The 57,671-nt window shown below is 62.6% G+C and carries 47 protein-coding genes (2 of these 47 cut by a window edge); 24 read left to right on the top strand and 23 right to left on the bottom strand.

Annotated elements, in window-relative coordinates:
• Positions 1-514: the end of an ATP-binding protein gene (locus CLU94_RS20140; protein WP_070291769.1), read on the top strand. Its footprint begins 818 nt before the window's first position; only the last 514 of its 1,332 coding nucleotides appear in the window; its start codon lies off the left edge, out of view; the stop codon is at positions 512-514.
• Positions 515-610: 96 nt separating this feature from the next.
• Positions 611-1,756: a pantetheine-phosphate adenylyltransferase gene (gene coaD / locus CLU94_RS20145; protein ID WP_099666925.1), complete on the top strand. Its 1,146-nt coding sequence runs from the start codon at positions 611-613 to the stop codon at positions 1,754-1,756.
• Between the two features lie 51 nt (positions 1,757-1,807).
• Here coaD and CLU94_RS20150 read toward each other — a convergent pair whose 3' ends face one another.
• A complete protein-coding gene (locus tag CLU94_RS20150) occupies positions 1,808-2,791 on the bottom strand; it encodes an eCIS core domain-containing protein (RefSeq protein WP_099666926.1) in 984 nt (327 codons plus the stop codon).
• 401 nt (positions 2,792-3,192) lie between these two features.
• Positions 3,193-5,394 (bottom strand): OsmC domain/YcaO domain-containing protein, encoded by a 2,202-nt coding sequence (locus CLU94_RS20155; protein WP_099666927.1) that lies wholly within the window; start codon positions 5,392-5,394, stop codon positions 3,193-3,195.
• A 196-nt stretch (positions 5,395-5,590) separates the two neighbouring features.
• Here CLU94_RS20155 and CLU94_RS20160 point away from each other — a divergent pair, with 196 nt between their 5' ends.
• Together CLU94_RS20160 and CLU94_RS20170 are read left to right on the top strand one after the other, a co-directional pair.
• Positions 5,591-6,124: a histidine phosphatase family protein gene (locus tag CLU94_RS20160; RefSeq protein WP_180278713.1), complete on the top strand. Its 534-nt coding sequence runs from the start codon at positions 5,591-5,593 to the stop codon at positions 6,122-6,124.
• 411 nt (positions 6,125-6,535) lie between these two features.
• The gene (locus CLU94_RS20170; RefSeq protein WP_099666930.1) at positions 6,536-6,931 is read left to right on the top strand and encodes a VOC family protein; all 396 of its coding nucleotides are present in this window, start codon (positions 6,536-6,538) and stop codon (positions 6,929-6,931) included.
• A 58-nt stretch (positions 6,932-6,989) separates the two neighbouring features.
• Here CLU94_RS20170 and CLU94_RS20175 read toward each other — a convergent pair whose 3' ends face one another.
• Complete coding sequence (locus tag CLU94_RS20175) at positions 6,990-9,392, bottom strand: TonB-dependent receptor plug domain-containing protein (RefSeq protein ID WP_099666931.1); 2,403 nt, start codon at positions 9,390-9,392, stop codon at positions 6,990-6,992.
• A 177-nt stretch (positions 9,393-9,569) separates the two neighbouring features.
• A complete protein-coding gene (locus tag CLU94_RS20180) occupies positions 9,570-10,364 on the bottom strand; it encodes a PhzF family phenazine biosynthesis protein (RefSeq protein WP_099666932.1) in 795 nt (264 codons plus the stop codon).
• A gap of 97 nt (positions 10,365-10,461) precedes the next feature.
• Here CLU94_RS20180 and CLU94_RS20185 point away from each other — a divergent pair, with 97 nt between their 5' ends.
• Positions 10,462-13,602: an error-prone DNA polymerase gene (locus CLU94_RS20185; protein WP_099666933.1), complete on the top strand. Its 3,141-nt coding sequence runs from the start codon at positions 10,462-10,464 to the stop codon at positions 13,600-13,602.
• Between the two features lie 39 nt (positions 13,603-13,641).
• On the top strand, positions 13,642-14,121 hold the full coding sequence (locus tag CLU94_RS20190; protein ID WP_257218885.1) for a GNAT family N-acetyltransferase: 480 nt from the start codon (positions 13,642-13,644) through the stop codon (positions 14,119-14,121).
• On the opposite strand, the gene CLU94_RS20195 is transcribed toward CLU94_RS20190, so the two are convergent.
• Positions 14,122-15,531: an FAD-binding oxidoreductase gene (locus CLU94_RS20195; RefSeq protein WP_373610203.1), complete on the bottom strand. Its 1,410-nt coding sequence runs from the start codon at positions 15,529-15,531 to the stop codon at positions 14,122-14,124.
• 199 nt (positions 15,532-15,730) lie between these two features.
• Here CLU94_RS20195 and CLU94_RS20200 point away from each other — a divergent pair, with 199 nt between their 5' ends.
• The 5 genes from CLU94_RS20200 to CLU94_RS20220 all read left to right on the top strand — a co-directional run bounded on the left by CLU94_RS20200 (position 15,731) and on the right by CLU94_RS20220 (position 21,050).
• Complete coding sequence (locus tag CLU94_RS20200; RefSeq protein WP_099666934.1) at positions 15,731-16,645, top strand: ChaN family lipoprotein; 915 nt, start codon at positions 15,731-15,733, stop codon at positions 16,643-16,645.
• Positions 16,646-16,798: 153 nt separating this feature from the next.
• Positions 16,799-17,548, top strand: a complete 750-nt coding sequence (gene exbB, locus CLU94_RS20205; protein ID WP_257218886.1) for a tonB-system energizer ExbB — start codon at positions 16,799-16,801, stop codon at positions 17,546-17,548.
• A gap of 3 nt (positions 17,549-17,551) precedes the next feature.
• Entirely contained in the window at positions 17,552-17,977 is a 426-nt protein-coding gene (gene exbD, locus CLU94_RS20210) for a TonB system transport protein ExbD (RefSeq protein ID WP_099666936.1), read from the top strand.
• Positions 17,974-18,753, top strand: coding sequence for an energy transducer TonB family protein (locus CLU94_RS20215; RefSeq protein ID WP_143451492.1), 780 nt, complete (start codon positions 17,974-17,976; stop codon positions 18,751-18,753). Before exbD ends, CLU94_RS20215 begins: the two co-directional genes overlap by 4 nt.
• A gap of 38 nt (positions 18,754-18,791) precedes the next feature.
• Positions 18,792-21,050 carry a TonB-dependent receptor domain-containing protein gene (locus CLU94_RS20220; RefSeq protein ID WP_099666938.1) on the top strand — a complete coding sequence of 753 codons (2,259 nt, stop codon included), beginning with the start codon at positions 18,792-18,794 and terminating at the stop codon, positions 21,048-21,050.
• A gap of 30 nt (positions 21,051-21,080) precedes the next feature.
• Here CLU94_RS20220 and CLU94_RS20225 read toward each other — a convergent pair whose 3' ends face one another.
• Complete coding sequence (locus tag CLU94_RS20225; RefSeq protein ID WP_099666939.1) at positions 21,081-21,488, bottom strand: PRC-barrel domain-containing protein; 408 nt, start codon at positions 21,486-21,488, stop codon at positions 21,081-21,083.
• 247 nt (positions 21,489-21,735) lie between these two features.
• Between CLU94_RS20225 and CLU94_RS20230 the strand changes: the two genes are divergently transcribed.
• The 3 genes from CLU94_RS20230 to ftsB all read left to right on the top strand — a co-directional run bounded on the left by CLU94_RS20230 (position 21,736) and on the right by ftsB (position 25,199).
• On the top strand, positions 21,736-23,388 hold the full coding sequence (locus CLU94_RS20230) for a CTP synthase (protein ID WP_099666940.1): 1,653 nt from the start codon (positions 21,736-21,738) through the stop codon (positions 23,386-23,388).
• A 141-nt stretch (positions 23,389-23,529) separates the two neighbouring features.
• The gene (gene eno, locus CLU94_RS20235; RefSeq protein WP_034750709.1) at positions 23,530-24,813 is read left to right on the top strand and encodes a phosphopyruvate hydratase; all 1,284 of its coding nucleotides are present in this window, start codon (positions 23,530-23,532) and stop codon (positions 24,811-24,813) included.
• 62 nt (positions 24,814-24,875) lie between these two features.
• Positions 24,876-25,199, top strand: coding sequence for a cell division protein FtsB (gene ftsB, locus CLU94_RS20240; protein ID WP_035821182.1), 324 nt, complete (start codon positions 24,876-24,878; stop codon positions 25,197-25,199).
• A 323-nt stretch (positions 25,200-25,522) separates the two neighbouring features.
• Here ftsB and CLU94_RS20245 read toward each other — a convergent pair whose 3' ends face one another.
• The 5 genes from CLU94_RS20245 to CLU94_RS20265 form a co-directional block, all read right to left on the bottom strand.
• The gene (locus tag CLU94_RS20245) at positions 25,523-25,801 is read right to left on the bottom strand and encodes a hypothetical protein (protein ID WP_099666941.1); all 279 of its coding nucleotides are present in this window, start codon (positions 25,799-25,801) and stop codon (positions 25,523-25,525) included.
• Positions 25,802-25,953: 152 nt separating this feature from the next.
• Entirely contained in the window at positions 25,954-27,084 is a 1,131-nt protein-coding gene (locus CLU94_RS20250) for a glycerophosphodiester phosphodiesterase (protein WP_099666942.1), read from the bottom strand.
• Positions 27,084-29,492, bottom strand: a complete 2,409-nt coding sequence (locus tag CLU94_RS20255) for a TonB-dependent receptor (protein WP_257218888.1) — start codon at positions 29,490-29,492, stop codon at positions 27,084-27,086. Before CLU94_RS20255 ends, CLU94_RS20250 begins: the two co-directional genes overlap by 1 nt.
• Positions 29,493-29,632: 140 nt before the next feature.
• On the bottom strand, positions 29,633-30,613 hold the full coding sequence (hslO, locus tag CLU94_RS20260) for an Hsp33 family molecular chaperone HslO (RefSeq protein ID WP_099666943.1): 981 nt from the start codon (positions 30,611-30,613) through the stop codon (positions 29,633-29,635).
• A 4-nt stretch (positions 30,614-30,617) separates the two neighbouring features.
• Positions 30,618-31,142: a gamma carbonic anhydrase family protein gene (locus CLU94_RS20265; RefSeq protein ID WP_099666944.1), complete on the bottom strand. Its 525-nt coding sequence runs from the start codon at positions 31,140-31,142 to the stop codon at positions 30,618-30,620.
• A 206-nt stretch (positions 31,143-31,348) separates the two neighbouring features.
• Here CLU94_RS20265 and CLU94_RS20270 point away from each other — a divergent pair, with 206 nt between their 5' ends.
• The 8 genes from CLU94_RS20270 to bamC all read left to right on the top strand — a co-directional run bounded on the left by CLU94_RS20270 (position 31,349) and on the right by bamC (position 38,411).
• Entirely contained in the window at positions 31,349-32,224 is an 876-nt protein-coding gene (locus CLU94_RS20270) for an alpha/beta fold hydrolase (protein ID WP_099666945.1), read from the top strand.
• Positions 32,225-32,314: 90 nt separating this feature from the next.
• Positions 32,315-33,148, top strand: a complete 834-nt coding sequence (locus tag CLU94_RS20275; protein WP_099666946.1) for a 3',5'-nucleoside bisphosphate phosphatase — start codon at positions 32,315-32,317, stop codon at positions 33,146-33,148.
• 92 nt (positions 33,149-33,240) lie between these two features.
• Positions 33,241-34,125, top strand: a complete 885-nt coding sequence (htpX, locus tag CLU94_RS20280; protein WP_099666947.1) for a protease HtpX — start codon at positions 33,241-33,243, stop codon at positions 34,123-34,125.
• 38 nt (positions 34,126-34,163) lie between these two features.
• Positions 34,164-34,787 (top strand): L-threonylcarbamoyladenylate synthase, encoded by a 624-nt coding sequence (locus CLU94_RS20285; protein WP_077407642.1) that lies wholly within the window; start codon positions 34,164-34,166, stop codon positions 34,785-34,787.
• Between the two features lie 94 nt (positions 34,788-34,881).
• Positions 34,882-35,559, top strand: a complete 678-nt coding sequence (locus tag CLU94_RS20290) for a site-2 protease family protein (RefSeq protein ID WP_099666948.1) — start codon at positions 34,882-34,884, stop codon at positions 35,557-35,559.
• A 42-nt stretch (positions 35,560-35,601) separates the two neighbouring features.
• On the top strand, positions 35,602-36,174 hold the full coding sequence (locus CLU94_RS20295) for a class I SAM-dependent methyltransferase (RefSeq protein ID WP_099666949.1): 573 nt from the start codon (positions 35,602-35,604) through the stop codon (positions 36,172-36,174).
• Positions 36,175-36,258: 84 nt separating this feature from the next.
• Positions 36,259-37,137 carry a 4-hydroxy-tetrahydrodipicolinate synthase gene (dapA, locus tag CLU94_RS20300; protein ID WP_099666950.1) on the top strand — a complete coding sequence of 293 codons (879 nt, stop codon included), beginning with the start codon at positions 36,259-36,261 and terminating at the stop codon, positions 37,135-37,137.
• A gap of 80 nt (positions 37,138-37,217) precedes the next feature.
• Positions 37,218-38,411 carry an outer membrane protein assembly factor BamC gene (gene bamC / locus CLU94_RS20305; RefSeq protein ID WP_099666951.1) on the top strand — a complete coding sequence of 398 codons (1,194 nt, stop codon included), beginning with the start codon at positions 37,218-37,220 and terminating at the stop codon, positions 38,409-38,411.
• 171 nt (positions 38,412-38,582) lie between these two features.
• Here bamC and CLU94_RS20310 read toward each other — a convergent pair whose 3' ends face one another.
• The gene (locus CLU94_RS20310; RefSeq protein WP_034783358.1) at positions 38,583-38,837 is read right to left on the bottom strand and encodes a hypothetical protein; all 255 of its coding nucleotides are present in this window, start codon (positions 38,835-38,837) and stop codon (positions 38,583-38,585) included.
• Positions 38,838-39,190: 353 nt separating this feature from the next.
• Complete coding sequence (locus CLU94_RS20315) at positions 39,191-40,312, bottom strand: ribosomal protein uL16 3-hydroxylase (protein ID WP_099666952.1); 1,122 nt, start codon at positions 40,310-40,312, stop codon at positions 39,191-39,193.
• A 93-nt stretch (positions 40,313-40,405) separates the two neighbouring features.
• Here CLU94_RS20315 and CLU94_RS20320 point away from each other — a divergent pair, with 93 nt between their 5' ends.
• Positions 40,406-40,957: an FKBP-type peptidyl-prolyl cis-trans isomerase gene (locus CLU94_RS20320; RefSeq protein ID WP_099666953.1), complete on the top strand. Its 552-nt coding sequence runs from the start codon at positions 40,406-40,408 to the stop codon at positions 40,955-40,957.
• 53 nt (positions 40,958-41,010) lie between these two features.
• Here CLU94_RS20320 and CLU94_RS20325 read toward each other — a convergent pair whose 3' ends face one another.
• From CLU94_RS20325 to CLU94_RS20340, 4 genes are all read right to left on the bottom strand, one after another.
• On the bottom strand, positions 41,011-42,045 hold the full coding sequence (locus CLU94_RS20325; protein ID WP_099666954.1) for a hypothetical protein: 1,035 nt from the start codon (positions 42,043-42,045) through the stop codon (positions 41,011-41,013).
• Positions 42,042-44,735, bottom strand: coding sequence for a DNA mismatch repair protein MutS (mutS, locus tag CLU94_RS20330; RefSeq protein ID WP_099666955.1), 2,694 nt, complete (start codon positions 44,733-44,735; stop codon positions 42,042-42,044). Before mutS ends, CLU94_RS20325 begins: the two co-directional genes overlap by 4 nt.
• A 246-nt stretch (positions 44,736-44,981) precedes the next feature.
• Positions 44,982-45,539 (bottom strand): hypothetical protein, encoded by a 558-nt coding sequence (locus CLU94_RS20335; RefSeq protein ID WP_099666956.1) that lies wholly within the window; start codon positions 45,537-45,539, stop codon positions 44,982-44,984.
• Positions 45,536-47,776 carry a serine/threonine-protein kinase gene (locus CLU94_RS20340; RefSeq protein WP_099666957.1) on the bottom strand — a complete coding sequence of 747 codons (2,241 nt, stop codon included), beginning with the start codon at positions 47,774-47,776 and terminating at the stop codon, positions 45,536-45,538. Before CLU94_RS20340 ends, CLU94_RS20335 begins: the two co-directional genes overlap by 4 nt.
• A 310-nt stretch (positions 47,777-48,086) precedes the next feature.
• Between CLU94_RS20340 and CLU94_RS20345 the strand changes: the two genes are divergently transcribed.
• Entirely contained in the window at positions 48,087-48,350 is a 264-nt protein-coding gene (locus CLU94_RS20345; protein ID WP_099666958.1) for a PAAR domain-containing protein, read from the top strand.
• Here CLU94_RS20345 and CLU94_RS20350 read toward each other — a convergent pair.
• The 6 genes from CLU94_RS20350 to cphA form a co-directional block, all read right to left on the bottom strand.
• Positions 48,347-49,669 (bottom strand): aspartate aminotransferase family protein, encoded by a 1,323-nt coding sequence (locus CLU94_RS20350; protein WP_099666959.1) that lies wholly within the window; start codon positions 49,667-49,669, stop codon positions 48,347-48,349. The two genes, CLU94_RS20345 and CLU94_RS20350, sit on opposite strands and share 4 nt — an antisense overlap.
• An 83-nt stretch (positions 49,670-49,752) precedes the next feature.
• Positions 49,753-50,649: a MurR/RpiR family transcriptional regulator gene (locus tag CLU94_RS20355; protein WP_099666960.1), complete on the bottom strand. Its 897-nt coding sequence runs from the start codon at positions 50,647-50,649 to the stop codon at positions 49,753-49,755.
• 44 nt (positions 50,650-50,693) lie between these two features.
• On the bottom strand, positions 50,694-50,978 hold the full coding sequence (locus CLU94_RS20360; RefSeq protein ID WP_077407612.1) for a hypothetical protein: 285 nt from the start codon (positions 50,976-50,978) through the stop codon (positions 50,694-50,696).
• Between the two features lie 170 nt (positions 50,979-51,148).
• Positions 51,149-53,818, bottom strand: coding sequence for a TonB-dependent receptor (locus tag CLU94_RS20365; RefSeq protein ID WP_257218890.1), 2,670 nt, complete (start codon positions 53,816-53,818; stop codon positions 51,149-51,151).
• Between the two features lie 227 nt (positions 53,819-54,045).
• A complete protein-coding gene (locus CLU94_RS20370) occupies positions 54,046-57,192 on the bottom strand; it encodes an EAL domain-containing protein (protein ID WP_257218891.1) in 3,147 nt (1,048 codons plus the stop codon).
• Positions 57,193-57,383: 191 nt separating this feature from the next.
• Positions 57,384-57,671: the end of a cyanophycin synthetase gene (cphA, locus tag CLU94_RS20375; protein WP_099666962.1), read on the bottom strand. It continues 2,283 nt past the right edge of the window; the window shows 288 of its 2,571 coding nt (coding positions 2,284-2,571); the start codon falls outside the window, past its right edge; its stop codon occupies positions 57,384-57,386.

The raw sequence follows: 57,671 nt of genomic DNA on the forward strand, positions 1-57,671 counted from the left end.
GGTCGAGCAGCTGCTGGTGCTGGCGCGCCAGGAAGCGAGCGCCGCCAGCGGCGACCAGCTGCAGGCGGTGGACTTGAACGATGTCGTCAAGCGCGCGCTGGGTGACATGGCCGGCATCGCGCAGGCGCGCAAGATCGACCTGGGCCTGCATCACATGGATCCGGCCAAGGTGGCGGGGCAGGCCGATGCGCTCAACATCATGCTGCGCAACCTGGTCGACAACGCCATCAAGTACACGCCGCAGGGCGGCACGGTCGACATCGACCTGCGCGCCAGCCCCGTCGGCGTGACGTTATCCGTGGAAGACAGCGGCCCCGGCATCCCGCCCGAAGAGCGCGAGCGCGTCTTCAGCCGCTTCTACCGCGTGCCCGGCACGGACGCCAACGGCAGCGGCCTGGGGCTGGCCATCATCAAGGCCATCGCCGAACGCCATGGCGCGCGCCTGGTGCTGGATAAATCCGAGCGCCTGGGCGGCCTGTGCGTGCGCGTGGAATTCCCGCAAGCCGTGAAATGAGCATTTTGACCATGATCTTTGGCATGTTGCATTGACGCGCGCGCCGTGGCCCTATATTGTCTGCGAAACAAGCAGAACCAGACCACGGAGCGCAGCATGCAGAAGATCGGATTTTCAGGAACCCTCGACCCCATCACCAACGGCCATATGTGGGTGATCGGCGAAGCGCGTTCGCTCGCCGACGAGGTGATCGTGTTCCTGTCGCAAAACCCCGCCAAGAAGCCGCAATTTCCCGCCGAAGACCGCAAGCGCATCATCGAGCAGAGCGCGCGCGAGTGCGGCTGGGACAATGTGCAGGTGGTCATCGTCAAGGGCGACTACACGGCGCGCGCGGCGAAAAAGCATGGCTGCGACTACCTGATCCGCGGCATCCGCACGACGGCCGATTTCGACTATGAAAACCTGATCCAGCAAACGAATGTGGACGTGCTGCAGGGCGCCAAGACGATCTTCGTCATGCCGCCGCGCGACCTCGGCTCCGTCAGCTCCAGCTTCGTCAAGGCGCTGGAAGGCCCCGTGGGCTGGAACTGGACCATGAAGAAATTCGTCCCCGGCCCGGCCTACCAGGCGTGGATACTCGATTGCCTGCGCAAGGAGTGGGAAGCGCTGTGGAACAATGCGACAGCCTCGCAAGCGGATATCGCGCTGGCGGATCACTGGTTTGTCCACCTGACGGGGCCGCAGGCGTATGGCGGCGCGGACCGCCACTATCACAACCTCGACCACCTGGTGCACGGCCTGTCCGAAATCCGCGTGTGGGCCGACAATACCTATGCGCCCAAGCGCGACAGCGCGCTGGTCAAGAAAGCGTTCTGGTTCCACGACGCCGTCTACAGCCACGACGACGACGCCCTGTATTCGAGCGAAGAGGCGAGCGCCCAGCTGTGGCTGGCCAGCGGCCTCGATGCGGGCGACAACCTTGATGTGGCGCAATTGATACGCGTCACCGACCATTTCCAGGGACCGGGCATCAGCCACCCGCTGAAAGACGCCATGCTCAGCGCCGACCTGGCCATCCTGGGCCAGGATGACGAGGTGTACCAAGCCTACACGCAAGCCATCGGCCGCGAATACGCGCACGTGGACCCCGTGCGCTTCAACGAGCAGCGGGGCCTGGCGCTGCAGCATCTGTGCGCCAAGGCGCAGGCGGGCCAGCTGTTCGGCGATGCATATTTTGCCAACCAATACAACGAACGGGCCATTGAAAACATGCAGAAGGAAATCGCGGCGCTGGCCGGCTGATTGCGCGCATGATGCCGCGCCGCTGGCTTGCCGGTGGCCTTGAGCTCGGTATCACAGACAACTGGTTTGCCAGGGAGCGCCACCGTCGCCGCAGATGCCGGCAGGTCCGCACGCGCGGGGAATGGCGATGCCGGATTGGCAGACGGGCGCGCCGGTCTGTGCTGCTGGACTCACCGACCCCCAACATTGGCAGCTTGTCAGCATCCATCCTGACGGCAGTTTCTGCGGTATGGGCGGGTAAAATGCAGAGACACCCAACGCGCGGTTGCCGGCATGCGACGACAGCAGCAGTCTGGCCTCGTTTTCCCGGGCATAGGCGGGTGCTTCGACAGGACCGCCATCGGACGAGTTATCCACCCATTGCTTGGCAAAGCCCGTTACGCCCCAATTCTTGTATTGTTGGACATGCAGCATTTCATGCGCCCATAGTGCCGGATCGCGCGCATCGTCATCGCTGCGAAAAATGACGGCATTCAAGACCGTAATCGCGCGCGTGTTGCTGTTAAATTGCATTTGCGCCGCCTGCAGCGTGTTTTGCAAAGCGCTCCACTCGCTGGTCCAGCGGACGGAATCGAGCAGGTCGGGGGTATGCCAGCGCAGCAGGAAAGCCTTGATTTCTGGGGCCATGCTGTTGGCATTGCCGCTGGTGACGACGGCGTTGCGTGCCGATACCATCGCCGCTGCCACCGGCGTGTAGGGAATCTGGCCTGGATTCTGTATCAACTGTATTGCCGTGTCGGGATTTTTTACGACAAATTCGATGATGTCGCCTGTCGTCGGGATACCGGTGGGATTGAGCGGGGCAAGCGGATTCAGAATGGTGCCGATGGGATCTGTCTTGCCACGCTCAGTCACCTTGCCGGGATCGATGGCGGGAGGGAGAATGCAGCCACTTTTAGGAAGGCAGACACATCCGACAAGTGGCGCGCATGCTTCGTATTGACAGTCGGGGCAGCCGGCCGTGGCCGCCGTACCATGGAATAATATGCCTGCCAGCACCAGCAAGCCGGCGGTTGCGCGCGATAGCGTAGCCATGAGATCCCCCCCGATGCAGGTTGCCCTCCGTTTTTGGCATGTCGTGGTGGTGGCAACAGCGATGACGATACGCCGGATTCCGGTGCGCGGCAGGCTATTTCGTCTGAAACAAGGAGGACTTTGCGCTAGCTCAATTCAGACTATTCACTCAGGAACTTTCAGCTTGAAGCGCATGGACAGCGTGCTCATGCGGCAAACATAGGCGATACGTATTTGCGCGGCATGTTGCAGCGCATCCAGCGCGTACCAGGCGGTCATCCGGCAACTACCGCGCCCGGGCACAGGTATCGCGCCGGGGCGAACCTGTGTCCGGACCCGCAACGCCTGGCCAAACCGACGCGCAGTAGGTTTTGACAGGCGTTCCAGGCGTTACTCCTGCGCATGGACGCTGGCCCGTCGCCTTAGCTGGCTGTGGCTGCCTTGGCGCGCGCCGCGTGCAATTTCTTGAAGCTGTCGATCAGGCGCTGGTGCCGGTCGAGGCCTTCCAGTTGCATGCTGGTCGGGGTCAGGCCGAAGAAACGCACGCTGCCGTCCACCGAGCCCAGCACCGCATCCATGCGGGCGTCGCCAAACATGCGGCGGAAATTGACGACGTAATCGTCCAGCTCCAGCTCGTCATCGAGTTCCACTTCCAGCACCACGTTCAATGCTTGATAGAACAGTTTGCGCTCGAGCGTGTTGTCGTTGTACTGCAGGAAGGTTTCCACCAGCTCTTTCGCTTCCTCGAATTGCTGCAGGACGAGCTGTATCAGCAGCTTCAATTCCAGCGTCGTCAGCTGGCCCCACACCGTGTTTTCGTCAAACTCGATGCCGATCAGGGTGGCGATGTCGCCGTACTCGTCGAGCTCGCTGTTTTCCAGGCGGTCGAGCAAGTCTTCCAGGCTGGCATCGTCCAGGCGGTGCAGGTTCAGGATGTCGGCGCGGAACAGCAGCGCCTTGTTGGTATTGTCCCAGATCAAATCCTCGACCGGGTACACCTCGGAATAACCGGGCACGAGGATGCGGCAGGCGGTGGCGCCCAGCTGGTCATATACGGCCGTGTAGACTTCCTTGCCCATGCCGGCGAGGATGCCGAACAGGGTCGCCGCTTCCTCGGCATTCGAGTTTTCGCCGTGGCCGGAAAAATCCCACTCGACAAAATCGTAATCGGCCTTGGCGCTGAAGAAGCGCCACGAGACGATGCCGCTGGAATCGATGAAGTGTTCGACGAAATTGTTCGGCTCGGTGACGGCTTCGCTGGCAAACGTCGGCTGCGGCAAGTCGTTGAGGCCTTCGAAGCTGCGGCCCTGCAGCAATTCCGTCAGGCTGCGCTCGAGCGCCACTTCCAGGCTCGGGTGCGCGCCGAACGAGGCAAACACGCCGCCCGTGCGCGGGTTCATCAGGGTGACGCACATCACCGGATACACGCCGCCCAGCGACGCATCTTTCACCAGCACGGGGAAACCCTGTTCTTCCAGGCCGGCGATGCCGGCCAGGATGCCCGGATATTTCGCCAGCACGTCCTGCGGCACGTCGGGCAGGGCGATCTCGCCTTCGATGATTTCGCGCTTGACGGCCCGTTCGAAAATTTCCGACAAGCATTGCACCTGTGCTTCGACGAGGGTGTTGCCGGCGCTCATGCCATTGCTGACGTACAAGTTTTCAATCAGGTTCGATGGGAAATACACGGTCTCGCCATCGGACTGGCGCACATACGGCAGCGAGCAGATGCCGCGCTCCGCGTTGCCGGAGTTGGTGTCGATCAGGTGCGAGCCGCGCAGCTCGCCATCGGCATCGTAGATGTCGCGGCAGTAGGCGTCGAGAATCTCTTTCGGCAGCGCATCCTTGCGGCCCGGCTTGAACCAGCGCTCGTTCGGGTAATGGACAAAATCCGCGTTGGCGATGTCGTTACCCCAGAACGAACCGGCGTAGAAATGGTTGTTGCTGAGGCGCTCGATATACTCGCCCAGGGCCGACGCCAGCGCGCTTTCCTTGGTCGCGCCCTTGCCATTGGTGAAACACATGGGCGAATGCGCATCGCGGATGTGCAGCGACCACACGTTGGGAATGATGTTGCGCCACGAAGCGATTTCAATCTTGATGCCCAGGCCCGCCAGCAGGCTGGACATATTGGCGATGGTCTGTTCCAGCGGCAAGTCCTTGCCGACGATATAGGTGCTTGCGCCAGGGGCGGGATTCAGGGCCAGCAAGGCCTGGGCATCGGCGTCCAGGTTCTCCACTTCTTCAATGACGAACTCCGGCCCCGCCTGCACCACTTTTTTCACCGTGCAACGGTCGATCGAACGCAGGATGCCCTGGCGGTCCTTGTCCGAGATATCGGCCGGCAACTCGACCTGGATCTTGAAAATCTGCTGGTAGCGGTTTTCAGGATCGACGATATTGTTTTGCGACAGGCGGATATTTTCAGTGGAAATATTGCGCGTATCGCAATACAACTTCACGAAGTAGGCCGCGCACAGTGCCGATGATGCCAAAAAGTAATCGAACGGGCCGGGCGCCGAGCCATCGCCTTTATAGCGGATGGGCTGGTCGGCGATGACCGTAAAATCGTCGAACTTGGCTTCGAGACGCAGCTTGTCGAGAAAGTTGACTTTAATTTCCATGAGGTAATCCAATACTGTGCTTATGAGTTAGCCGCTATTATCCGTGCTTTCCGCCGCAGGGCAAAGATTGTTCGCGGCGGCCGTGCTGGCGGGGAGCCGCAAGACCAGGCCGGCAGGGCAGGCAAGGGGCAAGCTCCCCCATGAAGCGGACGGATAAATGTGCGAGGCGATCTGACTGGACATGCGAATAACATTAATGAGACACGGCGAGCCCCGACTCGCCAAAGGGCGCTGGATAGCGCCGCTGCAAATGGGACAGTGGATTAATCTCTACAATCAATCGATCATCAAAGAAGGTGGCATCCCTGCGCAGTGCGCTGCGGCAGCGCTTTCCGCGTCGACCATCGTGGCCAGCACGGCACCGAGGGCATGCTCATCGGCCAGGGCATTGGGCGACTTGCCATTCATGCAAGATGCGATGTTCTCTGAAGCAGGGTTGCCCTTTGCGCTCTGGAAGGCCCCTTGGCTGCCGGCTGAAGCCTGGGCAGCGATTTTTCGCCTGCTCTGGTTGTTCGGTTATGCGCGCGGATCGGACTCGTTGCAGATAACCCGGCAGCGCGCCAGGGCCGCCGCCGAGCGGCTGGTTGCGCTTGCCGCCAGGGGGCCCGTGCTGCTGGTCGGGCATGGCATCATGAATCGATTGATCGGCAAGGAGTTGCAGGCCTTGGGTTGGCTTGCCCGCAACAGGCAAGGCAGCCGGTACTGGAGCATGGGAGTGTATGAGCTGTGAAAGTGAACTGTGAAAACCTGTGACGAATGCGGCAGCCGATACCGTGACGACGCCGAAGGCATGGCCAGCCTGTGTCCCGAATGCGCCTCTGTCATCTATGGCTTGCCACGGTGCGAGCACGTGTTCGAGGCAGGCCGATGCCGGAAATGCCTGTGGGATGGCCGGAAAAGTGACTTTGTGCGAAAACTGGGGCAGCAGGGGCGTTGAAGCGATATCCGTGTGTGCGGGGGCAGCGTCCATCGGCGGTCACTGGTGTTTTCGTGACAATGCATGAGTTTTTCGGATGGATAATTGGCTATCCTCCATGGGGGCTGCCTGCAGCCACTGCTGGACGGTTGATCGCATCTGGATATCCTGCCAGCGACCGCTCCGTCACTTTCGCTTTGCCTAACCTGATGCAAGGATGAGCTGATGCAATTATCCAATTATCTTTTCTTTACTACCACTTGCGAACAAGCCTTGGCGTTCTACACGCAATGCGGGCTGGGCAAGATAAGCGATGTCTTGCGCTTTGGCGTGGATGGCATGCCGCTCCATCATGAAGCCATGCGCGGGAAAATCATGCATGCCCGATTCGAAGGACCAGGCGTGTTGTTCTTTGCTTCTGACAATGACGATGCAGAGCCCATGCGAGGGTCTGCACATATTTTGCAAATGCATGACAGGCAGTTAACGAAAGAGCTTTTTGACAAGCTGGCGTATCAAGGCGTTGTGACGACACCGCTCGCCATCCAGGTATGGGGCGATTATTACGGTAAATTGACGGACCAGTTCGGGGTGCAGTGGATGCTGAACTGTTCGGCCTAACTAAAAAACAGCGGCTGCCCATGCTGGCGCAGCCGCTGTTTTCATGCGGACACGGTGATCAGAACTTCACCCACAGCCGCCCGAAGTAGGAGGCGCCGTTCAGGCCGAACTGCACGCTGTCGTATTTGAAGCCATTGTCCGTCTCGTCCGCGTTTTGCGTGGTGGGCTTGACGTTGAAGATGTTGTTGCCGCCAAAGGTCAGCTTGGTGTTCTTGCTGATGCTGTAGGTGAAGCTCAGGTCGGCGGACGTCTTGGCCGCGTAACGGGCATTCGGCACGCCTTCGGCCGTGCCGCTGAAGGTGCCCAGGGTTTGCGGGCCAAAATAAATGATGCGCAAGTCCGATTCCAGCTTGCCCGTGATGTAGTCGAAGCCCAGGGTGGCTTTCGCGCGCGGGCCGCCCTGTTCGATGAACAGGCGTTCGCGCTCGGACAGCAGCACGTCTTCATAGCCCTTCAGCGATTCCGGCGTCTTGACCTTCGTCACTTCCGTTTTGCTCAAATTCAAGGCCAGGAAGGTGTTCAGGCGGTTGCCAGCCAATTCTCCCTTGTGCGACGCCGTCAGGTCCAGGCCGCGCGTGCGCGTGTCGATGGAATTGACGAAGAATTGCGCCTCGCCCACGCCCAGGAGGGCCAGGCGCGCGGCCAGGTCCGGGTAGTTGTCGGCATTGAAGCGGCCCGACAGCACGATGCGGTCCTTGATCTTGATGTTGTACAAGTCTGCCGTCACGGAAATGGCTTGCGTCGGCGTCCAGGTGGTGCCGAAGGTAAAGCTGGTCGACTTTTCCTCTTTCAACTTCGGAATGCCGGCCGCGTTGGCGACGGCGCCGCCGTTGGGCGCCAGCACCACGTCCGTGGGCACGCCGCCGATGAAGTCCGTGAAGGTGGACGAGAAATACACTTGCTGCAACGATGGCGCGCGGAAACCCGTGCTGGCCGAACCGCGCAGCAGCACGTTGGGCGCCACTTTATAGCTGGCGGCCAGCTTGCCCGTCACGGTGGAGCCGAAATCGCTGAATTTCTCATAACGCAGGGCCGCCTGGGTTTTCAGGCGCTCCGTCCAGTCCAGTTCCACGTCGCCATACGCGGCGATGCTGTGGCGCTTGGCCTTGGTGGCGTCGCCGGGCTGGAAGCCGGGGAAGCCCTGGCTGCCCGCATTGCCGCCCACGCCCACGCCGTCGGCGTCGTTGTAGGAGCCCGGTTCGCCGGCCATGATCTTGTATTCCTCGCTGCGGTATTCGGCGCCGAAGGCCACGTTCATGCCGCGCATCACCGTGTCGTAGTAGCGGCTGAAGTCGGCGTTGCTGGTCAGTTGCTGGAACGAGAAGCCGCCCGCATCAAAACGGCTGGGGCTGACGCCCTTGCCGCCGTTCATCAGGTCGAGGTTGGCGATCGAGGCATTCAGCGTGTTGCTGATGTCGTAGCGCATCTTGTTGTAGCCATAGGTTTGCGAAAAGTCAGCATGCCATTCGCCGATCTGGCTGCGGTGGCCGATGGTGGCGTACTGGTCGTCGATCTTGCCATTGATGAAAGGCACGAAACCGTCCGGATACATGGCGGCCGAATTGCGCGATGGAATGTCGTCGCTGCCGATGCCGCCCCGGCCGAATGCGGCGCTGGACGCGTCGCGCGTCTGCGCGCCGGCCGTGAAATACAGCTTGCCCGTGGGGCTGGTGGCGTAGTCGCCATTCACGTACAGGGTCTTGTTCTTGGACTTGGTGTCGCCGATGATGCGCATGCTGTCCGCATCGGCCCGGTTCGAGCGGCCCCGGTCCAGGTATTCGCCCGTGATGGCCAGGGTGCCCTTGTCGCCCAGCGCGATGCCGCAATAGGCGGAGGTCATGTAATTCTTGCCGTCGCCTGCGGAATACTGGCTGTAGCCGGCCACGGCTTCGCAGCCCAGGCTTTTCTTCAGTTCGATGTCGATCACGCCGGCAATGGCGTCCGAGCCGTATTGGGCGGCGGCGCCGTCGCGCAGCACTTGCACGTTCTTGATCGCCAACAAGGGAATCGCATTCATGTCCGTGCCCGTGTTGCCGCGGTTGCGCGCACCGAACAGGTTGACGAGCGCCGTCGTGTGGCGCCGCTTGCCGTTCACCAGCACGAGGGTCTGGTCGGAACCGAGGCCGCGCAGGGCGGCTGAATCGATCAGGTCGGCCCCGTCGGCGCCCGTCTGGCGCGTGGAATTGAACGAGGGCGAGATGTATTGCAGCGATTGCGCCAGATCAAACTGGCCGCCTTGCTCGGCCACCTTGGAAATGGGAATGATATCGACCGGCACCATGGTATCCGTGGCGGAACTGGCGACCCGGCGCGAGCCGACCACGCTGACCGTTTGCACGGGGCCTTCCGTGGCGGCCGCTTCCGTGTTCTGGGCCATGGCGGCAGGACTGAAAACGGCCAGGGCGGCGCTGCCGTACAGGCTGATGAGGATGGCTTGACGCAAGGTGGTGAGGGTCGGCACGCAGTATCTCCAAGTGGCTGATGAGCAAGATTCGTGACTTGATTCTAGTGCCATCTTTTCAGCATCCACCAGCGATACTTTGTTTTGTTATTACAAATTTGCTGTAACTGTTGTTTCCTGGTTGATTATCTTTTGGCCACCGCCTGGCTTGCCTTGTGCTGGTGCGGCATGCCCCATTCAGGTGCTGCGTTGCACCATGCCGCCCACCCAGATCGCTTGCGTGCCGTACTGCACTTCGATCAGACAGGGTTGCTGCGTCACATGGCCCTGGTGCAGGCGCAACGACTGCTGCAAGTGCGCTGCCAGCGCGCCTGCCGCCACGCCCGTGGCGCTGTCTTCCAGCGCCGGGTCGAGGTGGTTGAAGTTGCGTCCCTCATATTCGTGCTCGCCGACGCGGCAATACGCATAGCAGCCGCTGACCTTGTGCAAGGCGCTCCAGTCGGCGATCAATTCCAGGTTCGGCCGCAGCGCGCGCAGGGTGGTGCGGTCGGCCACTTCCAGCAGCAGCTTCGGGCTGCCGACGGACGCGACGACGGGCGGCGACAGCAAGTGCATGTGCTGGCCCATCAGCTCGGAGGGCACATACTTTTCCACCAGGACGGCAGGCGCCGGCTGCGGCGCCAGGCCGATGAACAATCCCTCCGCGCGGCGCACCAGCTGCAAGGCTTGCCCGTACATGGCGGTCGTCACCGTCAGCGCCGCCGGCGCGCCGGGCGCCGCCAGCAGCACATGCGCGGCCGCCAGGGTGGCGTGCAGGCACAGGGGACTGCGCGTGTGCGGATAAAAATAGTCGAGCACGAGGCATCCCTCCGCGCCGTCCGCTTGCCGGTCGAGAAAGACGCAGGCGCTGACCTGGCGTTCGCGGGCAAAGGCCTGGCGCTGCGTTTCGCTGGCGTAGTCGTTTTCCACGACCAGCGCCGCATTGCCGCCACCGGGGGCGGCGCCGAAACATTTTAATGAGTGGACGATCATGGCGGGCACTGTGCAAGGTAAAACCTCAGCATAACTGAGATGGCCGTTTTCAGATGAGTATAATATACTGTGTTTATATACAGTATTGAGGTAGATCATGGGGAGCGCAGTCTTACCCGAGTATGCTGAGTTGTACTGCCTGAGTAATTTCAGCTTCCTGCATGGGGCCTCGCATGCGGAAGAGCTGGTGGCGCGCTCTGTCCAGCTTGCTTACCGGGCGCTGGCGATTACCGACGAGTGCTCGCTGGCGGGTGTCGTGCGCGCCCATGCGACGGCCAAGCGGGCCGGTTTCCCCCTGATTATCGGCGCGCATTTTCACTTGACGCAGGCCGACGGCAGCCCGGGGCCGTCCCTGCTGGCGCTGGTGCAGGACCGCGACGGTTACGGCAACCTGTCGGAACTGATCACCATGGCGCGCACGCGGGCGGCCAAGGGCCGCTATCTGTTGACGCCCGACGATTTCGCCGCACCGTCGGCGCAGTTTGCCCATTTGCAAGGGTTGCCCGGCTGCCTGATGATCTTGCTGCCTGGCTATCCGGCCCAGCCCGCGACGCTGCGCGCGCAGGGTGCGTGGATGCTATCCACCTTTGGCGGCGAGCGCAGCTGGATAGGCTTGAACCTGCTGCAGCGGGCGCAGGATGACGCCCACCGCGGCGCCGTGCAGGACGCCGCGCAGGCGCTGGGCTTGTCCGTGGTGGCCGTCGGCCATGTGTGCATGCACGTGCGTTCGCGCAAGCCGCTGCTCGACACCCTGTGCGCGATCCGCGTGGGCAAGCCCGTGGGCGAGTGCGGCTATGCGCTGGCGCAAAACGCGGAGCAGCATCTGCGCGCGCGCTTGCGCCTGGCCAATGTGTATCCGCCGCAGGCGCTGGCAGAAACCCTGCGCATCGCGGACCTGTGCACATTCTCGCTCGACAGCTTGCGCTATGACTATCCCGACGAGTTGGTGCCGCACGGCCACACGCCGGCGACGTATCTGCGCGCAGAAACGTATGCGGGTGCGCGCATCCGTTTTCCGCTGGGCATACCGGCCAACGTGCAGCAGCAGCTCGAACAGGAGCTGGAACTGATCGCGGAGCTGTCGTATGAAGCCTACTTTTTGACCGTGTACGACATCGTGCGCTTTGCCCGCTCGCAAGACATCCTGTGCCAGGGCAGGGGCTCGGCCGCCAATTCGGCCGTCTGCTATTGCCTGCACATCACGGAAGTGGACCCGGCGCGCGGCAATTCGCTGGTCGGGCGTTTCATGTCGCGCGAGCGCAACGAGCCGCCCGACATCGACGTCGATTTCGAGCACCAGCGGCGCGAAGAAGTGATTCAATATATCTACGGAAAATATGGGCGCGAGCGGGCCGCGCTGGCGGCCGTGGTGATCAGCTATCGGCCCAAAAGCGCCTTGCGCGACAGCGGCCGGGCGCTGGGGATCGACCTGGCCATCGTGGAAAAAGTGGCCAAGGCGCACCGCTGGTTCGACGGCAAGCGCGATTTGCTGGAGCGCCTGGCCGAATGCGGGCTGGACCCGGAAGCGGCATTGTCGCAGCAGTGGGCCGGCCTGGCGCAGCAATTGCTGGGCTTTCCCCGCCATCTGTCGCAGCATCCGGGCGGCTTTGTGATTGCGCAAGGAAAGCTGTCGCGCCTGGTGCCGATTGAAAACGCGGCCATGGCCGAGCGCAGCGTCATCGAGTGGGACAAGAACGACCTGGAAGAACTGGGCTTGATGAAGGTCGACGTGCTGGCACTGGGCATGCTGTCGGCCCTGCGCCGCGCCCTGGAACTGGTGAGTGCGCGGCGCGGCGAGCCACTCCGCCTGCAGGATATTCCGGCGGAAGACTCCGCCACCTACGACATGATGTGCCAGGCCGACACCATCGGCGTGTTCCAGATCGAGTCGCGTGCGCAGATGAGCATGCTGCCCCGTTTGCGTCCCCGTGAATTCTATGACCTCGTCATCGAGGTGGCGCTCGTGCGCCCCGGCCCCATCCAGGGCGGCATGGTGCATCCGTATCTGCAGCGGCGCCAGAAAAAGGAGCCAATCGATTATCCGAAGGGCCTGGAAAAGGCGCTGGGGCGCACCCTCGGCGTTCCCATTTTCCAGGAGCAAGTAATGCAGGTGGCCATCATCGCGGCCGGTTTCACGCCTGGCGAAGCGGACCAGTTGCGGCGCGCCATGGCGGCCTGGAAACGCAAGGGCGGCATGAACAATTACCATGACCGCATCGTCGATGCCATGGTGGAGAATGGTTACGGCAAGGAGTTTGCCGAGGCCATCTTCAGCCAGATCGAAGGCTTTGGCGAATACGGTTTTCCCGAGTCGCACGCGGCCAGTTTCGCGCTGCTGACGTACGCCAGTTCCTGGTTGAAATGCCACGAACCGGCCGCCTTTCTGTGCGCCTTGCTCAACAGCCAGCCCATGGGTTTTTACAGCCCCTCGCAACTGGTGCAGGATGCGCGCCGGCATGGCGTGCCAGTGCTGCCCGTCGACGTGACCGTCAGCGGCTGGGAAGCGGCATTGGAAGCAGGGCAAGACCCCGCGCCCGCCGTGCGCCTGGGCTTGAACAGCCTGTTCGGCATGCGCGCCGAGGCGGCCCGGCGCATCGAGGATGCGCGCGCCATCGCCGCCTTCGTCGACGTGGCCGACCTGGCGCGGCGTGGCGGCCTGGATCGTCATGACTTGCAGGTCTTGGCGGCAGGCAACGCGCTGCACGCGCTGGCAGGGCACCGGCGCGCGGCGCTGTGGCAGGCGGCCGGCGCCGTGCCCGACAGGGATTTGCTGCGCGTCACCACGCCAGAGGAAGACTTGCCCGTGCTGGCCGCGCCCACGGAAGGCGAGAGCATCGTCAGCGACTACCGCGCGCAAGGCCTGACCCTGGGCCGCCACCCGCTGGCGCTGCTGCGCAGGCAATTGCTGGAGCAGCGTTTCCTGCCGGCATCCGCGCTGGCCAGCTACACGGATGGCCAACTGGCGCGCGCCTGCGGCATCGTTACCGTGCGCCAGCGTCCGGGCACGGCCAAGGGCGTCATCTTCATGACCCTGGAAGACGAGACGGGCACGGTCAACGTCATCGTCTGGCCCGACCTGGTGGAAAGCCAGCGCCGCGAAGTGCTGAGCGCGCCGCTGCTGGGCGTGTACGGCGTGTGGCAGCGCGAGGGGCTGGTGCGCAACCTGGTGGCCAAGCGCCTGGTCGATATGTCGCATCTGCTGGGGCGTTTGAGGACCAGCAGCCGCGATTTCTGTTGATGCTTGTCAATGTCGGCCAGGCGGTGGCATGATTATCATATGACTACTTTGCCCGAACCGACACTGCGCCCCGCCCTGGTCGCCGATGCGCCCGCCATCGTCACCCTGATCGACGACCTGATGCCCTTTTTGACCCTGCATCCCGATGGCGCGGGGGCGGAAAAGTTCATCGAACATTGCCGCCAGCCGGCCATCGAAAGTTACCTGTCGCTATCCAACTATCATTACCAGCTGGCGCACATCGACGGCGAACTGGCCGGCGTGGTGGCCATGCGCGACAACACGCACCTGTTCCACATGTTCGTGCCGCGCGCGCTGCACCGGCGCGGCATGGCGCGCCGCCTGTGGCAGGCGGCCCGCGATGCCTCGCTGGCCAGGGGGAAAGTCACGGTGTTTACCGTCAATTCCTCGGCCTATGCCTTGCCCCTGTACGAAAGCCTGGGCTTTGTCGCCACGGGGCCGAAGGTGGAGACGGGCGGCATCGCCTTCGTGCCGATGCGCATGGAGTGGACGGCCTGATTACCAGCGCACGATCTTGCCCGGATTCATGATGTTCTTCGGATCCAGCGCGTGTTTCAGGGCGCGCATGGTGTCGATGGCGCCTTCGCCATGCTCTTCCACGAGAAAGGCCATCTTGTGCATGCCCACGCCGTGTTCTCCCGTGCACGTGCCATCCATGCCGATGGCGCGCGTGACCATGTCGCTGTTGACCTTTTCCGCGCGCGCGATGTCGATTGGATCGTCCGGGTCGACCAGCATCTGCACGTGGAAGTTGCCGTCGCCCACGTGGCCGATGATGGCGTAGACGAGGCCTTGCGCTTCGCAATCGGCCTGGGTGGCGAGGATGCATTCGGCCAGGCGCGAAATAGGTACGCAGCAATCGGTGGAAATGGCGCGGCTGCCGGGGCGCATCTGCAGCAGGGCAAAGTATGCGTTGTGGCGGGCGGCCCACAGGCGCGAGCGGTCTTCGGGGCGGCTGGCCCACTCGAAATCGCTGGCGCCGTGTTCGGCCGTGATGGCTTGCACCAGCTGCGCCTGCTCGGCCACGCTGGCCGGCGTGCCGTGGAATTCAAACAGCAGCAAGGGTTTTTCCGGCAAGGCCATCTTGTCGTAGGCGTTGATAGCCTTGACGCCATTTTCATCGAGAAACTCGACCCGCGCCACGGGAATACCCATCTGGATGGTCTGGATCACGGCGCTGACGGCCTCTCCCGTGCCGGGGAACGAGCACACGGCCGCCGAGATCGCTTCCGGCAGCGGATACAGTTTCACCGTCACTTCCGTGATGATGCCCAGCGTCCCTTCGCTGCCGACGAACAGGCGCGTCAGGTCGTAGCCGGCCGACGATTTCTTTGCCCTGGTTCCCGTCTTGATGATGCGGCCGTCGGCCGTCACCACCGTCAGGGCCAGCACGTTTTCGCGCATGGTGCCGTAGCGCACGGCGTTCGTGCCCGAGGCGCGCGTGGCCGCCATGCCGCCCAGCGAGGCATTGGCGCCCGGGTCGATGGGGAAGAACAGGCCCGTGTCGCGCAGCTCTTCGTTCAGTTGCTTGCGCGTGACGCCCGCTTGCACGGTGGCCGTCAAGTCTTCACTATGCACGGCTACCATCTGGTTCATTTGCGACAGATCAATCGTCACGCCGCCATGCAGGGCCAGCACGTGGCCTTCCAGCGAAGTGCCGCTGCCGTAGGCGATGACGGGCACGTCGTGCGCGCTGCACAGCTTGACGGCGGCCGCCACTTCCTCGGTGGAATGGGCGAAAATGACGGCGTCCGGCAGCATGGGGGGATAGCTCGACTCGTCGCGGCCATGGTGTGCGCGCATGGCTTGCGTCATGGAAAAGCGGTCGGCAAAGATCAGGGAAAGTACGGCAGCAAGGGATACGGGCAGCGGTTTTTTCAGTACCGCCAACTGGTCAGTTTGATTCACGCAAGTCCTCCGTTTTTTTTATTCTACTCCGCGCCCGGGGATTTCACCGGCGTAGCCTGTTGATTTTTTGCCAGTTGTAAAAAAACCTGCATGGTTCGCCGCGCTTTGGTTGTAAATGAGAATCATTTCTATTAGAATGCCCGCCTATACCTATTTTGCAACAGTTTGACCCGCAGCTCAGACCCCGAAAGGCCATGCCATGAAATTCCCCCTGTCCTTCTCCGCAGTCCTGCCCGCCTGCGTGCTGGCGCTGAGCGCCTGCAGCAGCGTGGCGCCAGCGACTGACGCTGCCACCGGCGCCGCCGCAGCGTCCGCCGCGCAAGATGTGCGCCAGCTGGGCGAAATCGTCGACCTGCGCAGCGGCCAGCGCGTGAGCGCCGAACAATTGCTGGCCCAGCTGGCCGCCGCGCCCCGGGTCATCGTGGGCGAGCAGCATGACCAGCTCAGCCATCACCAGATCGAGCAATGGCTGCTGCAGCAATTGCAGGGCCAGCGTCCCCAAGGCAGCGTGCTGCTGGAAATGCTGAACCCGGACCAGCAAGCCAAGGTGGACAAGGTCAAGCCGTGGCTGCAGGCGGACCCCGTCGTGCGCCCCGAGCACGTGGCCGAGCTGCTGGCATGGCAGCCCAGCTGGAAGTGGGCGCAATATGGCGACCTGGTGATGACCGTGATGCGCGCGCCGTATCCCGTCTGGTCGGCCAACCTGGGCCGCAGCGAAATCAAGCAACTGTTTATCGACAAGCCGGCCGTGCAGGGCAAGCATTCGAACCTGGCCAACGACGGCAAGGTGCATGAGAAACTGAAAGACATCATCCGCGTCATGCATGACAACCAGATCGACGAGCCGCGCCTGGCCGCCATGCTGTCGGTGCAGCAGCAGCGCGACCGCCGCATGGCCGAGCGCCTGCTGGCCGCGCCCGCGCCGGCCGTGCTGATCGCCGGCGCCTACCATGCGCACAAGGACCTGGGCGTGCCGCTGCACGTGCAGGACTTGACGGGCGGCCCGGCGCCGCTGGTGCTGGTCCTGGCACAGCAGGGCGCCACGGTGCTGGCGCCGCAGGCGGATTTCGTCTGGTTCACGCCCGTAACGCCCGCCGTCGCCAGCGCCAAGTAATTTCTTGTATCGCCGCCGGGCGTTCTGCCCGGCACTCTCCCCCAGCAAGCTCCCCCATAGCAGCCAGGTAGTTCATCCGATTTTTTTGCATGCGCATGCGCGCCGTTGGCGCAGCCATGCCTGTTACCTGTCAAAGTTCTCATGCGTATCCCCTTGTTCCGTATCAAAGCCGCCAGCTGCGGTGTCGTTCTTTCCCTGTTGCAGGCCACCGCGCAAGCGTCCGCCTTACCCCATGACATGTCGCCGCTGGGCATGTTTTTCGCCGCCGACCAGGTCGTCAAAAGCGTGCTTATCGGTTTGCTGGTCGCCGCGCTGGCCACCTGGGTGGTCTTGCTGGTGAAGGGCGCCAGTTTGTTGCAAGCCCGGCGCGAGGCGGCGCATGCCGTCGCCATGCTGAAGACGGCCACCTCCTTGCCGGACGCGGCCGTCAAAGTGGAGGGCGCAGGCAGCATTTCGCTGGCGCAACAGTTGCTCGCTGATGTACAGCAAGAACTGAGTCTGTCGCACGCCAGCGCGCCGGCGGCGGCCCTGAAGGAGCGGGCCGGCTTTCGCCAGGAACAGTTCATTGCGCAGCAGGTGCGCGCCATGACGCAAGGCATCGGCTTGCTGGCCAGCATAGGCGCCGTGGCGCCGTTCGTCGGCCTGTTCGGCACCGTGTGGGGCATCATGAACAGTTTTATCGGCATCGCCGTCAGCCAGAGCACGAACCTGGCCACCGTGGCGCCGGGCATCGCGGAAGCCTTGCTGGCCACCGCCCTGGGCCTGGTGGCGGCGATCCCCGCCGTCGTCATCTATAACGTCTTGAGCCGTGGCATCAACCAGTACAAGGCGCAGCTGCGCGCCGCTTCCGCGCAAGTGCTGCTGATGCTGAGCCGCGACCTCGACACGCGCCAGCAGGCCTGAGCCATGGCTTCCCTGTTTCCCTCCCAGGACGATGACACGGCCGACATGCCGGAGTTGAGCGAGATCAATGTCACGCCCTTCATCGACGTGATGCTGGTGCTGTTGATCATCTTCATGGTCGTTTCGCCGCTGGCCACAGTCGACTTGAAAATCGACTTGCCGGCCGCCACGGCCAAGCCCGAACCCCGTCCCGAGAAACCGATGTTCGTGTCGCTGAAGGCGGACCGCAGCCTGTACCTGGGCGAGTCTCCCGTGGCGCGCGAGCAGCTGGGCGGCCTGCTCGATGCGCAAACGGGCGGCGACCGCCAGCGCACCCTGTTTTTCCAGGCCGACAAGCAAGCCGCGTATGAAGACGTGCTGGGCGTGATGGATGCCCTGCGCCAGGCCGGCTATCTGAAAGTGGGCCTGGTCGGCCGGGAGGGCGGGTGAGTCCGCAGTCCGGGCCGGCGCCGCGCCCCCTATTGAGCTGGGGTATTGCCACGTCGCTGGTGGTGGCCGCTGCGCTGGCGCTGCTGCTGTGGGCGGGCTGGCAGCCCGTCGCCGTGGCGCCCGCCAATCCGGCGGCCAGCGTGATGGTGGTCTTTGCCGCGCAAGCGATGTCGCCGGAGACGCAGGTGGCGCACGCCCTGGGCGCGCGCCAGTCGGCCGCGTCCAGCGCCGCCCGGCCGCCAAAGAGTGCAACCAGGCAAGAGGCGCTGCCGGTGCTGGCGCGCGCCGCCGCGCCGGAGATCGTCGCGGCGGAAAAAGAGGAAAAGGCGGCGGCCAGTCCGTCGGCGGAGCCGGGCAAGGATGCCGCGAAGGAAGCCTCCGTGCCCGCGCAGGCCAGCAGCAGCGCCACGCCGGCGCCGGCCGCCGTGCGCGGTCCGCAGGCGGCGCCGTTCAACAGCGACACGCCATCGACCAGCGCGGCGCCGGCCAGCTGGCAAAGCCAGGTGCTTGGCCACCTGGCGCACTTCAAGCGCTATCCGGGCGATGCGCGCCAGCGCAAGCGGGCTGGCGCCGCCTGGGTGCGCTTCCAGGTGGACCGCGACGGCAAATTGCTGGCCAGCGAGCTGGTCACGTCGTCGGGCACGGTGCTGCTCGACCGGGAAGCCTTGCAAGTGCTGCAGCGCGCGCAGCCGCTGCCGGCGCCGCCCGAGAACGTATTGCGCCAGGGCACGGTGACGGTGACCTTGCCCGTGTCGTTCAAGCTCGACGCCAGCTGAATTTCATATTTTTCAATAACATAACAAATCGAGGGTGTATGCATATCAAGACAATGACGCAGGCCGTGGGCATCTGCATGGCCTTGCTCGCGCAGCAGGCATGGGCGCAACAGGCGCAAGACAGTGGCAAGGTGGAATTTCCGCCGCTGAACGTATCGGGTGAAACGGTGCCTGCGGAACGGCAGGCGCTGGAAAAACCGGGCGCCGTCAGCGCGCGCGGGGCCGATACGCGCTTGCAGCCCGTGGACCAGATCGTGCGCAGCATGCCGGGCACGTTTACCCAGATCGATCCGGCGCAGGGCGCCGTCAGCGTCAACATCCGCGGCTTGTCGGGCCTGGGGCGCGTCAACATGATGGTCGATGGCGTGAGCCAGAATTACTATGGCAGCGCGCCGTCGTCCGTGTCGCACGGTGGCGTGCCCAGCAGCCAGTTCGGCGCGCTGATCGACCCGAATTTCATCATCGGCGTGGATGTGTCGCGTGGCAATGTCGTCGGCGGCGACGGCGTCAATGCGCTGGCCGGCAGCGCCAATTTCCGCACCATCGGCGTCGATGACGTCGTCTTCGCCGGGGAAAAGACGGGGGCGCGCACGAAGATGTGGACCGGTAATAACGGCGTGGGCCGCAGCGCCATGCTGGCCGTGGCCATGAAAAACCCCGCCTTTGACGGCGGCAGCGTGGGCTTCATGGCCGCCACCAGCGCGAGCGTGATCGGCAACAACTACAAGAATGCGAAGGGCGTCAACAGCGAGGAATTCGGTTTCGGCTACAACCGCTATTACAAGCAAAAGCCCAAGTCGCAATTGCTCAAGCTGGACCTCAAATTGAGCGATTTCCATGCGCTGGAACTGTCGGCGCGCGATTACCGCAGCACGTTTACGCGCCGCGATATCCACAGCGATGACTACTACGTAAAATATCACTACACGCCGTTTTCCGAGTTGATCGACCTCAATGTGGTGGCCAGCAGCAGCCGCGGCAACCAGAAATACATGCCCGAGGCGCTGACCAATTTCATCAACACGAATGCGGCCAACCGCGCCGACGCCTTCGACATCAACAACACCAGCAGCTTCAGGCTGGCTGGCGGCGATGCGCTGGTGACCATCGGCGGCAAGCTGATGCGCAATAAATACAGCAAGCATGTGGAAAGCCTGGTCGACGATCCGGACAACCCGGATGCGAACCAGCAATCGATCGAAAACAATACGTTCGGCCCCGAGGGCGTGCAAAAGATCAACAGCCTGTATGCGGGCCTGCAATACAACCGCGGTATTGTTCAAGTCAATGCGGGCCTCAACTACACGCACTTTGATTTGACGGGCCACAAGCCCGCCTGCGACTTGCGCGTGCAGTGCTTCCCGCAAGGGGCAAGCAATATTGCGTTGAAGGAGCATGGCATCAATCCCTCGCTGCTCGTTTCCGCGCAGGTGATGCCGTGGTTCCAGCCGTTTGCCAGCGCCGAGCGCACCATGCGCGGGCCGAATCCGCAGGAAGTATTTTTCTCGAATGACGGCGGGGCGTCGATGAACCCCTTCCTGAAGGGCGAGCGGGCCAGCACCTACCAGCTGGGTTTCAATTCCAGCCTGCATGGCTTGCTGAGCAAGAACGATGCGCTGAATTTCAAGGCCTTGTATTTCAAGAGCAAGATCGACGGCTATATCACCAGCCAGTCCTTCCTCGTGTGCGACAGCGGGCGCAAGTGCAATATCGCGGAAGTGATCGCCAAGGACTGGCAGAATGTGGATGAATACGTGACCAATATGTATATCTACATCAACTCGGCCACGCCCGTGTATTCGCGCGGCTGGGAACTGGAAGCGCAATATCACCTGGGGCCGGCGTATGCGCGCCTGTCGTACACGCGCGAAACGACGCGCCAGCCCACGTCGATCGCCAGCGCCTGGTTTGGCGCGGCCGACATCAGCGAACTGCCCAGCGTGTACTACAACCTCGACGTGGGCACGCGCCTGCTGGACAACAAGCTGGAAGTGGGCGCCATCCTCAAGCACACGGGCTCGAACCGCCGCCTGTCGCCGGACAATGACGCCGATGAAGCGACGGGGGAAGTGCTCAAGGCCGACAATCCGAAGATCCCGGCCGTGATCGACCTGTATGCGAGCTACCAGGTCAGCAAGAACCTGTTCCTGCGCCTGTCCGTGCAAAACGCCATGAACAAGGATTTCTCGGAAGCGCTGAACCGCCTGAACTCGATGCCGTCGCAGTCGCAAGAGAATACGCCGCTGAGCACGGCGCGGGGCAGGACGTATGTGGCAGGGCTGGAGTACCGCTTTTAAAGCAGGCCCAAGCCCCGCACCTTGGCTTAATTAATACTCGCGCGGCGTCGTTCCATAATAGCTATGGATCGACGCCGCCCAAGCGCTGTCCGCCATGTTCGGCCAGTTATCCGTGTCGAAGCCGGGGGCGTTTTCGATGCGCTCCTTGTCGACGTTGAGGGTGAAGCGCTTGTTGACGGTGTCGAGCAGCAGCGCTTCCCACGGCACGGCGAACAGCTTTTCGCCGATGGTGAAGACGCCGCCGTGCGACATGACGGCGTAGGCGATTTTGCCGCTGCGCATGTCGAGCATGATTTCCTTGATTTCGCCCAGGTGTTCATCCTTGGCATTGTGCACATGGTCGCCGATCAGGGTGTCGGCGCCCATCAGTTCAGGGCCGGGGCCTTTGTGGCCGCGGTTGACATACATGCCGTAGGCGTCGCGTTCTTCGTAGCTCATGATGGACCTCCTGTTGAAAAATCCCAGTCTGCCGCCGGGGCGCGGCAGGGTCTGTTCGCTCGCCCACACAACATATGGAATTGGAAATATTTCAATTATTGTTATTGGGTAATTTTGTTGCGCGTAGACAGCAGGAGGGGGAGGGATAGTCGGTATTTGGCGCAAATTTCCGTGCGCGGAGAGCGACGCAGGCGGGCTTTAGTGTATAATTTCAATTTCCCGCACGTGCCGTTCGGCACCATCTGCAATGACCAAATTTGTCTTCGTCACTGGTGGCGTTGTGTCTTCCCTTGGAAAAGGGATTGCCGCCGCCTCCCTCGCCGCGATCCTCGAATCGCGCGGCCTTAAAGTCACCATGCTCAAGCTCGACCCGTATATCAACGTCGATCCTGGCACGATGAGCCCTATGCAACACGGTGAAGTATTCGTCACCGATGACGGGGCCGAAACCGACCTCGACCTCGGTCACTACGAGCGCTTCATCTCCACCCGCATGAAAAAGGTGAATAACTTCACCACTGGCCAGATCTATGAATCGGTGATCCGCAAGGAACGCCGGGGCGAATATCTGGGCAAGACCGTGCAGGTGATTCCGCATATCACCAATGAAATCCAGGATTACATCCGCCGTGGCGCCGAAGGCTACGACGTGGCCCTGTGCGAAATCGGCGGCACCGTCGGCGATATCGAATCCTTGCCCTTCCTGGAAGCGGCACGCCAGCTGAGCCTGCGCGCCGGCCGCAAGAACACGGCGTTCGTCCACCTGACCCTGGTGCCGTACATCGCCTCGGCCGGTGAACTGAAAACCAAGCCGACCCAGCACTCGGTGCAAAAGCTGCGCGAAATCGGCATCTTGCCGAATGCGCTGCTGTGCCGCGCCGACCGCGCCATCCCGGAAGACGAGCGCGCGAAAATCTCGCTGTTCTCGAACATCGAGGAAGACGCCGTCATTTCCGTGTGGGACGTCGACACCATCTACAAAGTGCCGCAAATGCTGCACGACCAGGGCCTCGACAAGATCATCTGCGACGCGCTGGACCTCGATCCTGCGCCGGCCGACCTGTCGATCTGGAGCAAGCTGATCTACACGATGGAGCACCCGAAGGCGGAAGTGACCGTCGGCATGGTCGGCAAGTATGTCGAGCTGACCGAGTCGTACAAGTCGCTGATCGAAGCGCTGCGCCACGCCGGCATCCACACGGAAAGCCGCGTCAACATCGAGTACATCGATTCGGAAGAAATCGAAACGACCGGTTGCGACAACCTGGCCAAGTACGATGCCATCCTGGTACCGGGCGGCTTCGGCAAGCGCGGCGTGGAAGGCAAGATCAAGGCGGCCCAGTTTGCCCGTGAAAACAAGATCCCTTACCTGGGCATCTGCCTGGGCATGCAAGTGGCCCTGATCGAATACGCGCGCAACAAGGCTGGCATGCCGAACGCGAATTCGACCGAGTTCGACCTTGATACGGATCAACCTGTCGTTGCACTGATCAATGAGTGGCAAAACCACGATGGTAAAGTCGAGTTGCGCGATGAAAACTCGGACCTGGGCGGTACCATGCGCCTGGGCGCGCAGACCTGCGCCGTCAATCCGGGCACCCTCGCCGCCGAGATCTACGGCAGCGTGGTGACCGAGCGTCACCGTCATCGCTACGAAGCCAATAATCACTACCTGGCCCGTGTCGAATCGGCTGGCCTGATCGTGTCGGCCCGCACGCCGAGCGAAGATTTGTGCGAAATCATGGAATTGCCGCGCACGGGTGAAAATTCCCACCCTTGGTATATGGGCGTGCAATACCATCCCGAGTTCAAGTCGACGCCACGCACCGGCCATCCGTTGTTTACGTCGTTCATCAAGGCAGCGCTGGCGCACAAAGAAGCCAACGCCGCTGCGGAATAACGCGGTCGATCGCGACAGTATTACCCGTAAGACAGCTCCCGGCCAGATCGTTCCCGCCGGGAGTTTCTTTGCCCCCTTTGTGCAATTGCGCATCAGAACGCAGTGTGCAGCCCCCTGTTAAGCTTAACTTTGGAGAATGACATGAGTGCTATTGTTGATATTATCGGCCGCGAAATCCTGGACTCGCGCGGTAACCCGACCGTCGAATGCGATGTGTTGCTGGAATCGGGCGTGATGGGCCGTGCAGCCGTACCGTCGGGTGCCTCGACCGGTTCGCGCGAAGCCGTGGAATTGCGCGATGGCGACGCCAAGCGCTACTTCGGCAAGGGCGTGCTGCAAGCATGTGAGAACATCAACACCGAAATCTCCGAAGCCATCATGGGCCTGGACGCCAATGAACAGGCTTTCCTGGACCGTACCCTGATCGACCTGGACGGCACGGAAAACAAATCGCGCCTGGGCGCCAACGCCATCCTGGCCGTCTCGATGGCTGTCGCCAAGGCTGCCGCCGAAGAAGCCGGCTTGCCGCTGTACCGCTATTTCGGCGGTTCGGGCGCCATGCAGATGCCAGTGCCGATGATGAACGTCATCAACGGCGGCGCACACGCCGACAACAACCTGGACATCCAGGAATTCATGATCATTCCCGTGGGCGCCCCGTCGTTCAAGGAAGCCGTCCGCTACGGCGCGGAAGTGTTCCACACGCTGAAAAAGATCCTGCACAAGAAGGGCCTGAACACCAACGTGGGCGACGAAGGCGGTTTCGCGCCATCGCTGGCCAACCATGAAGAAGCCATCAAGCTGATCATCCAGGCCATCGAAGAAGCGGGCTACGAGCCAGGCACGCAGATCGCCATCGGCCTCGATTGCGCCGCGTCCGAGTTCTACAAGAACGGCAAGTACGAAATGGAAGGCGAAGGCCTGAGCCTGACCGCCACCGAGTTCACCAACCTGCTGGCGACCTGGTGCGACAAGTACCCGATCATCTCGATCGAAGACGCGATGCATGAAGGCGACTGGGATGGCTGGGCGATCCTGACGGCGGAACTGGGCAAGAAAGTGCAACTGGTCGGCGACGACCTGTATGTCACCAATACCAAGATCCTGAAAGAAGGCATCTCGAAAGGCATCGCCAACTCGATCTTGATCAAGATCAACCAGATCGGTACCCTGACGGAAACCTTCGCCGCCATCGAAATGGCCAAGCGCGCCGGCTACACGGCCGTCATTTCACACCGCTCGGGCGAAACGGAAGACTCGACCATCGCCGATATCGCCGTTGCCACGAACGCCCTGCAGATCAAGACGGGCTCGATGTCGCGTTCGGACCGCATGGCCAAGTACAACCAGCTGCTGCGTATCGAGGAAGACCTGGGCGACATCGCCAGCTACCCTGGCCGCGATGCGTTCTATAATCTGAAGTAAGCTGATGTAAAACCCACTGGCCGGCCGGAGATGTTCCGGCCGGTTTTTTAACTGAATGCCCCATGCGCCTGATTACGCTCGCCCTGGCAGCCCTGCTGCTGTTGATACAATTTCCCCTCTGGCTGGGTAAAGGCGGCTGGCTGCGTGTTGCCGACATGGAAGCCCAAGTGGCGGTGGCCAACAAGAAGAACATGGAATTGAAGGCGCGCAACGCCAAGCTCGAATCCGAAGTGCGCGACCTGAAGGATGGTACGGGCGCCGTCGAAGAGCGTGCCCGCTACGAGCTGGGCATGGTCAAACAGAATGAGATTTTCGTGCAGATCGTGCGCAAGGGCCAAACCCCGCCACTGCTGGAAACACCGGTGGACGCCGCGGCGCCACATTAAGACCGTACTACTTCCCGCTTGCCAGCCTGGACCGATTGCCAGGCTGACATATCACTTTACTTCCTTGTACCTATTACCTTGTACTGCTGCACACGCATGGCGCGGCGTGCCGCTGCCTTGCTGCTTGCTAATCAGAAACGGGCCTTGCCGGTCGTGATCAGGTAAAAATGGATGCCGGTGACCACGACGGCCACACTTACCAGTACGGTTTCGAGAAACATCATAAAATTTCCTTGTTAATATTTAGTTAGGTAAAAACGTCCAGGGCCAGGCGCCCAGCCGAACGTACGGCAAGGCGCAGGCAACGCCGCCATGAACGTTTTTTAACCGCGCGACGCCAGGAAGCGCAGTTCTGCTGCCAGATTCGGCATCAGCTTTTCGTAGCGGTTCGCTTCCGAGTTCAGCAGGGCGAAATCGCGCTTGCTTGGACGCACATAGCGTTGCTCTTCATCGCTGACGCTGCTGGCGATGACTTCCTTCTGCGCCAGTTCGCTGTACGGCTTGGAAGCGAGCAGGGCGCCCAGGAAGGCGCGCGTGGCGCGGCCCAGGTTGCTGAAGTAATTGTCGTTGTCGTTGCTGTAGGTGTTGGTAAAAGTGGACATATGCCCTCCATGAATGGTCTGTTGTTGCATTGCACAATAATGGAGTTTGCGATATGCGTCCAATTTCAAATTCCAATTTCAGAAATTCAAGAAACGAATAATAAGGGCGTAGCCATCGGCCACGCCCTGAAAATGAATTTGTTACGAAATGTTTATCCTGCGGCGATGCGTCCCAAACCCGGATCGTCGCTGAAAAAACCGTCGAGTCCCGTCTCGATATAGCGCCGCATTTCCGCCACGGATCCCGCTTCGTTGCGCGCATTCTCGCCATTGCCGTCGCGGAAGTCGGCCGCCAGGAAGCGGTTTTCCGGACGGAAGGTCCACGTGTGCAGCAGCAAGCCCGCCTGGTGCGCATCGTCGACGATGGAAGAGGGCTTGGCCAGGCGCTGGTCGGCGCCCAGCGGGATGATTCCTCGCGTTGGCGGCGCCACCACGTCCGCGTAGGCGGCGATGTCGCGCAGGCCGGCCGGCGTCGTCATCTGGCCAAACGTCAGCTTGCCGCCCGCCTTGGCCACGTCCATCGGGCGGATGTCGCCGCCCACCACCAGCTGCATCAGGCGCACGTTGGCGCGCCGTCCCAGCTTCTCGCGCAAGTATTTCAAATTGGCCACTTCGAAGGACTGGATTTCGATGGGCGCGCGGCGCGTGTACTCGTGCGCCAGCAGGGTCGACAGGAAACGGTCTTCCAGCGCCAGGCCCGCATCGCGGAAATACGTGGAGCTTTTCAGCTCCGGCACGAGGCCGATGACGCGTCCGCTGGCGGCTGATTGCGCTGCAACAAAATCGATGATTTCTTCCCAGGTGGGGATCTGGAATTGTCCATCGTACAAGGTGTTGCCGGTGCGTACTTTCGGCAGCCGTTCGATGGCGCGCAGGGTTTTCAATTCCGCCAGCGTGAAGTCGTCGACGAACCAGCCTTCGTGCCATTCGCCGTCGACCATCTTCTTGCCGCGCCGGCTGGCAAACTCGGGACGGCGCGCCACGTCGGTGGTGTCGATCAGGTTGCTTTCGTGGCGGGCCACGAGAATGCCGTCGCGCGTGGCCACCAGGTCCGGCTCGACGTAGTCGGCGCCGTCGAGGATGGCCTTGGCGTAGGACGCCAAGGTATGCTCGGGACGCAGGGCGCTGGCGCCCCGGTGGGCGAAGACAAGCGGACGGCTTGGCTTTGTTTCCAGCAGGCCCGCGGCAAAGCCGGGCGCGGCGGCCAGCGCCAGGCCGCCGACGGCCGCCTGGACGAAGCTGCGGCGCGAAAAATGCCGTTGCGGAAGGATAGGCGTACGCATCAGAAGTCCGCCGTCAAGGTGAGGAAGCCCTGGCGCGGGGCGATGGGGAAGGTGTTATACGTCTTGTCGGCCGCGCCCACCACCACGTTCAAGGAGCCTTCGCGGTTGGCCAGGTTGCTCACATTCACGCGCCAGCGCGGGTTTTTCAGCCAGCCGGCCATGGCCGGCAGCTTGCCCGACACGCCCAGGCCCATCAGGAAATAGCTTGGGACGGACAGATCGTTGGTGTACGTCGCGTAGCGCTTGCCCACATAGTCTCCCGTCAGTTGCACTTCGATGTCGCCAAACGTGGCGGAAGCAACAAACTTGTTCAGCCATTCAGGCGAGCCCGGCACGTTCTTGCCCGCCGTCAAGACCAGCGCGGCGCCATTGTTGTAATTGTCCGCGTACTGCGAGCGGTTGTACGACAGGGCATTGTAGAACGAGAAATTGTTGCCGAAGTGCACGGTGCCCGCGATATCGATGCCGTCCGTGCGCACGCTGCCCACGTTGGCCAGCACGGGGTTGCCGCCAATGATGGAGGAAATCACGGGCGTTGGGCTGATCTGCAGCAAACGGTTGCTGAAATCGACGTGGTAGACGTTGACCTGGCCATCGATGGCCGTGATGGCGCCCAGGCTCAATGGGTGGCTGCCGCGCACGCCCACTTCATAGGTGAGGGCCGTTTCCGGTTTGGCGTCGCGCTTGAACAAATCAAACGCGGCCTGGCTCGACAAGCTCCAGGGCGACGCGCCGCCGCCGCCATAGGTGACGAACTGGCGCATGTTTTTCTGGATATTGAAGTACAGCTGGTCTTGCGGCGTGAAATCCCAGCGCGCGCCCACTTGCGGCAAGAACCATTTTTTCGTGTTGATGGTGCCGACCGGCAAGGCCGTCGAGCCGCCGGCGATGGCGCCCTTGGCCGGCTGCACGGGGAATTGGCCATCGGCAAATTGCAGGCTGGACTTGAAGCCGGCTTGCAGGGCGATATCGGGGCGGATGCGCCATTCATCCTGCAAGTGCAGCTGCACCACCTTGTTGTCGATCTCGCTGCCGTATTGCGTGATCAAAGGATTGCTGGGGCGGTCGTACGGCGACGTCGGGTTGTTGACGTCCAGCGCATACCAGCGGCGGTAGGCGGACGAGCGGTTCTGTTCCAGCCACAGGCCTGCTTCCAGCTGGTGATTGCCGATTTCCTTGCGCAGGGTGGAAAGGAAGCCGCCCCGCTTGATGTCGTATTCCGTCGTGCGCACGGCGTAGCCCGAGTTGCCGAACACCTGTTTCAGGTTCTGTTTCGGGTAGTACACGCTGAACAGGCCCGGCAAGCCGGCCACGCCGATGGGGCCGGCCACCACGCCCGCGCCGTCATCCTTGTGGTAATACACCTGGTTCGACCACGTCATGCCTTCGGATAAGTTGGCGTCGAACTTGGCGTAGGCCAGGTAATCGGTGCGCTGCGCATCGCTGTAGTAGTTGCGGTAATTGTTGCCGTCCGCGGCAGGCGTGGCGCCCGTCGGGGACAGGTAATTCAGGGCCGCCTTGAAGTCCGGATACAGGAAGGGGCGCGTGTATGGCGCGCTCGTTTCGCCCGCCACGTGTACGGTGCTGTCTTCGTTCGGCTCGATCTTGTCCGAGTAATTGAAGAACAGGGTCAGCTTGCCCGCCTCGCTGCGGTTGACGTATTTTGCGTTGAACTGGTCGCCGCCCTGGCGCGCATCGAAGTCCCAGGCGCGCGCTTCATGGTGCAGGATGGAAAAATAGGCGCTGCTGCCATCGCCGAAGGCGCCCGTGTCATAGCGGGCAAACGTGCGCGACGTGCGGTGGCTGCCCACCGTTTGCTGCACGCTGGCGCCCTGCGTGGCCAGCGGGTCGCTGGAATAGGTTTCGATGGTGCCGCCCAGGTTGCTGGTCGAGGCCGTGGCCAGGTCGCCCGCGCCCGAGGACAGCACGACGCTGCGCACGTTTTCGCTGATCACGGCGCGCTGCGGCGACAGGCCGTTGTAGTTGCCGTACTGCTGGTCGCCCAGCGGCACGCCGTCCATGGTGTAGCCCAGTTGCTGTCCAGAAAAACCATGCACGAACAGCGACAGGTTTTGCTCGTTGTTGCCCCATGGGTCGGCCGTCTGGAAGCTGACGCCAGGCAGGGTTTGCAGGGCCTTTAACGGATTCGTGCCGGGCAGGATTTTCTGGATTTCATTCTTGCTCAGGGCGACGGAAGAGCGCGTCTTGCGCGAGGAAATCTCCACGGTGGCCATCGGTGCATTGTCGTCGGCAGCGGGGGCTGCGGCCATGTCGGTGGCGGCGGACGCCACGGCGGCGGCGACGGCCGTTTGCGCCAGGGCCGGCAAGGAGAGGCCTGCGGCGCAAGCGCCCAGCAACACGTGGAAGGAGTGGCGGCGCAGGGCCAGCGTCAAGTGGGTATTCATCATCAGCCTGTGGAAAGTATTGGAAGTAATACAAGCTGCGCAGCGTAACGGCGGCGCGTGACGGGCTGATGACGAACTGATGACGGGAAGATGACAGCAGAAACAATTGCGCCGCCTGAGGGGCGGCGCGGGGATTATTACAATTAGTTAATACTTGCCGCGGGGGGAATCAAGACTTCGGCCGGCGCATCCGTAATGAACAGCTGTGCGCAATCGACCTTGTCGAATTCATAGTGCTGGCCGCAGAAATCGCAGTTCACGCCCACCTGGCCCACTTCTTCCAGGGTGCTGTTGACTTCTTCCTCGCCCAGCATCTTGAGCATATTGCCCACTTTTTCGCGCGTGCAAGTGCAATGGAAGCTCGGGTGCAGCGGGTCGAAGACGCGGATCGTTTCTTCCCAGAACAAGCGCTGCATCAGGGTATCGATATCCGTCGACAGGATTTCCGCCTCTTTCAGGGTCGACGCCAGCATCACGGCGCGGTTCCACGTGTCCAGCGCGTCTTCTTCCGACACGGGCGTCGCTTCGGCCTTGCCGCCATGGTGGGGCAGCTTTTGCAGCAGCAGGCCGCGCGAGACGCTGTCGTCCGTGGCCAGCCACAGGCGGGTGTCGAGCTGTTCCGAACGCAACATGTAGTTTTCGATCACGGTGGCCATGTCGTCGCCGTCCAGCGGCACGATGCCCTGGTACGGTTGCTGGCCCGGCACCTTGTCGGCCGGGTCCAGGGTGATGATGAAGCGGCCCTTGCCCGTGGCGTTGAGCAATTGCGGCACGGTGGCCACGTCGGGAATCGTGGCGTCCGGGTCCAGCTTGGCCGTGGCGCGCAGGCGCAGGTCGGAGTCGCACTCGACCACCATCAGGCGCACGGGGCCGTCGCCATGGATTTGCATGATGATGGAACCGTTGAATTTCAGGTTGGCCGACAGCAGGGCGGCGGCAGCCACCATTTCGCCCAGCACTTTTTTCACGGCCGTCGGGTAGGCGTGGCGCGACACCACTTCCTGCCACGTGGTCGAAACGTCGATGAACTGGCCGCGCACGGCGGCGTTGTCGAAAATAAATTTTTGCAGGGTATCCTGGCCGCTAACGGCTGCGCTGATTGCGCCCGTGGTTTCAGTCGTCATTCTCTTATCCAATCTTCTTGAGTTGCGTATTAAATAGCTGGCCGCGTTGCACATAGTTCACGGCGTTGCCTTGTAGCCTGGTGATATCGTCTGCCGTCAGGACCCGCACGGCTTTCGCCGGTGAGCCGATGATCAGCATATTGTCGGGAAATTCCTTGCCTTCCGTGACCAGCGCACCCGCGCCGACCAGGCAGTTCTTGCCGATCTTCGCGCCGTTCAGGATCACGGCCTGTATGCCGACCAGGGCGCCATCGCCGATCGTGCAGCCATGCAGCATCGCCTGGTGGCCGATGGTCACGTTCCGGCCGATGTCCAGCGGGTAGCCCGGGTCCGTGTGCAGCACGGCGCCTTCCTGCACATTGCTGTTGGCGCCCACGGTGATGCGTTCGTTGTCGCCGCGGATCGTGGCGCCGAACCATACGGACGTATTCGCTTCCAGGGTCACCTTGCCGATCACGTTGGCCGTGTCGGCAACAAAAGCGGAAGCATCAATCAGCGGCGCATCGGCGCCCAATTGGTAGAGTGTCATCGTTAGCCTGTGGCGGTGGTGGAAGCGCCGGGCACGGCCGGACGCGGAAGTTTTGCGCTATTTTACGCTGTTGCAGGGCAAGTCCGAGCGCCGGCCGTTAATCCGGTATAATTATCGAACGGTCGTACTTTTATGTGCGCCCTATCTACAGACACAGCATGTGGCGCCATCTGCGCCACTTTCAAGGCAGGCATCCGATGAAACCCATGAAACTTTCCCGTTCCGAATTCATCAACATCCGCGGCGCCCGTACGCATGTGCGCCATTGGGGCCGCGAAGGCGCGCCCATCCTGTTCATGGTGCACGGCTGGATGGACGTGGCCGCCTCGTTCCAGTTCGTCGTCGACGAGTTGCAGGGCGACTGGCACGTGATCGCGCCCGACTGGCGCGGCTTTGGCCTCAGCGACTACACGCAATCGGACACCTACTGGTTCCCCGACTACCTGGCCGACCTGGACGCCATGCTGCTGCACTATTCGCCGGACGTGCCCGTCAACTTGCTGGGCCACAGCATGGGCGCCAACGTGGCGGGCCTGTACGCGGGCGTGCGCCCCGAACGCATCAGCCGCTTCATCAACCTGGAAGGCTTCGGCATGATGGCAACGCAGCCGGAGCAGGCGCCGGGCCGCTACGCCAAGTGGCTGGACGAATTGCGCGAGCCGCCCGCCATGCGCAGCTATCCTTCGCAGCGCGCCGTGGCCGAGCGCCTGCAAAAGACCAATCCGCGCCTGCCGGACGAGCGCGCCGCTTTCCTGGCCGAACACTGGTCGGCGCGCAACGAGGCGGGCGAGTGGGACATCCTGGGCGACCCGCAGCACAAGCGCGTCAATCCCATCCTGTACCAGGTGGAAGAAGTGATGGCGTGCTGGCGCCGCATCACGGCGCCCGTGCTGTGGGTGGAGGCCGATGACACGAATATGTGGCAATGGATGGGGCCAAAGGAACAGGCGCGCATCGAAATCGACCGGCGTTTGGCCTGCATCAAGGATGTGCGCTGCGAGATGATGGCGGATGCGGGCCACATGCTGCATCATGATCAACCGCAGGCACTGGCGCGCCTGGTGGAAGCGTTTTTGGCCTGATGTGTGTCGGGAACGCTGCAGCGCGATTGGCCAAGCAGCGTACAATGAAAACTTCTTCCATGCTGAGCCCGTGCAGGGTATTGTTTTCACATGCTTAAAGTCGACCTGCATTGTCATTCGAATATCTCCGACGGCGTGCTGTCACCGGCCGCCGTGGCCGCTTACGCGCGCAAGGCGGGCGTGGACGTGTGGGCGCTGACGGACCACGATGAAGTGTCCGGCGTCGCCGCCGCGCGCACGGCCGCGCTGGACCTGGGCATGCGCTTCGTGGCCGGCGTGGAAATTTCCATCACGTGGGCCGGCGAAACCGTGCACATCGTCGGCTTGCAAGTCGATGAAAACAATCCGGGTCTCGTGCAGGGCTTGCACCGCACGCGTTCGGGCCGCGACGCGCGCGGCCGCGAAATCGCCCGCCAGCTGGACCTGGCCGGCATCCCCGACGCCTATGAAGGGGCCTTGAAATTCGTCGGCAACCCGGACCTGATGTCGCGCACGCACTTTGCCCGTTACATCGTGGAAACGGGGAAATGCGCGAATATTCCCGACGTGTTCAAGAAATACCTGTCGGAAGGCAAGCCGGGCTACGTCGAGCACCGCTGGGCCACCCTGGCCGAAGCGGTCGGCTGGATCCGCGGCGCGGGCGGCGTGGCCGTCATCGCCCATCCGGGTCGCTACCGCTTCAGCGACATGGCGCAAGGCGTGCTGTTCGATGAATTCAAACAACTCGGCGGCGTGGCCATCGAGGTCGTCACGGGCAGCCACAGCCCGGACCAGTATCCGGAATACGCGCAGCTGGCCAACGCCTACGGCTTCCTCGCCTCGCGCGGCACGGATTTCCATGCGCCGGGCGAGTCGCGCGTGGATTTTGCCATGTTGCCGCCTTTACCATCGAATGTCACGCCAATCTGGCACGACTGGTTCTAGGGCGCGGCTGGCCTGCGCCTGCCGCGCGGGCTTGAAAAGTCGCGACTGCATACTTATCTTTTAGTCATTCTTGTTTTCCGGAGCCATCGCCCATGAAACGTATCGTCCTGTTTATTGCAACCAACCTGGCCGTGATGCTGGTGCTGTCGCTCGTGCTCAGTTTGCTGGGCGTGGGCAATCCGGCGCGCGGCAGTACCCTGAACCTGGGCAGCCTGCTGGTGTTTTCGCTGGTGGTGGGCTTCACGGGCTCGATCTTTTCGCTGTTGATCAGCAAACCCATGGCCAAGTGGAGCACGGGCGCGCGCGTGATCGACAATCCGACGTCGTCGACGGAGTTGTGGCTGGTCAATACCGTACGCGCGCTGTCCGAGCGGGCCGGCATCGGCATGCCGGAAGTGGCCGTGTACGAAGGCGACGCGAATGCGTTCGCCACGGGCGCCTTCAAGAATTCGGCGCTGGTGGCCGTGTCCACGGGCTTGCTGCAAAGCATGAACCGCGATGAAGTGGAAGCCGTGCTGGGCCACGAGATCGCCCACGTCGCGAATGGCGACATGGTCACCTTGACCCTGATCCAGGGCGTGGTGAATACCTTCGTCGTCTTCATGGCCCGCGTGGTGGGTTTCTTTGTCGACAATGTCCTGTTGAAAAATAACAACCGTGAAGGCGGCGGACGCGGCATCGGTTACTTTGTGACCGTGATGGTGTGCGAAGTGATCTTCGGCTTGCTCGCTTCCATCATCGTGGCCTGGTTTTCGCGCCAGCGCGAATTCCGCGCCGACGCCGGTTCGGCCAAGCTGCTGGGCAGCCCCACGCCGATGATGCATGCGCTGGCCCGCCTGGGCGGCGTGCCGCCGGGCGAGTTGCCGCAATCGATGCAGGCGCTGGGCATCAGCGGCGGCAATGGCGGCTGGGGCGCGCTGTTTGCCACCCATCCACCGCTCGAACAACGCATCGCCGCGCTGCGCAGCGTACAATAATGCCAACTTAACAAGCTGGTTCGCCAGAACGCTTACACATGAGTCAATTTTTTCATATTCACCCCGACAATCCGCAATTGCGCCTGATCAAGCAGGCGGCGCAGATCATCCAGTCCGGCGGCGTGGTGGCCTTGCCCACCGACTCCTGCTACGCGCTGGTGTGCCAGCTCGACGACAAGGGCGCCGTCGAGCGCCTGCGCCGCATCCGTGGCGTGGATGAAAAGCACCATTTGACCTTGCTGTGCCGCGACTTGAGCGAGCTGGGCGTGTATGCCCGCGTGGACAACCGCCAGTTCCGCCTGCTCAAGGCGGCCACGCCCGGCGCCTACACGTTCATCCTGGAAGCGACGAAGGAAGTGCCGCGCCGCCTCAGCCATCCTTCGCGCAAGACCATCGGCCTGCGCGTGCCGCAGCACCGCATCGTGCAATGCCTGCTGGAAGAGCTGGGCCAGCCGCTGCTGGGCGCGACATTGACCTTGCCGGGCGACGAAGACAGCCTGACGGATGCCGACACGATCCGCGAGCGGCTGGAAAAACTGGTCGACCTGATCGTCGACGGCGGCGTCTGCGCGCATGGCCCGAGCACCGTGATCGACCTGACGGGGCCGGAGCCGGAAGTGGTGCGCGTGGGGCGTGGCGACCCGGCCGTGCTGGGTTTGTAGAGGGGCACGGCGCGTCCGTTGCGGCGCCGGTCTTCACCTGTTCTTAATGACAACGTAAGAAAGAGCCTAGTTCGCCTCTGGTAGAATCGCGGTCATGAGCGATTTCAATACGATAGTCCAGACCGTTGCGGTCTACCTGGTGCCGGTGCTGTTTGCCATTTCCCTGCATGAGGCGGCGCACGGCTACGCGGCCCGCTATTTCGGCGACCCCACGGCCTCGAACGAGGGCAGGCTGAGCCTCAATCCCATGCGGCATATCGACCCTTTCGGCACGATCTTGCTGCCCTTGATGCTGTATTTCACGATCCAGGTGCCGTTCGGCTATGCCAAGCCGGTGCCCGTCGATTTCAGCCGCCTGCGCAATCCGAAGAAGCAGATGGCCTGGGTGGCGTTTGCCGGGCCTGGCGCCAATTTCGTCATGGGCCTGGGCTGGATGATCGCCTTCGTCGTGCTCAGCGTCCTGCCGCCGACGGAAATGGGCATGTTTTTCCGCAAGATGGCGGGCGCCGGCGTCAGCGTGAATGCGGCCATGTTCGTCTTTAACCTGATTCCCGTGCCGCCCCTCGATGGCGGACGCATCATGACGGGCTTGCTGCCGATGCAGCTGGCGCGCCCTTACGCCAGCATCGAGCGCTACAGCCTGTATGTCTTCGGCGCCCTGGTGCTGCTGATGTACACGGGCATCTTGAACCGCGCCTTGCTGGCGGCGATCGAATTTGTCATCGGCATCTTTGTCACCCTGGTCACGCCCCTGACGGCCCTGTTGACTTGATACAAGCAACTGGATGGCCACACATAATTGATGGAAGTACCGATGCAAGTAACTGAACCAATATTAGAAACCGAAGCGATTTCCGGCTGGCTGCGCCGCTGGGCGCCCCTGATCCCGGGCGGCGAGGTGCTGGACCTGGCCTGCGGCGCAGGCCGCCACGCGCGTCACCTGGTAAGCCTGGGCCACCCCGTGATCGCGCTCGACCATGATCCGGAAATGCTGGAAAAGGCGGCTGGCACGGGCATCACCACCTCGCTGGTGGACCTGGAAGCGCCGGGCGCCGTGTGGCCTTTCGCTCCCGGCCGCTTTGCCGGCATCGTCGTCACCAATTATCTGCACCGGCCGCTGCTGGAAGCCATGGTGGCCAGCCTGGCGCCCGATGGCGTGTTGCTGTATGAAACGTTTGCCGAGGGCAATGAACAGTTCGGCAAGCCGTCGAATCCGAAATTCCTGCTGAAGGAAGGCGAAATGCTGACCTGGGCGGTGCAGCACGGCTTGCGTGTGGTAGCGTATGAGGATGGGCGCGTGGAACAGCCAAAAGCTGCTCTGGTGCAACGAATTTGCGCCGTCCGGCCGGATTTTCCACGGTTGGCAGCCCTGCTGCCGACGTTTTGAGCGGCCATACTATGTCAGAATGCACCACAGGCGCGGGCTATCCGCTACAATCGTTGTTTTATTTATCGGCGCTATAAACTTACTATGATCAAGGGCAGCATTGTAGCAATCGTCACCCCGATGCACGCAGACGGCAGTCTGGACTTTCCAGGTCTGCGCAAGCTGATCGACTGGCATATCGCCGAGGGTACGGACGGCATCGTCATCGTTGGCACGACGGGCGAATCGGCAACAGTCAGCGTGGAAGAACACTGCGAACTGATCCAGTTGACCGTCGAACATGCCAAGGGACGCATTCCTATCATCGCCGGCGCCGGAGGCAACTCCACGGCCGAGGCCATCAAACTGACGCGCTACGCGAAAGAAGCGGGCGCCGATGCTGTCTTGCAAGTGGTGCCGTACTACAACCGTCCTACCCAGGAAGGCATGTACCAGCACTTCAAGGCCATCGCCGAAGCCGTCGACATTCCCGTCATCCTGTACAACGTGCCTGGCCGCACGGTTGCCGACATGAGCAACGAGACCATCGTGCGCCTGTCCGCCATCCCGAATATCGTCGGCGTGAAAGATGCGACCGGCAATATCGGCCGCGGCATCGACCTGCTGCGCCTGGTTCCAGCGGACTTCGCCGTGTACTCGGGCGACGATCCGACGGCCATGGCGCTGATGTTCTGCGGCGGCCACGGCAACATTTCCGTGACGGCCAACGTTGCGCCGCGCGCCATGCACGAACTGTGCGTGGCAGCCATGGCGGGCGAGCGCGCCACGGCGATTGCCATCAATAACAAAGTGTTCCCTTTGCACCAGAAATTGTTTGTCGAGCCCAACCCGGTGCCCGTCAAATGGGCGCTGGCCGAAATGGGCCTGATGCCAGCCGGCATACGCTTGCCACTGGTGCCGCTGGCTGAAAATTGCCATGCCACCGTGCGCGATGCCTTGCGCGACGCTGGCATCCTGTCTTAAGCCGAACTTCAAGCCCGGGCTTGACCAGCCCGGACCTTTCCTGATTCCAGCTGCTACTTAGCTTCTTATCCAGTTACGACATGACTAATTGCAAGAAAACCAAACCGGCGCCTGCCACCATCGCCGTCCGCGGCATCGTCATCGGCGCCGTCGCAGCCAGCCTCGCGGGCTGCGGCATGATCAGTTCGGTAGTCGGCGGCGACAAGGTCGACTATAAGTCGGTCAAGAAAGCCAGCACCCTGGACGTGCCGCCTGACCTGACGCAATTGCAGCAGGACAACCGTTATTCCTTGCCGGATGCGAAAAACGGCGTGGCCACGGCTTCCGGCTACAACGCGCAGCGCAACGCCACGGCCGGCACGCCCGTCATCGTGGGCGCCGACGGCGTGGTGGGTGTCGTGCCCGTCACGGCCGGTGGCGTGAAGGTCGAGCGCGCGGGCAACCAGCGCTGGCTGGTCGTCAAGCAGTCGCCTGAAGTGCTGTGGCCGCAACTCAAGCAATTCTGGGAAGATTCGGGCTTTACCGTCGCCATCGACCAGCCGACGGCTGGCATCATGGAAACCGAGTGGAACGAGAACCGCGCCAAGCTGCCGCAAGACTTTATCCGCAACACCATCGGCAAGGCCTTCGATTCGATGTACTCGACTGGTGAAAAAGACAAGTTCCGTACCCGCGTTGAACGTCTGGCCGATGGTTCGACCGAGATCTACATCAGCCACCGTGGCGTGGAAGAGGTCGTCACGGGCCGCGACAAGGAAACCACCACCTGGACCGCGCGTCCCAACGATCCGGGCCTGGAAGCGCAATTCCTGGCCAAGCTGATGACGCGCCTGGGCGCGGCCAGTGACGAAGCACAAGCGAAGACAGCCGTTGACGGCGCCATCGTGCAGCCGCTGCACGCCAAGCTGGTGGGCGATGCCGCCACGCCGGCGCGCGCCATCGAAGTCGATGAAGGTTTCGACCGCGCCTGGCGCCGTGTCGGCCTGGCGCTGGACCGCGTCGGCTTCACCGTGGAAGACCGCGACCGCACGCAAGGCACGTATTTCGTGCGTTACGTCGATCCGGACGCGGTCAAGAAGGATGGTTTCTTCTCGAAACTGTTCAGCTGGGGTTCGTCGTCCGACAAGGACAAGGAAGCGCAGCGCTACCGCGTCCTGGTCAAGGCCGGCAATGGCTCGACCAGCCTGGTCAGCATTCTCAGCAACGAAGGCCAGCCCGACGTCTCGCCAGTGGCCGAGAAGATCCTGGGCTTGCTGAACGAGCAGTTGAAGTAAGCGGTGCATTTGCGGCGGGTATCACAACCTGCCGCGCAATAAAAAAGGCTGATCCGGGAAACCGGCGCAGCCTTTTTTATTGCCTGCGTCCGGCCTTATATCCTGCGGATAAAACGCCGGACGCAAAAAAGCCGACCCGAAGGTCGGCTTTCTTTAGTGCAGGGTGCTAAATTACTTAGCAGCCGATGCAGCAGCCGAAGCAGCCGAAGCAGCGTCGGTAGCGGCCGAAGCGGCAGCCGAAGCAGCAGCAGCAGCGTCGGTAGCGGCCGAAGCAGCAGCGTCAGCAGCAGCAGCTGGAGCAGCTTCAACTGCTGGTGCTGGTGCTGGGGTTTCAACTACTGGTGCTGGTGCAGGAGCTTCTTCTTTTTTGCTGCAAGCAGCCAGAGCAACAACCATCAGGGAGGCGATCAGCAGGGATTTTTTCATTTGTTTTCCTTAATTATTTCAAAAAATAAATCAATATTGTTGCGATGAATAATTACCGGTAATTATCGCTCGTTAGGTCGTCTTCGAAGGCTTTTCGTACCAGGTGGTGCCTGCCAGACAACGGAAACTTCCTAACCGAATATTATAGCGATTTTTGGTGCGTCGCAATAGGAGCAAGAGGCAAATTCGCAACTATTTTGTGATATCGCAATATTTGCCGAAGCAAATTGCAAGCAAGTGTAAGCGATTTGCGAAAGCGCGACAAAACGATATAAAAATAATATGTTTTATTGCGCTAACGCAGATGCTGTTATTTTACCTACTGTAATACCACTTTGCTACGCCGCCCCCATTCAAGCCAGTTCGAGCCAGCCATCCTGATACCACGTATATAACGCATCCATCACGTCATCGGAAGCCTGGGCCACGGCGGCGCCATCGAGGGCGCGTTCGTTGGCCAGGGTTTCCAGGGCCGCTTTATCGGCCTTGCCAATGGCAAACGATTCGCCATTGATGAAGACATTCTTGCCACGATACAGCATCAGGGTCTTGCGCGACAACACGACACCCTTCTTCTGTGCGGCGTCCGCGAAGCGGCCCACCGTCAGCGGCTTGGACAGCGGCGTGAAAAAGACATTGTGCTTCGGTTCCGACAGGTGTTCACCGAGGAAAATGGTCACATCTTCTTCCGTGAAGCGCACCTTGTTCATTTCTTCCGTGATGGTGCTGAGCATTTCACGGGGGATTTCCGCCGGTTTGCCCGACGCTGTCAGGTCCGGATCGCTGTAGATGCCCGGCAAGTCGATCGAGTCGGCCATGAATTGCAGGAACGCTTCGCCCAGCTCCTGGAACGTGGGCGAGCGGAAGCCGATCGAATACGTCTGGCAATCGCCGATGGCCACGCCGTCGTGCGCGTAGTGGGGCGGCAGATACAGCATGTCGCCCGGTTCCAGCGTGAATTCTTCATCGGGCGTGAAGTTGCTGAGGATTTTCAGCGGCAAGCCGTCGATCAGGCTCAGGTCTTTCTGCGCGCCGATGCGCCAGTGGCGCTTGCCCTGGCCTTGCAGCAGGAATACGTCATAGGAATCGAAATGCGGGCCCACGCCGCCGCCATCGGTGGCGAAGCTGACCATCAGGTCGTCCAGGCGCGAGTCCGGCAGGAAGCGGAACTGGCGCAGCAGGGCGTCGGCCTTGGCGCTGTGCAGGTTGGCGCCCTGCACCAGCAGGGTCCATTCCTTCTGTTTCAGCGAGGGCAGGCTGGTCAAAGGGCCTTGCTGCATGTTCCAGTGGCCATCCGCATGGCTGACCAGGCGCGATTCGACGTGATCGAGGGTAGCCAGCTCGGCCAGGGCCTTGAAATCGAACAGCGCCTTGAAGCCAGGCACGGCTTGACGGATCAACAAGGGTTTTTTATGCCAGTAGTCGCGCAGGAATTGCGCCGGCGTGATATCGCCGAGGAGAGTTAATGTTTTCATGCGCCCATTATAACAACCGGAAATGCAGGAATGCGCCTGCCGTTGGCGGCGTGAAGGTATAATTTGCCAGCTTATACAATGAAAGGAAGCATAATGAAGATTGCCAAAAATACGGTCGTGACTGTCAACTACAAACTGTCAGACGCGCAAGACAATCTGATCGAAGACGGCCGTCAGCCGATGGTCTACCTGCACGGTGATTATGAAAACACCTTGCCGAAGATCGAAGAAGAGCTCGACGGCAAGGAAGTTGGCTATTCCAACACGATCCAGATCGAACCGGATGATGCTTTCGGTGAATACGATCCAGCCCTGGTGAAGGTCGAGCCGCGCAATCGCCTGCCTGAGCCGCTGGAGGTGGGCATGCAGTTCGAAGGCATGCCGGAAAGCGATTCGCCGGACGAAGAAGCGATGATCTTCACGGTCACCGATATCGCCGACGACAAGGTCGTGCTGGACGGCAACCATCCACTGGCCGGCATCGCGCTGCGCTTCTCGCTGACCGTCGCCGACGTGCGCGAAGCCACCGAAGAAGAAATTGCCCATGGCCACGTGCATGGCGCACACGGCCATGACCATGGCGATGAAGATGATGAAGGCGAAGGCGAAGAGGGCGACCACTTCCGTACGCATCCGATTCATTAATACTGCATGTTCCAGGCCGGCTCTATGCCGGCCTGTTCGTTTGTGCGCTGTTACTAACGGCGCACAGTCGACGCCTTGGTTCGCGCCTGCGTCGATGGCCGCGTGGCGCGTTGACGTACCTCAAAGAATGGCGTCTTGCCGGGCCGGACTGCGATGGCGGACCAGTCGTTGTCGATGCTGACGTGGCCCAGGTTGCCTTTCCAGCTGATTTTCGGCCCGCCAGCCCTGGCTGCGGCCTTTTTACTTTTTCCCTCCTTGCCATCCGCGTCGCCATCGCGCTGCGTATCGACCAGTAACACCTTGCCGCTGAACTTTTTCGCCAGGGTGCGGATCTGCTTGCGCGGTCCGGCAAAGCCATCCTGTTTCGAACTGAAGCTGGGCAGCAGCGAATTGTCGTCTTCATCGAGCACGCCCACGTCGCCATCGGAAAACAGCACGATGCCGTCGAGTTGCTTGCGCTGCGCCATGGCGAACAATCTCTGCAGCCAGGAACGGTTGGCGACCAGGCGGTCTTCGAATTCGCTGTTGCGTCCCGCTTCCGGCAGGAAATGGTTGTTATTCGCGGGCAGATTCACGGTGGCAAACAGTACGCCGCCGTATTCCCAATGGGCATTTTCCGCATAGCTGCGGAATTTTGCCGTCGATGACAGCCGCGACAGGGTCAGCTTGTGCTGGCCCAGGCTTTGGTCATCGGCGAAATACACGTCGCGCAAGCGGTTCAGGCGTTCGATGGCGTTGACCCTGCCGCGCGAATTGCGGCAGTTGGCCCAGTCGCTTGCCGACAGCGAGACGATCAGCGGCGGGCCGCTGGCGTCGAGCAAGTCCTTACGCTGGCCATACAGCTTGTCGCTGCACGATTCGCTGGCGGCCTTGATGCCGGTGGCCACGACGAAGGAGGCATTGAAGGCGCTGGTGTCGGCGATGGCTTTTTTCAGGGGGCCGTCGTCCGGCCCCGCGTTGAAGGAGTGGCCCAGCACGGCAAACTCGAAGCCGGCCTGGTCGCCCGGGGCGGCCAGCGCCTGCCATGGCAGGCTGGCAGCGAGCAAGCCGGCGGCCAGCAGGCGTATCGAGCTGCGCCGGCAGGTCATGCGGCGGCCAGCCGTTTCAATTGATACAGCTGCTCCAGCGCATCGCGCGGGGTGAGCGCATCGGGATCGAGGTCGGCGATGGCGTCGAGCAAGGCTTGCTGCGCCGCGTTCAGCGCGGCCAGCGGCGCCGCCGCTTCCTCTTCTTCCTCTTGCGCATACGGATCGGCGGAAGGCAGCGCGAACAGGTCGCGTTGCGGCGTGGCGTCGAGCGCCTGCGCTTCCAGGCGCGCCAGGTGCTTGCGCGCCGCCTTGATCACGGGCTGCGGCACGCCAGCCAGCTGCGCCACCTGCAAGCCATAGCTTTGCGAGGCGGGACCGGCTTGCACGGCGTGCAGGAAGACGATGCTGTCCTTGTGCTCGACGGCGGACAAATGCACGTTGGCGGCGCTCGGGTGACTGTCCGGCAATTGCGTCAGCTCAAAGTAATGTGTGGCAAACAGGGTGAAACTACGGCTGGTGTCGATCAAATGGCGCGCGATGGCCCACGCCAGGGCCAGGCCGTCGAAGGTGGAGGTGCCGCGGCCCACTTCATCCATCAGCACCAAGGAATGCTCGGTGGCGCCGTTCAGGATGGCGGCCGATTCCGTCATTTCCACCATGAAGGTCGAGCGTCCGCCCGCCAGGTCGTCGGTGGCGCCGATGCGCGTGAAGATGCGGTCGATGGGGCCGATGGTGGCGGACGCTGCCGGCACGTAGCTGCCCACGTAGGCCAGCAGGGTGATGAGTGCTACCTGGCGCATGAAGGTCGATTTACCGCCCATGTTCGGGCCGGTGATCAAGAGCAGCCGGCGCTCGTTGACGAAGCGGCAATCGTTGGCGATGAAGCGTTCGATCTGCTTTTCCACCACGGGGTGGCGGCCTTCGACGATGTTGATGCACGGCTCGTCGACCAGTTGCGGCGCGGCCCAGTTGTGCTGCTGCGCATGTTCCGTCAGCGCATTCAGGGTGTCGAGCTGGGCCAGGCCCTGCGCAATCGTCTGCAGGGTGCCGATGTGCGGCGCCAGTTCGGCCAGCAGCAGGTCGTACAGCATCTTTTCGCGCACCAGCGCCTTGTCTTGCGCCGACAGGGCCTTGTCTTCGAACACTTTCAGTTCGGGCGTGATGTAGCGCTCGGCGTTTTTCAAGGTCTGGCGGCGGCGGTAGTCCTCCGGCACCTTGTCCGTCTGGCCGTGCGTGACTTCGATGTAGAAGCCATGCACCTTGTTGTATTCGACGCGCAGGTTGGCGATGCCCGTGCGCGCGCGTTCGCGCGTTTCCAGGTCGAGCAGGAACTGGCCCGCGTTTTCCGACAGCGCGCGCAATTCGTCGAGCTCGGCGTCGAAACCGGTGGCAAAGACGCCGCCGTCGCGCACCATGGCGGCCGGTTCCTGCGCCACGGCGCGCACCAGCAAGTCCAGGCAGGCCGTCGGCGTGGCCAGGGCAGCATGGATGGCGGCCAGCAAGCCGCTTTCGCCGCCCTGGCCATGGCCATAACAACGGACCACGTCGCCGCGCAGGGCCGGCAGTTGCAGCAAGCCGTCGCGCAGGGCGGCCAGGTCGCGCGGACGGGCCGACAGCAGGGCGATGCGCGTGGTGATGCGTTCGATGTCGGGCACTTGCGCCAGGGTGGCGGCGAGCGGACCGGCCGCTTCGCTTTGCGCCAGCGCGGCGATGGCTTCATGGCGCGCGCGGGCCACGTTCTGGTCGCGCCGCGCATGGTGCAGCCAGTGGCGCAGCATGCGCGAACCCATGGCCGTGCGGCAATGATCCAGCAGGGAAAACAGCGTCGGCGATTCCTGGCCGCGGATGGTTTCCGTCAATTCCAGGTTGCGCCGCGTGGCCGCATCCAGGCCGATGAATTCGCTTTCCGTTTCCGTGATCAACGAGCGCACGTGCTGCAAGCCGCGTCCCTGCGTCGACTGCGCATAGCGCAGCAGCGCGCCGGCCGCGCCAAATGCGGCGCCGAGGCCATCGGCGCCAAAGCCCGTCAAGGTCGCCACGCCCAGTTGATCGAGCAGGGCCTTGTGGCCGCCCACCACGTCGAAATGCCAGTCCGGCACGCGGTTGATGTGCGTGCCCGCGTAGTCGTCGAACAGGTTGCCATTGTCGCCGCTGAGAATTTCAGCCGGCACGATGCGTTCCAGTTCCTGCTGCAATCGCACGGCCACGGTGCTGCTGTCGCCGGAAAACTCCATCAACTTCAAGGCGCCGCTGGCCAGCGATAGCCAAGCCAGGCCAGTGGTGACCGTCTTGCGTTGCGTGATGCTGCACATGGCCAGCAGCGGGCGCTCGGCCTTCTCTGGCAGCAAGTCCGCATCCGTCAGGGTACCGGGCGTGACGACGCGCATGACCTTGCGCTCGACGGGGCCCTTGCTGGTGGCCGGGTCGCCGATCTGTTCGCAAATGGCCACCGACTCGCCCAGCTTGACCAGCTTGGCCAGATAGCCGTCCAGTGAATGAAACGGCACGCCGCACATTTTAATCGGGTTGCCACTGGCCACGCCGCGCGCCGTCAGGGTAATGCCCAGCAGGCGCGAGGCTTTTTCCGCATCCTCGAAAAACAGCTCGTAGAAATCGCCCATGCGGTAGAAAACCAGCATCGTCGGGTGGTTTTCTTTAATACCAAGATATTGTTGCATCATTGGCGTAAGCTTTTCAGCGGAATTCTTCTTTGCCGCGGCGGCGTTGATTTCTTTGGGGACGGTGGTCATGTGTTCTTTGTCGTTGGTCCGGCGGCAGGAAACGCATGCCAGCCGGGCTGTGGGTGGTGCTGTGTGCATTCAAGGCCGCGCCAGGGGGCGGAGCTTGGGTTCAAGGCCGTCATTTTACCGCTTTCGGCGGGCGGGGCGGCGTATTGCGTGCGGATGTGAAAAAGCCGCGCCGGTGGAGGTGGCGCGGCTTGGATATCCGGTGGCACTTACTATTGGTCGATAAGTGTCTGTCGGTGGCTGTACGGTTTACGTATCGGTGTGGCCGCCTATCGACGCTTCCGGATCAAAACTGAAGACGCGCAGTTCCGGCAAGTCTTGCTCGCCGCGAATGATGCGTACAGTCAGCACAAACGAGAGTTCCCAGCGGCCCTTGCTCTGACCTACGTCAAGGTTGTGTTTCCATTCCTGGCGGATGCGGCGCAGATCGGGCAAGGCTGGATCAGGCGGCAATACATGGGATTCAAAATCCAGGGGCAGCTGATAGGTGGCGCCGGCGGCTTGCAGGAAGGGCGAAGGCAGCGAATAGCGGGTGGGTACGTCGGGGCCGATCTGGGTCAACTGGGGTATGCTGATCAGGCTGCAATCGACGATCTGGAAGGAGGTGAAACCACTGTCTTTGCTGCCACAGCAATTGACTTCCAGGTAGACGTGTTGGCCCTGCTGGAAGTGTACGCCACCCATATAGGGGCCGTGGCGCGGGTCGGCGCTGCCGTCGCAGGACGTAAACGCATAGTCGAGTTGGTTGGTGATCTGGTCTGCATCAAAGTGGACCGATAACTTCATCCAGGGTTTTTCGTACGTCATGTTTTCTGGTTTCTTTCCATATTAATAAGTAATTTCTGATAGCGAGCATCTCGCCTTAGTGTCAACAGATCGGGAGCAGATTCGATCAGGTTGAGAGGGTAGCCGCGTTCTATGGCCTGCTGCAGCGCCGCCATCGCTTCATTGCGCTTGCCTATCAGTTCATAGGTCAGTGCGGCCCTGAAATGGATGTCTGGCAATGTGGGAGCAAGCTGGACAGCTTGTGTTACGTGCTTCAGCGCATCGTTTTGCGAGCCCGCATAGGCTGAATATAGTGCTAGCCGCGAATTGATTTTTGGGTCGTCTGGCGAGTGGCGTAACATCACTTGAATCAGCGTAATTGCGCGCCGGTAAGAATCGCGTGACAACTCAATCTGTCCGGGCACCCACCGCTGGGCATCCGCCAAGTTCGCCCATAGCAGGTAGTTACCGGGACTGCCTTTAGTTTCTGAGACGGCATTTTTAAATGCCTGCACTGCTCCCAGATAGTCGCCTCGATTAAACAGGGCATTGCCAAGGTTGGTATACAGTTCCCAGTCGGGATGCACCTGCAATCCTTGCTGCAGAACTTGCAGGGCTTCGTCATTGCGATTCAGACGGTCAAGTGTACCGCTGAGTTGGGCATAGGAATTGGCCACATGCGGGTCCATCTGTATGGCTGTCCGAAAGAGCTTTTCAGCCTCCGTGTAATTACCAAGGTTATAGTGCAGCTTGCCCAGGATGGAAATGAAAGGGCGATCACGGGGATACAGTGTGATGGCCTTGCCAAGCACTTCCTGAGCCAGGTCAAATTTTTGTGCATGGATGAGTAGGCGCGCCTTACCATACATGCCTAGCAGATTGTTTGGTTCAAGGTTTAAGGCTGCCGTGATTTCCTGCATCGCTTGCGGGCGTTTGCCTTGATATTCCAGAACCCAGGCCTGTGCCACATGGGCAAGCGCAAGCTGATCGTCGGCTACCAATGCCTGTTTTGCCGCGATGTCCGCGCGTTGCAGCCAGGTTTCATCGCGGCCACCACCAATATAGCGCAACGTGAAAGCCAGTGACAGGCCGGCATTTGCAGCAGCATGCTCTGGATTGTGTTTAAGGATGGCACTAAAATGCTCAATGGCCAGTGTCTTACTGCTATCTTGATCGAGCATGCGCAACGCTTCCATCCCCGCCGCCATGCTGGCCATTTCCGAATAAGGCGCGGGCGCTTTTTCGCCCGTGACGAACGATTTGACGGCAGGAAGGATATTGGGCAGCTGCCATCCCGCCAGTACGGCCAGCAGCGCCACGCCCGCGCCCCATTTAAGCGTGCGCTTGCGGGGCAGGGGCAGGCGGATGGAGACGCTGGCGGGGGGTTCTTCCTTCGCGGGTATCTCGTCGGCAAGGGGCGTGGCCAGGGTGGGCGGCTCCCCGCGCTGCGCCCCGATCGCCTCGCGCACGTCGCGCATGGTGCGCGGCCGTTCGGCCGGGTCGTGCGCCGTCATCGCGCGCACGAGGGCGTTGATGGCGGGCGGGACGGAGTCGGGCAGGTCGGGCCATGGTTCCGTCGCCTGCATGTGAGCGGCGGCCAGGGCCAGGCCGTTCAGGTGGGCGAAGTGGCGCTGGCCGGCCAGCATTTCGTACAGCATGGCGCCCAAGGCATACACGTCGCCGCGCGTGTCGGGCAGGCGGCCCATCAGGCGTTCGGGCGCCATGTAGGCGATGGTGCCCTGCAAGTCGCACAGGGTGGTCGTTTGCGTGGCTTGCGGGTCGATGTGGCGCGCCAGGCCGAAGTCGAGGATGCGCACCTTGCCGTCCGCCTCCAGCATCAGGTTAGACGGTTTCAGGTCGCCGTGGACCAGGTCCATGGCGTGCGCCTCGTCCATGGCGTCGGCGATCTGGTAGGCGATGTCGAGCGCCCCCTGCAAGTCGGCCTTGCCGCTGTGCATGAACTGCCCCAGGGTCTGGCCTTCGACCAGTTCCATGACGATGGACTGGCTCGTGCCTTGGCCCTCGATGGCGAAGATGCGCACGAAGGCGGCATGCTTGAGCGAAGCGGCCAGGCGCGCTTCATTGATGAGTTTTTCCGGATGCAGCACGTCGGCTTGCGGTTTCAGGCGCTTCAGCGCCACGCTACGGCACAGCTTGGCATCCCAGGCTTCGAATACATGGCCGAAACCGCCTTCGCCCAGCAAGCGGCGCACTTCATAGTGCCCGCTGATCGTGTCGTCTTGCGGCGGGGTCTGACGCAGGGAGTCGAGCAGTTCCATATACCTTGGCTTCAGAGTGCATCAACGTGGGCATCCGGCATTGAAAAGGGTCAATGCGATGTTGGAATGCTCAAGATGATTGATTTTGAGTAACTTCCTGATTTAAAACGATTGTTTCGAATAAGTCAATTAATATTGACAAGGAGTGAACAAAAGCTGCCATTGACGGCGATTGCCATTTCGGCGCCCGGCAAGCCGTCAATGTGTTCGAACGCAATGACGACCATTGCGTAGCATCCGATAATGCAGGCGGGAGCGGCACCGTATGGACAGGTGCCGCGCTATGCGTTGGACAGGGAGAGGAGGCAGTATGCGTGGCGTGATCCGCTTGAACGACCCCACCAGCCATGGCGGCAAGGTGGTGGGCGCGGCGCCGAAGAGTACCGTGCTGGGCGTGGCCGTGGCGCGCAAGGGCGATTCTTGCGTCTGCCCGATCAAGGGCCACGTGCGCTGCGTGATCGCCGAGGGCGATCCGCAGGTGCTGATCGACGGCGTGCCCGTGGCCTTCGACGGTCACAAGACCAGCTGCGGCGCCAGCCTGATGTCCACCGTGGGCAACAGCGGGCGCGCTTAGGCCAGGCTCGTGTCGATGGCCGTGCCCAGCTTGTCGACGATCTCGTCGACATGGCTGGCGTCGATGATGTAGGGCGGCGCCAGCAGGATGTGGTCGCCGTGCAAGCCGTCGATGGTGCCGCCCATGGGGTAGCACATCAGTCCGTTCTGCATGGCGTGCGCCTTGATGCGCGCGTGCAGGCGGCGGGCCGGGTCGAACGGCTGCTTGCTGGCGCGGTCCTGCACCAGTTCCAGGCCCAGGAACAGGCCGCGGCCGCGGATGTCGCCCACGTGCGCATGGTTGTCGAAGCGCTGGTGCAGCCGCTCTTGCAGCAAGGCGCCCATGGCGCGCACGTTGGCCAGCAGATCGCGTTCCTCGATCTGCCGCTGTACGGCCAGCGCGGCGGCGCAGGCCGTGGCGTGACCGATGTAGGTGTGGCCGTGCTGGAAGAAACCCGTGCCGGCGCGGATGGTGTCGCGGATGTCTTGCGACACCATCACGGCGCCGATCGGCTGGTAGCCGGCGCCCAGGCCCTTGGCGATGCAGATGAGGTCAGCCGTGACGCCTTCCTGCTCGCAGGCGAACAGGCTGCCCGTGCGCCCCATGCCGCACATGACTTCGTCGAGGATCAGGAGGATGCCGTGGCGCTGGCAAATGGCGCGCATGCGCTGGAAGTAGCCGGCGACGGCGGGCAGGGCGCCGGCCGTGGCGCCGACGACGGGTTCGGCGATGAAGGCCATGACCTTGTCCGCGCCCAGTGCGGCGATATGCTCTTCCAGCTCCTGGCCCAGGCGCGCCACGTAGTCGCCGTCCGTTTCATGGGCTGCCTGGTCGCGCCAGGCATAGCAGGGCGACACGTGGGTGACGCCAATCAGCAGCGGCTCGAACTGCTGGCGGCGCCAGGCGTTGCCGCCCGTGGCCAGTGCGCCCAGGGTGTTGCCGTGGTAGCTCTGGCGGCGCGCGATGACGTGGCGGCGCTGCGGCTGGCCCCGTTCGACGAAATACTGGCGCGCCATTTTCAGCGCGCTTTCCACCGCTTCCGAACCGCCCGAGACGAAATACACGCTGTCGATGCCGGCAGGCGCCCTGGCGACGAGGAAATCGGCCAGCTGCTCCATCGGCTCGGTGGTAAAGAAAGAGCTGTGCGCGTACGCCATGCTGGCAACCTGCTGCTGCACGGCGGCGATCACGGCCGCATCCGAATGGCCGAGGCAGGAGACGGCCGCGCCGCCGCAGGCGTCCAGGTAGCGCTTGCCATCCGCATCGATCAGGTAAGGGCCGTCGCCGCCCGTGGCGACGGAATAGCTGGCGGTCAGGCTGCGGTGGAAGACATGGCTCATGGCATCGCTTTCTTATCGGCAAGGGGGAGATGGCCGATTATAGGATGCGCCGCGTCGCATTGCAACGTTTGATGTATTTGTTTTTAATTTGCACCATTCGATGTTTTTGCGTAGGCGCCCAGCGCCCGCAATTGCTGTTCCGCCGCGCCGATGGCCGTGACGGCATCGGGCCCCGCGCGCGCCACCAGCAGTTCCACCAGGCTTTCCACGGCCGCGACGCCGGCCACGATGGAGGGGAAGAACGAGGGGCTGTCGACGGCGATGACGATGCTGGCGTCGGCCTGCAGGGCCGGCGGCGACATGGCGCTGTCGCTGATGGCGACCACCCGGCAGCCGGCCTGGCGCGCCGCCTGCGCCACCAGCAGCGCTTCGCTCGAATACGGCGCGAAGCTGATGACGACGACGGCTTCGCCCGCCTGCAGGGCGCGCAAGTCCATTTCCAGGGTGCCGCCCTGGCCGCTCAGCAGCTGCACGCTGGGGCGCAGCAGCCGGTACAGGTAGTGCAGGGTGTAGGCGATCGGGTGGGCGGCGCGAAAGCCGGCCACGTGCACGCGGGGCGCCGCCTGCAGCAGATTGGCGGCCCCGTCCAGGGCCGCGTGGTTGGCGCTTTCCGTGGCGGCCAGGTTGCGCTGCTGTACCGTGAACACTTCGGTGACCAGGTCGCGCTCTTTCCCCTCTTTGCCGGCCAGCGCGCCGGCTTTTGCCGCGTAGCCGCTTGGTCCCGCGCGCAGGCGCTCGACGAAGATGGCCTTGAGTTCGGGCCAGCCGGCAAAGCCCAGCTGCTGCGCCAGGCGCACGAGGGCGGCCGATTGCACCTGCGCCCGCGCGGCGATGCTGCGCATCGACGAGACGGCCACTTCGTCCGGGTGGTCGGCCAGGTAGCGGGCGCCGGCCTGGAATTGCGGACTCAGCTGCGCATGGCGCGCCTTGATCAGGTCCATCAGTGCCGCATAGGAATCGTGGGGTGTCGCTGCCTGCATCGCCGTGCCTCAGTTGATAGGTTGCGGCGATGGTACAGGATTCGTCAGCGCGCCGGTAGCGGCGCGCCTTGCACCCGGGCGGCCGTGCGTGGACGCAGGCGGGCAAACAGGTGCGGCCCGGCCGGTTTGCGGCGCGGTCCCGTCGTCAGTACGCGCAGGGCGGTGGGTAGCGGCACGTCGTGGCAGTGCAGGAACAGGGCGGCGGCGCCCGTGCCGGCCATTTCCTGCAAGGCCAGTGCATGCTCGACCAGCGCCGCCGTGCGCATGTCGAGCCGTACCGGGATGTCGGGTTGGAATAACTGTGTGTCGATGGGCCGTGCGTTGCGCATGCTGTCCCCCGCCGGGTTCGCTAGTCAAGCTGCCAGCATAAAAGCGCCCCGGCGCCACCACTTTGCGCCAGATCAATTCCACTGTCGGATAGATTCCACAAGGCAAAAAAACGCCAACCGTTGCCGGCTGGCGCTGAAAACCCTCGAAGGAAGAAAGGGTGGGGGACGGGCTAGTAGCTCCAGCGGACTGAGATACCTACAACCTTGTCATAGCGCCGCACATCGCGCACATAGTCCGGCGTGTCGTGATAGTCGCGGTAGGTCGAGTCGAGCAGGTTGTTCGCGTCCAGCGTCACCGTGGTATTCGGGTTGAGCTTGTACGAGACCGACGCGTCCAGGGTCTTGGTGGGCGCCACGGTCAGGTGGATGCCCTTGCCGCGGTAGTTGTAGTCGTCGACGTACTTGTCGCGCCAGCTATAGGCCAGGCGCGCCGACCACGGTCCCTGTTCGTACAGGCCGACGATATTGGCCGACCATTTCGACATGCCAGTGAACGGATGCGCGCTGCCATTCAATTCTTCCAGCTCGCCCGTCATGTAGGTGGCGTTCGCCTGCAGGCCCAGGCCGCTCATCCAGCCGGGCAGCTTGTCGTAGAACTGCTGGTAAGCCATTTCCACGCCTTGCAGATGGCCCTTCGAGGTGTTGCGCGGACGCGTGATGTCGTACTCGATGCCGTCATACGTTTCCTTGGCCGAACCGGACAGGATGTAATTCTTGAAATTGTGGCGGAATACGGTAGCCGTGACGGAACCCGTCTGCGCGAAATACCATTCCAGCGCCGCATCGAGGTTCTTGCCTTCCACGGGTTTCAGGTCGGGATTGCCGCCGCTGCCCGTCGGACGCACCATTTCCAGGCTCTTGCCCAAGGTCACGCCGGGGTTGAAGTCGGCGAAGTTCGGGCGCTGCACCGCCTTGCCGGCCGTCAGGCGGGCGACCAGGTCCTGGCGCAGCATGGCTTTCAGGGTCAGGCTGGGCAGCACGTCCGTATCGGACGTTTTTACGCGCACGGGCGTGACGATGCCGTCTTGCGAAGAATTGCCTTGCAAGTCCTGCTTGGTCTGCACCACGCGCACGCCCACGGTGCCGTCGACCGGCACTTGCGCCAGATCAAAGCCGATGCGCGCCTTGCCGTAGACGGCATTGGTTTTTTCCACATCCTTGAAGTGGGTCATCGGATCGTCCGGGCTGCGCTCGCTGCTGCCCGTAAACAACTGGCGCAAGGTGTCCGTGTTGTTGAGCATGTAGTCGCGGCACGGCGTGAGCCAGCTTTGCAGGCCGAAGTTGCCCGTGTTCTTGTGCGAGGTGCATGCCAGGCCGGGCAGGGAGTCCGCGGTCATGATCGACGTCAGCCCCCCTTGCACGTTCTTTTCGCGGATCGATTCGGCCTTGCGCTTGGCCAGGCGCACGCCGCCCGAGAGTTCGCGGAAGAAGCCCGTGCTGTCCATGTCGTAGGTGACGTCGCCGCGCCAGTCGGTCGAGCTGCCTTCGTCGTGGCTGTGGTTATCGTAGAAGCCGAGCAGCGTGTAGTTCTTCGGGTCCAGCATGTTGTAGCCGGGGTAGCTGATCTGCGCGCCGCCGTTGACGTTCGTGCTGCCGATCACGCTGGTAGGATGGGCAAGGAAGTCGAGGATGGGGAATTCGCGCTCGAAGTTGCTGACCGTGCGCGCCAGTTCCGTCGTGGCGCGCAGCTGCGGCGTGATGTCCCAGCGCGCGCCGATGGCGCCTTGCGAACCGATCGAGCGGTCGCGCCGCGCCTGGGTAGAACCGAGCGTGAACGGCGACCAGGGGCCGTCGATCTTGCCCACCGTGGCCGCCTGATTGGTGCCGGGGATCAGCGTGATGTCCGGGTTCTGGCCCCAGGGCAGCGAACCGACGAAGAACTGGCTGTCGAACGCGTGCTTGATCAGGGTCGACATGCCTTCCGCATACACTTCCACCTGCGAGTTCGGGCGCCACTGGAAGGCGGCATTCGCCGCGTAGCGCTTGCGGTCGCCCACGGTGGGGATCATGCCGACGGAATCGGGTCCCGTGATGTTGCCCGCGTCGGGGCGCTTGACGGGTTCGGCGTTCCAGATGGTCTCGTCATAGTATTTGCTGCGCTGGTAGGACAGGCCGAGCAGGGCGCCGAATTCGCCGTATGCGGTCTTCCAGCGGTTCGAGACCATGCCGCTGACGTTCGGATCCGTCGAGCCGGACTTGTCGCGGTGCTCGGCGCGCACGTTGCCCGATGCCGTGAAGCCCTTGAAGTCGAACGGGCGGTTGGTGCGCACGTCGACCACGCCGGCCGTGCCGCCTTCGACCATGTCGGCGCCCTGCGATTTGTACACGTCCACGCGCTGCAGCATGGCCGTCGGGATGTCGGCCAGGTACAGGCTGCGGCCCACGGAGGTGAACATTTCACGGCCGTTGAGCAGGGTCACCACGCCGGGCAGGCCGCGGATGATGACGGAACCCGCTTCGCCGCCTTCGCGGCGGATCTGCACGCCCGTCACGCGGCCGAGGATTTCGGCCACGTTCTTGTCGGGGAATTTACCGATTTCATCGGCGACGATGGAATCGACCACCTGGTCGTTGTTCTTCTTGATCGTTTGCGCGCTCTGTGCCGCCTTGCGCACGCCCGTGACGGCGACGACGGCGATGCCGGCATTGTCGGCTGGCGCCGGTGCCGCCGTTTCCACCGTTTCCACCGTTTCTACCGCTTCCACGGCGGGCGCCTGTTGCGCCCAGACGGAAGCGCTGCTCAGCAGGCCGGCGCCGGCCAGGGCGGCCACCGTGGCCTTCAAGGTCAGCCGTGTGTTTTGCTTGGGCGTGCGGGTGCCCGTTGCCATCGATTGCTTCATCTTGTCTCCACCTGTATTTTAGTTATGTTGAGAACGCCGCGGCAGTCGCCGCCAGAGCTGGAACTTGCTCAGAAACATGGTAGGTGGGAATGACTTTGCCCCACAAATGACTTCTTTTGCGATGTCAATACCAATTCCGGTATCCCTGCTGCATTCATGCGCCCTGGCGGCGCGCCGCGCGTTGTCGAACCTGGCGCGGGCGCGTTGCGGACGCTCCACAGCAGCAATCAGGCGGCGCAGGGCGCGACGCTGTGCGCCAGCCAGGCCATGAAGTGCGCCTGCGGCATGGGGCGGGCAAAATAGTAGCCCTGCAATTCATCGCAGCCGGCGTGGCGCAGCACGTCCGCATCGGCCGCGCTTTCCACGCCCTCGGCGGTCACCGTCAAGCCCAGGGTATGGCCCAGGCCGATAATGGTTTTCGTCACCGCCAGGTTTTGCGGCGAGCCGTGGATGTCCTGCACGAAGCTCATGTCGATTTTCAGCTTGTCGAGCGGGAAGCGGCACAGGTAGTTCAGGCTCGAATAGCCGGTGCCGAAATCGTCGATCGACAGCGCGAAACCCAGCGCCTTGATGGCGTGCAGGGTGGCGATGGTGTCGTCCACGTTGTCCATCAGGATCGATTCCGTCAGTTCGAATTCGATCTGTCCCGGCGTGACGGGAAACTCGCGCAGCACCTCGCGCAAGGTGGCCACCAGGCCGCCGCTTTTCAGCTGGATGGCCGACAGGTTGATCGACACGGCGATGTCGCCCGCGCCCGCCTCGCGCCAGGCCAGCTGCTGGCGGCACGCCTCGCGGATGACCCACGCGCCGATGGCGACGATCAGGCCCGATTCCTCGGCGGCGGGAATGAAGCTGTCGGGCGCGATCAGGCCGTGCTGCGGGTGCAGCCAGCGGATCAGGCTTTCCACGCCATTCAGGCGGCTGCTTTTCGCATCGATGCGCGGCTGGTAGTACAGCACCAGTTCCTGCCGCTCGATGGCGTGGCGCAGATCGCTTTCCAGGTGCAGCTGCTGCAGCTGCTGTTCCTGCATCTGCGGCGTGAACATGCGCGCGTGATCGCGCCCGCCGCTCTTGGCCTGGTACATGGCCGCATCGGCGTGGCGCATCAGGGTATCCATGTCGCCGCCGTGGTCCGGGTAGATGGCCACGCCCACGCTGCACGAGACATACAGCTCGTTGCCTTCCACCTGGTGCGGCTCGCGCATGGCGGGGATCAGCCGCGTGTCGAGCAGCGCGGCGATGGATGCGGCATCGCCGACGCCGTTGAGGATGACGACGAATTCATCGCCGCCCAGGCGGCTGACGGTATCGCCTTCGCGCACCAGCTGCAGCAGGCGCTTTGAGACCGATTGCAGCAGCGCGTCGCCCACATGGTGGCCCAGCGCATCGTTGACGTGCTTGAAGCGGTCCAGGTCGACGAACAGCACGCCCACCTTTTCGCCGCTGCGGCGCGCCTGCGCGATGGCGGCCGCCAGGCGCACTTTCGACACGTGGCGGTTCGCCAGTCCCGTCAGCGCATCGTGGTGGGCCATGTGCTCGATCTGCCGCTCGCTTGCCTTGCGTTCGCTGATGTCGAGCGAGCTGGCGATGAAATGCGTGGTGACGCCGTCGAGGTCGCGCACGGCGTTCATCACCAGCCAGGCGGGATAGCTTTCCAGCGACTTGCGCTGCACCCGGATCTCGCCCTGCCAGTAACCGCGCCGCGCCAGGGTCTGGCGCAGGCTGTCGAGCTGCTCGGGCGGGTTCTCGGGCGCGAGCAGGAAGGCCGGGCGCTTGCCGATCAGCTCCACCATGTCGTACAGCGAATGGCGGCGGAAGGCCTGGTTGACGGTGATGATGCGCATGCCGGCGTCCATCACGATCAGGCTTTCGGCCGATGCCTCGAATACCTTGGCCCACAGTTCCAGGCGCGACTCCATCAGCTTCATCTTGTTGATCGGCGTGAAGGTCGACAGCACGGCGCGCTGGCCCTGGTAGTCGATCAGGCGCGCGGAAATCAAGGCCCACGTGGGCGTGCCGCCGCCGCTCCAGCACACCTCGAATTCGTCGACGGCGCCCAGGTCGCTCAAGCGCTGGAAGAAGCGCGAACGGGCTTGCGGATGCATGCCGCCCACCCACGGGTCCAGTTCCAGGCCGCCCTGCCACGCGTGCGCGGCCTGGTTCGCGTGCAGCACCTGGTGATGCGGGATCGAGGTGACCATCAGCGGAATGGGAATGGCGTCGACCAGCTGGCGCTGCGCATCGGCCGCGCTGGCGCGCGCCACCAGCTCCTGCTGCGCCATGCGCTGGAAGTCGAGCTGCTGCAGCATGGTATTGAAGGCGGCGACCAGGCGGCCCGTTTCATCCTCGCTGTCCCAGACGGCGCGCAGGCTATGGTCGCCCGTTTCGCGCACTTCCTGCGCCACGCGCGCCAAGCGGCGGATGGGCAGGGCGATCTGGCGCGCGACGAAAAACACCAGGCCCAGTATCATCACCAGCAGCAGTACGGCCGTGCCCAGGTGCAGCCACATGCGCGTGAAGAAGCCGTCCACGCGCAGCTGGATCAGACGGTGCAATTGGCCTTCCGCCGCGCGCCAGGCACGCTGCAGGGCCGCGGCGGCCACCGCATCGCGGCGCAGCAGTTCCTGCGTGCCTGCGGGGTTGGCTTGCGCGCCGGCCAGCGCCTGGGTACTGGCGCGTAACTGCGCCACGGCTTGCCGCAGGGCCGCGCGCGAGCCGTCCAGGTGCTGGCGCAGCAGCGGCGTGCTGGCCGCGAACGCCTCCGTGTAGTCGCTGCCGATGCCGGCCATGGTGGCGTCCATGCGTCCCTCCAGTATCAGGAACTGGGTCTGCAGGCGCTGGCGCTGCGCGCCTTCGGCCGTCGCCAGTTGCAGGGCCAGGGCGCGCGTGCTGTTGATCACTTCCAGCAGTTCGGGGAAGCGCAGGATCACCAGCGACATCGTGTAGTAGCTGTCCAGGTCCGGGTCGAGGATCAGGTTCGATTGGTTGCCCACGCGCGTGAGCAGTGCGCGCCCGGCCACGAAGGCGGGCGAGGGCGCGATGCCGTCGTCCGGCGCAGCGGAAATGCTGCCGGCCTGGCGCAGCAGGGCGGCAAATTGCGCATTCAGTTCGGCGCTGCGCATGCCGGCGCCGAAGCGGCTTTCGGCCTGCTCCACGGCCGCTGCCTGTGCGCCCGGCTGCGCCGTGCTGCGCGCCAGGGGCAGCAGCGCATCGCGGATCGCGGCGATGTAGTCATTGCCCGCCATCTCCTTGCGCGAGAAATCGATGGCGATGTATTTTTCGTTGATGAGGATGCCGGAAATGAAGATCACGGCGGACAGGTCGAGCAAATAGATCAGCGCCAGTTTGCGCCCCACCGTCAATTTCCCGATCATGCGCGAGATTCTGCCCACCATGCGTGCCCCACCTTATCGTCAGCCCATTTATGTTTTCTTATGAGCAATTTTCATGCCTGAATTTACAAGCTTGCAAGGGGGCTTTTGCACCATGCAGGTGCGCGGCGGGAGACGGCGGACGATAAAAAAAGGCGGCCCGCAGGCCGCCCTTGTGTGCACTGTTACGGCGCTCAGGCTTCGGCGACGCGCTTGGCGATGTGCGCCAGCGCTTCTTCCACCTGGTCGATCAGGATCAGGCACAGGTCACCTTCGCCGAGGCGCGCCAGGGCCTTGTCGATGGCGACGAATTCGCCGTTGATTTCATCGATATGGCTGGTGCGCTTGGCGCCGTCCAGGCCCTGGCGCAGCAATGCCACCACTTCGCCGTCGGCGCGGCCGCGCTGGCACTGGTCCTGGTACAGCAGCACGTCGTCAAACGCGGCGCCGAGGATTTCCGTCTGCTGGCGGATGTCTTCGTC

The organism is Janthinobacterium sp. 13, assembly GCF_002749695.1.
Taxonomy (GTDB): Bacteria; Pseudomonadota; Gammaproteobacteria; order Burkholderiales; family Burkholderiaceae_D; genus Janthinobacterium; species Janthinobacterium kumbetense.

Bases quoted from the DNA above. Each gene is read 5' to 3' on its own strand.
- CLU94_RS20275 (WP_099666946.1), top strand. From the start codon at position 32,315: ATGCTTAAAGTCGACCTGCATTGTCATTCGAATATCTCCGACGGCGTG.
- CLU94_RS20255 (WP_257218888.1), bottom strand. From the start codon at position 29,492: ATGATGAATACCCACTTGACGCTGGCCCTGCGCCGCCACTCCTTCCAC.
- CLU94_RS20310 (WP_034783358.1), bottom strand. From the start codon at position 38,837: ATGAAAAAATCCCTGCTGATCGCCTCCCTGATGGTTGTTGCTCTGGCT.
- dapA (WP_099666950.1), top strand. From the start codon at position 36,259: ATGATCAAGGGCAGCATTGTAGCAATCGTCACCCCGATGCACGCAGAC.
- ftsB (WP_035821182.1), top strand. From the start codon at position 24,876: ATGCGCCTGATTACGCTCGCCCTGGCAGCCCTGCTGCTGTTGATACAA.
- CLU94_RS20150 (WP_099666926.1), bottom strand. From the start codon at position 2,791: ATGGCTACGCTATCGCGCGCAACCGCCGGCTTGCTGGTGCTGGCAGGC.
- eno (WP_034750709.1), top strand. From the start codon at position 23,530: ATGAGTGCTATTGTTGATATTATCGGCCGCGAAATCCTGGACTCGCGC.
- CLU94_RS20185 (WP_099666933.1), top strand. From the start codon at position 10,462: ATGGGGAGCGCAGTCTTACCCGAGTATGCTGAGTTGTACTGCCTGAGT.
- CLU94_RS20180 (WP_099666932.1), bottom strand. From the start codon at position 10,364: ATGATCGTCCACTCATTAAAATGTTTCGGCGCCGCCCCCGGTGGCGGC.
- CLU94_RS20365 (WP_257218890.1), bottom strand. From the start codon at position 53,818: ATGAAGCAATCGATGGCAACGGGCACCCGCACGCCCAAGCAAAACACA.
- CLU94_RS20285 (WP_077407642.1), top strand. From the start codon at position 34,164: ATGAGTCAATTTTTTCATATTCACCCCGACAATCCGCAATTGCGCCTG.
- CLU94_RS20170 (WP_099666930.1), top strand. From the start codon at position 6,536: ATGCAATTATCCAATTATCTTTTCTTTACTACCACTTGCGAACAAGCC.
- CLU94_RS20320 (WP_099666953.1), top strand. From the start codon at position 40,406: ATGAAGATTGCCAAAAATACGGTCGTGACTGTCAACTACAAACTGTCA.
- CLU94_RS20340 (WP_099666957.1), bottom strand. From the start codon at position 47,776: ATGGAACTGCTCGACTCCCTGCGTCAGACCCCGCCGCAAGACGACACG.
- CLU94_RS20220 (WP_099666938.1), top strand. From the start codon at position 18,792: ATGCATATCAAGACAATGACGCAGGCCGTGGGCATCTGCATGGCCTTG.
- CLU94_RS20360 (WP_077407612.1), bottom strand. From the start codon at position 50,978: ATGCGCAACGCACGGCCCATCGACACACAGTTATTCCAACCCGACATC.
- CLU94_RS20155 (WP_099666927.1), bottom strand. From the start codon at position 5,394: ATGGAAATTAAAGTCAACTTTCTCGACAAGCTGCGTCTCGAAGCCAAG.
- CLU94_RS20295 (WP_099666949.1), top strand. From the start codon at position 35,602: ATGCAAGTAACTGAACCAATATTAGAAACCGAAGCGATTTCCGGCTGG.
- mutS (WP_099666955.1), bottom strand. From the start codon at position 44,735: ATGACCACCGTCCCCAAAGAAATCAACGCCGCCGCGGCAAAGAAGAAT.
- CLU94_RS20270 (WP_099666945.1), top strand. From the start codon at position 31,349: ATGAAACTTTCCCGTTCCGAATTCATCAACATCCGCGGCGCCCGTACG.
- CLU94_RS20225 (WP_099666939.1), bottom strand. From the start codon at position 21,488: ATGAGCTACGAAGAACGCGACGCCTACGGCATGTATGTCAACCGCGGC.
- CLU94_RS20160 (WP_180278713.1), top strand. From the start codon at position 5,591: ATGAGACACGGCGAGCCCCGACTCGCCAAAGGGCGCTGGATAGCGCCG.
- exbD (WP_099666936.1), top strand. From the start codon at position 17,552: ATGGCTTCCCTGTTTCCCTCCCAGGACGATGACACGGCCGACATGCCG.
- CLU94_RS20265 (WP_099666944.1), bottom strand. From the start codon at position 31,142: ATGACACTCTACCAATTGGGCGCCGATGCGCCGCTGATTGATGCTTCC.
- CLU94_RS20290 (WP_099666948.1), top strand. From the start codon at position 34,882: ATGAGCGATTTCAATACGATAGTCCAGACCGTTGCGGTCTACCTGGTG.
- CLU94_RS20200 (WP_099666934.1), top strand. From the start codon at position 15,731: ATGAAATTCCCCCTGTCCTTCTCCGCAGTCCTGCCCGCCTGCGTGCTG.
- CLU94_RS20245 (WP_099666941.1), bottom strand. From the start codon at position 25,801: ATGTCCACTTTTACCAACACCTACAGCAACGACAACGACAATTACTTC.
- CLU94_RS20370 (WP_257218891.1), bottom strand. From the start codon at position 57,192: ATGATCGGGAAATTGACGGTGGGGCGCAAACTGGCGCTGATCTATTTG.
- coaD (WP_099666925.1), top strand. From the start codon at position 611: ATGCAGAAGATCGGATTTTCAGGAACCCTCGACCCCATCACCAACGGC.
- CLU94_RS20190 (WP_257218885.1), top strand. From the start codon at position 13,642: ATGACTACTTTGCCCGAACCGACACTGCGCCCCGCCCTGGTCGCCGAT.
- hslO (WP_099666943.1), bottom strand. From the start codon at position 30,613: ATGACGACTGAAACCACGGGCGCAATCAGCGCAGCCGTTAGCGGCCAG.
- bamC (WP_099666951.1), top strand. From the start codon at position 37,218: ATGACTAATTGCAAGAAAACCAAACCGGCGCCTGCCACCATCGCCGTC.
- CLU94_RS20315 (WP_099666952.1), bottom strand. From the start codon at position 40,312: ATGAAAACATTAACTCTCCTCGGCGATATCACGCCGGCGCAATTCCTG.
- CLU94_RS20350 (WP_099666959.1), bottom strand. From the start codon at position 49,669: ATGAGCCATGTCTTCCACCGCAGCCTGACCGCCAGCTATTCCGTCGCC.
- CLU94_RS20325 (WP_099666954.1), bottom strand. From the start codon at position 42,045: ATGACCTGCCGGCGCAGCTCGATACGCCTGCTGGCCGCCGGCTTGCTC.
- CLU94_RS20355 (WP_099666960.1), bottom strand. From the start codon at position 50,649: ATGCAGGCAGCGACACCCCACGATTCCTATGCGGCACTGATGGACCTG.
- CLU94_RS20345 (WP_099666958.1), top strand. From the start codon at position 48,087: ATGCGTGGCGTGATCCGCTTGAACGACCCCACCAGCCATGGCGGCAAG.
- CLU94_RS20230 (WP_099666940.1), top strand. From the start codon at position 21,736: ATGACCAAATTTGTCTTCGTCACTGGTGGCGTTGTGTCTTCCCTTGGA.
- htpX (WP_099666947.1), top strand. From the start codon at position 33,241: ATGAAACGTATCGTCCTGTTTATTGCAACCAACCTGGCCGTGATGCTG.
- CLU94_RS20250 (WP_099666942.1), bottom strand. From the start codon at position 27,084: ATGCGTACGCCTATCCTTCCGCAACGGCATTTTTCGCGCCGCAGCTTC.
- CLU94_RS20335 (WP_099666956.1), bottom strand. From the start codon at position 45,539: ATGACGTACGAAAAACCCTGGATGAAGTTATCGGTCCACTTTGATGCA.